We start from the raw sequence: 57,553 nt of genomic DNA on the forward strand, positions 1-57,553 counted from the left end.
GCTGCGGCAATCTCGGCCAGGCCCTCGGTGCATTCGTCAACCGTGTCGATCGCGTCGATAAAAATTTGCAGGCAATTTTCCCAAGGAATTTCTGACCTGAGTTTATAGTTTGCATCCTGGTCGGTGAAAGGGTTCCGCATTCCGATGCAGTAGCGAAACTCGCGATCGAACGAACCGCTCTGATCCACCGGCCAATCGCGGCAATATCGTATCGCAAGATTGAGGATCGTGCGCGCTTCGTGAATCTGCGCCTTGCTCAGGCCTCTCAGCTGGAAATAGCGCGCCAGTTTCGCGGTAGGGGTCGTCTGAACATTTTTGACGACGATGAGGCCGCCTTGCGCGCCTCTGCGCATTCGCGCCACACCCCAGTTTTCGAGCAGTCTTGCCGCCTCCAGAAACGTCTCTCGGCCCAAGCCGAATTGTTTGCAAATATCCGGCGCCTTGCCGACGAGTTGGTGGGCGGGATACCCGCGTCGGCTGATATCGTCTCGGATCTGTTCAGCGCAAAGCAAGGCGGCGGTCGCACGACTTTTGGGCTCGCAGACCAGTCCTTTATGAATTGCGCCCCAATCGAAGCAAATCTTCATACCCCTCATGGTCTCCCGGCATTGGACGCATTACATGCGCTCTGAGTTCTGGCAGCGTCTATTTTCTATCGTTTTTGGCATTGCCAGTTTGCCGCATCATATACTCCGCCGGACGTTTGAACACCCTTGAAGGTTGCGACTGTCGGGTATGGGCACAAAAGGAAATCACGGGACGTTCCGGTGGGAGGCGGAACGATGACGCCGGAAACGGTACCCGATTGATCGGCGAACGCCATCTTCGCACGATCTGGTCCGCGGTGCGCAACGACCGGGCCCGGCGCTTTGCCCTTCTCGACCCAAGCAATCAGTTCCCGTAATAGTTGATCTGGCGCATCGGCGGGGCCCGTTCCACCGCCGCAATGCGCCATGCCGGGAATGCGGTAATAGGCCGCCATATCCCGGAAACCCGCCATGCCTCCATCCGCCTTGTTGCCGGCTTCAAGGAAATATTGCTCCGTTTCTATGTCGGAGCAGCACGGATCGCTCACGCCGTTCCAGAACAGGACCTTGCCTCCGTCCCGTTGGAACGGGCGAAGGTCGGTATTATAGGGGTAGCCGAAATCGAGCCGCTTCGCGGCAGCAAACCAGGCATCTATGTCCTTTTGGCTCGACAGGTCGAAGTCTTTCAGGACATCATACTCCTGCCCGAAATAGGCGCGAGCCAGAGTGTCGACTATGACATAACCGGGACTGCCCTTTTGCATATTGTCCGGACTGGGCTCTGGCGACCACGGCGGCGGAGAGGCCCCGAGGAATCCTGACCACACCGAAAGATTGGAGATCGGGAAGCCTTCCGTAAGCTTGCCTTTGGGGCTGCTCGGCCCTTCGAGGACAGCCTCGATGCTACGAATTTCGGGCTGAGTCAGACAGTCCTCACCGTCGCCCGCCTTGCAGGCGATGGTCTGAAAATCGAAGCTGCACATGCGATGATCGTTGATCATCTGGTCCTTGGCTCCATCCAGTGCGTCGCATGCCTTTAATACGTGCCCCTCGGCCATTTGGAGCTTTGCCGGAGAGAGCCAGGCGCCCGGTTCGCGTATCATCTGACGTGTATTGTAAAGGAATTTCAGCTGCGTGGCGCTGCTGCGACCGCCTGGCGCCCCGATCAATACGCCATCGTAATCCTCTGGATGGCGATCGATCGCCATCATGCCCATGCGTCCTCCACCCGAGCAGCCCGAATGGTATCGATACATCGAGTCGACGTCATAATATTGCTTGGTGATCTGCTGCGTAGCGACCGTGACAACGTGTCCGCCACGATGGACGTGATCCATGGCCTTTGCCGGATCTTCGCCCATGAAACGCCAGTCGAGCATCGAGCCCTGCCGACCTGTATCGGTTCCTGCGACCGCGAAGCCCATGTTCAACGGGTTGCCAGCGGGAACCTGCGAGTCGGTTGGCACATATCCGGCCGATCCGCCAAGGCCGATGAAATAGAACCGACCCGCCCAATCCTTGTCGGGAAGTTGGAGGCGGAAATTAACCTCGTTGGGTCCGGGGTCATTCGTGGTTACGTAACCCTCGACCCTGCAATGGGCGACCGGCTCCACGATCGCTTCTGCCGACACAATGGTGGTGTCGGCAGGTGCCATCGCCTGGATTGCCGACACATTACATTCGGCCGCGGGCGCCATTGTTGACTGCGCGCTGGGTACGAGCACGCTTGCGTTCGTTGCCATCGAATCCGCATCGGCCGTGCTGCAGCTGGCCAGAACGAATACCAGGGTCAGTGAGCATGCCGCGCCCAGTCTGCCTGCGGTCAATCTTACCATAATCGGCATCCTCTGTGTCCCAATTTCCTGTTCCCGGCCGCAAAAATTTGATCCGGTCGGTTGTTCGGGGACCAACGTATTTCGGCGATGGAGAAAAAAAGAGTCTGCCAAAACATCCGTGGCTAATTCCGGCTTTCCAGCTTTCCCATCCCAACTCTTGCGTGCAAGCCTTGGGCCGTGCCCTTCTTTAAGCGGAAAGGCGAAGTAAATCAGCGGCCAAGGTTCAATCGCCAATTCGCCGTCTTTTTTAGCCAAGGCCCCACGCTAGCGTTTCCCGCAAGCTCCTCGAAAGGAGTCAATAGCTGGGAGGGATTATGAAAACTCTGGCCTTGGCCTTGGCATGCACGGCATTAAGCAGCACTACTCTATTCGCCCAGACAACAGTCGATGCATCAGGCCAGACGACGGAAAACGGTCCCAAAGAGATCATCGTGACGGCGCGGCGAACTGGGGAGAACATTCTCGACGTTCCAATTTCGATTATCGCCGTCAGCGGAGATGAACTGAACGAAAAGAACGTCAATACGGCCAATGACCTCTCATTCGTCGCCCCCGGCCTAAGCATCCAGAATACGTCGTCAAACCGGGCCACTACTACCTTCTCGATGCGCGGGCAGGGCCAGACGTTTGGCCAGATCGCGCCCGGCGTAGTCGCCTATATGGCCGAAGTTCCGATCCCCGAAGGGAGCTCGGGACAGTTTTACGATCTTGAAAATATCCAGGTGCTTAAGGGTCCTCAGGGAACGCTTTTCGGTCGCAATGCCTCGGGAGGCGCGATCCTTTTTACTCCAAAAAAGCCCGGCAACGAATTCAACGGCTATGTCATTGGAAGGCTTGGCGATTACGGCCGGCAGGACGTGGAATTCGCCGCTGGCGGTGCAATCGCCGAAGACGTGGTGCAAGTGCGATTGGCAGGCCAGTTCCTCCATCGGAACGGCTTTACGACAAATCTGTTCGATGGTGGCAAACTGGATAACGAGGATCGAAAATCTGTCCGTTTCAGCGTCGTCGTGACGCCGTTCGAAGGATTTGAGAACCACACCATATTCTCATACGCAAAGTTCGACGATGATGGGTCAGGGCAATCGCTTGGCGGGATCGTGGAGGACAATCCCACTTTCCTGCTTCCCGGAACATTTACCGGCGTACCCTTGCTGCCCGCGCTTCAGGATGCGCTGGCAGCGCAGGAACAGCGAGGGCCGCGCGTTGTCGATCTGGACTGGCCGACGCATAACGGGCTCCGCTCGCGCGACCTGATCAATATCACGACATTCGACGTCACCAATTCCATCACGCTGAAAAACATCTTCAGCTATAGCTGGTATAAATATGAGTATCTGCGCGACCTCGACGGATCGCCATTACCTGTTCTTGGCGTTTCCAACCCGTTTCAGTCCAACTGGATCAATCAGAGGACCGAAGAAATCCAACTCCGCGGTGTGTTCGGCATCGTCGAGGGCGTGGTCGGCTACTATGATGAACGCTATGACACCGAGGCGGGAAGCGTAGGCTTTGACACGGAACAATATATCGCCGCTCCGTTAGGGCCTGTTTTCACATATGTAGGGCCGATCGGCGCGATCAATGTGGCCGCCGGCAGCCTGAACACCAGCAAGGCCTTCTACGGGGAGTTCAACCTGCAACCTGTAGACGACCTGACGCTCACGGCAGGAATCCGTCAAACGCGCGACTTCCGTTCCTCTTCTCAGCTGGGGACGACCCTGACCTTTCCAGATGCATTCGGTCCGGGTGCAGATCTTGTCATTCCCGGCACACCGAATGAAAGTTCCGGCAAATTCAAGGCAACGACCTGGAACCTGGCGGGACTGTATGAATTCACACCTGATCTCAGCGCCTATGCCACGGTGCGGCGCGGCTACAAATCGGGGGGTGTCAACGGAACCGCAATCGATCCTGCGGATCAGCTCTTCGCTCCCGAATGTGTGACCGATTACGAAATTGGCGTGAAAAGCCGGTTTAACCTGGGGTCGGTCGATGTGTTCGCTAACCTTGACTATTTTTATGATGATTACACCAATATCCAGCGCTTTATAAATCTGAACACGGTGCCTGCATCCACCGTCACGCGAAACGCAGCCAAAGGCAGCATTCAAGGTATTGACCTGGAAATAGGACTGCAGTCACGACTGTTCGATATTACTGCCGGCTATAGCTATCTAGATGCCAAATACGATGAATACATCGATCCGACACGCGGAGATTTGAGCAACAGCGACTTCCCGAACACGCCAGAACATCAGCTTACGGTAGCACCGAAGTTCAAGTTTCCCGTGCCCGACGACATTGGCGAGGTCAGCTTCCTTGCGAACATCTATGCGCGCAGCAAGATCGCATTCGATCCGATCAACAAGCCAAACGGCAATCCAATCACCGATCTAAGAGTCTGATTCAAAACTAACCGATGTGATTTCATAGCCTTGTGATGCGGCGCGTGAGGAGCTGGATCGATGCGATGAACAGCCACGCGGTTGCCGAGGCGATGGTCTGCTCGAAGTCCTTTGCGAGACGCCGGTTTCGGTTGAGCCATGCCAAAGTGCGCTCGACAGCCCAGCGGCGTGGGAGAACCACAAAGCCCTTTGCTTTGTCGGACCGTTTGACGATTTCGATGGTCCACTTACCAACCCTGCGCAACGCCTGACGGAGCTTGTCGCCAGCATATCCGCCATCGGCGAAGACATGCCGTAGCCACGGGAAGCGATGGATGATTTCGGCGAGCACCAGCGGTGCGCCATCACGATCCTGGATGTCGGCGGTGTGGATTACCGCATGAACGAGATTTCCATCGGTGTCGGTGAGGATGTGGCGCTTGCGTCCCTTGATCTTCTTGCCTGCGTCATAGCCCCGTGGGCCGCCACTTTCCGTGGTTTTGACGCTCTGGCTGTCGATCACTCCGGCGCTTGGCGACGCCTCGCGGCCTACAGCTTCGCGCCCGATCAGCAACAGGACATGATTGAGCGACAGCCACAGCCTGTTATCACGCCACAGGTAGAACCAGCGCCGCACCGTCGAGACTGGCGGAAAGCAGGGCGGTAGCATCCGCCATGGCAGTCCGCCCCGCAGCAGATACAGGATCGCTTCGACAATCCGCCGCAGCGGCCACTTGCGAGGGCGGCCAACATGAGAAGGTGGCGGGAAGAACGGCTCCAGCACCGCCCATTCGGCATCGGTCAAATCACTTGGCAATGCCAGTTCCGCGCGGGCATACAGTGCGCGAGTGGTGTCGGTCCACATCGTTGATTTCCTTTGGTTCGTTGCAAAACCGCTGAATCAACGACTTGGGTAAGCGTCAAGCTAACCAGCTGATACCACTCAACTTAATTTCGGATCAGGCTCTAAGCCCTCCGGGTGCAATCGGCGCTGGCTACACCCGGGTGGATTTGCGCCTTGATTGGAAACGGGTCGCCGGCAGCCAGTTCAGCGCGGCGCTGTTCATGCGAAATGCTTTTGACGAGGAATATATCGTCGGCAGCAATAACCAGCTCCCGACGCAGTTCGCTTCCGTTTCCTATCTCTATGGCGAACCTCGAACATTTGGCGGCGAAATCAGGTTCGACTTCTGATCGCACGGACGGCCGGCTCAAGTCCGGCCGTCCGCTACCGACTTGGGTTTGCGAGTCCCCCGGTCTCCTGATTGTCGCAGCCAGTTGCAATTGAACGACTATTTTCGTGGGCCAAAGCCTTTAGATTGTGAGGTGTATTGCAATCAGGCGCGGTGAATAATTGTCATGAACAGGAATTCGATCTTACAGATAGGCCCGGACCTTGTTGAGGTTTCAACTTATATTCCTCAAGATTCGTACTTTGGCCGTCCCTATATAGACCGCGATGAGATACGTGATGCTCCTGGTGTCCACCGCAACATACATGGCGGGTTTGAAAATACCGATACGCGTTTCAACTTCTACTTTCCTGCCATCGAAGTATATGGCGGTAGAATGTTCCAGCCGATGGAAGGTGGCCATGCCGGGCATGAGAATATTTTCGGCGAAGGCCCAGTCGCGGAGATTTCCGGCGGCATGGCGATGGCCTTTCGAATGGGCGGATACATGGTGGAGTCGAATTGTGGCCACATCGGCGACGATATCGACGAAAGGGCTGGGCCCGATCCCACGCTTTATGGCTATCGGGCGGCGATCGAATCCGCGCGCCTGTCGCGCCATCTCGCAAAGCAGATATATGGTGCCGAACCGGCGAATGGGTATGTCTATGGCGGAAGCGGCGGGGGCAGGCGCTCGCCCGCCTGCATCGAATATGGCTCCGGGGTCTACACAGGCGCCCTTCCTTATCACGGTGGGGGCAACATCGCGGACCATGGGACACGGTCGCGTGTGCGTAGTGAACAGCCGGTGCATTTCGGCCTGATGTTCAACGTCCGGCGGCTTCTGGGTAACAGGCTGCCCGGGGTGATCGATGCAATGCAACCCGGCGGCAGCGGCAATCCTTTCGAAGGATTGACCGTGCACCAACGCGAGGAACTGGCTAATCTATACCGGCTGGGTTTTCCGCGCGGCGCCGAATTCATGATGAGCCAGCCTTTTGGCCAGATATGGCTGTGGACGTCTATCGCGGACATGCTGCTGGAGGAGGACGAAGATTATTTCTCCGGTTTCTGGAGCAAGCCGGGTTATATTGGCCACGACGAACCGCAATGGGTTAAACCCGACCTGATCGACACCGAAGTTTCCGTCAAACGTGTGCTGACCGCGCGTGATTTGAAAGAGAACCCGGAATTCGCCGACGCGGCGATACAGGCTGCCGCCTATCCCGCGATATTTATTGCAACGCTGAACCACACGCTCGATCTGCCGATGACCCTTGAAGTGGACTTACCCGCAGGGGGGTATCGGCAGGGCGCGGGCGTATACATGCAAAGCGGCGCAGCGAGGGGGCGCCGCCTCTACGCCATGGCCGAGGCAAGCGACATGCTGTTTTGCGATGGCCGGGGCGAGGCCAATCTGGAGCGGCTGACAGGAGTCGTGCCTGGCGACCGGGTCCGCATCGATAATCGCGCGTTCCTCGCCTATTGCTATTATTACAAATATCATCTGTCTGAGGAGCCAATCTGCGATTTCCTTCGCGTGGACGGACAGCCGATTTTTCCGCAACATGACGTGCCGCTTGCCTCGCCCTTGATGGGCGTGCCCTATTCGGGCCAGTTCGATGGGAAGGTGATGTGGATCCATGCGACGCATGACACATCACTATGGCCGCCCCAGGGCTTGAGCTATCATCGAGCGGTCGAACACGCGCAGGGTAAAGCAGGATTGCGGGACAATTTCCGCATACGCTGGACCGAAAATGCTGAGCACACCCCGCCCAACATGGTGCCGCCGCAACCCAACCGCTCGGGCGCCAATTGGCTGGTCAATTCTCAAGGGATAATAGAGCAGAGCCTTGCGGACCTGATCGACTGGGTTGAGAATGGGGTGGAACCGGCAGGAACCTCGTTTGCGTTTGTCGATGGCAAAATCGTCCTGCCGCCCGATGCCGCGGAGCGCGGAGGCATCCAACCCGTGGTCCACATCGCATCACCCGCTGGAGGAGAGCTAAAAACGAAGGTGGGCGAAAACGTCGAACTTATGGCCAGCGCGGAAGCGCCGTCGGGGGGCAAGATTATCGCCGTCGAATGGGACTTCGACGGCAAGGGGGTCTATCCTTTGTCCAACGACATCGCCGCCGGGCAGTCACATGTGGAGGCAAGGGGCCAGCATGTTTTCGATGCACCGGGAATTTATTTCCCGTCGGTTAGGGTTACGGCCCATCGCGACGGCGACTTGGGGGCTAAGCAGCGCAGGCTTGAAAATGTGGCATCGGTACGCGTCGTAGTAAGCTGACTTCGGCGCAATAACGAAAAAGAAGGGAGCCGTACAAGGCGTGCGGCTCCCTTCTTCATTTCAAGGGTGCGTGCGGTCAGCGCACGATAATTCTCGCAGATGCCAGATTTTCGATCTGGCGCCGAGCGTTTGGATTGCCTTCCCGGTTAAGCCGCACGCGGGCGGTTACGAAATAGGTACCAGGCTGATCGAAACGGCAGGAAATGGTTTCGCTCAAGGCGGTCTTGCCAGGTTCGACCTTGCTTTCACGATCGAACGTGCCGCTTGGGTTTGTTGCCCAATGCAATTGCGTAAAGGTTCCGGCCTGTGGCGGTGCCTCCGCGTCTACGACGACGGTGACGTCTTCCCCTGCCGATACTTCGGCCAATGGCGCACCATTGGCCTGCACTCGCACGACGGGCTGCGTTCCTCCGCGCTCCAACGCAGTTTTGGGCAGACTGACTTTGCCGTCTGCAAACGAATAGCTCGTTTCAGGCGGCTCGACGCCCTTTTCGACCCAGGCTGCCAGATCGACCAGGCCCTGCTCGATGGAAGGCATATAGTCGATCAGCCAGGTGGTCGTTGCCCGCCGTGCATGGCTGGGCAGCAGCATGGGGGGAACGTGTTCGGCATTTTCAGTCCACTGAAGGCGGAATTTATCCCGCGCTTTCTCCGGCCCTTGCGCCTGCTCCACCGCCTGTTTGTAGATGACCCCTTGGGGCGGCCAGAGCGACGCGTCATGCGTGTGGTGGATCCAAAGCAACTTGCCTTCGTACTGACCCGAGTAGGGTACACCCATCAAGGGAGAGGCCAGCGGCACGCCATGTTGGGGAAAGACCGGTTGACCGTCCACCCGAAGGAAATCGTTCAGCGCGTCATTCGACAAATGGTAGCGATACATGTAGCAGAACGCGAGAAACGCGTGATTGTCGATGTGCACCAAGTCTCCGGCTTTCGCGCCGCGGAACCGTTCCAGATTGGCTTCGGCCCGTCCGTCGCAAAAGAACATGTTGCCGACGTTTTGCATGCAATAGAGTTGCCGGCCTGCAATATCTCCGGTTTCGATCCTGACGCCTGCGCCCTGACGGTATCCGCCAGACAGCCCGTCAACCTCGATCCCGATCGGCAAATCCCACTCTCCAGTGGATGAGGCGCGCATGACCGCCATCGGCTTGGCATCGGCGAATTCGGGTCCCGAGAATTCCTCACCGATCATGTCTTGTACGGTGATGATGCGCGTGATCCGGGCCTGCGCGTCGATCAGATCATGCTCTATCCATTGGCGCTCGTCATGCCCGATGTAGCCGGGCTCGCTCCAGAAATTGTGGAAATATTCGGCATCCTCTTCCAGCAGCATCCCGGCGATCGAGGTCCACAGCCAGATTTGCCCCATCGGCTTAGCAATCATGAATTCGTCGCCGCGCGGATATCCGAGACGGTAGAGATTGGCGAGTTCCTCTCGTTCGTGGACCGACAGCCCATCGAACGGATTGCCGCTGCCGCCGGGTTGCATGGCATCGATAACCCGTTCTAGCTTTTCGCCCCGCAGAAGGCGCTGAACATTGAACATCGCTCCGAAGTGAACCGGCTGCTCGCTGCGGACCCTTGAATTCGTGCCGTGTGGCTCGACGTTTCCGCCGCCCATGAAGGGCAGGGCGCCATCATAGACGCCGCCGCAATATTCGAGACACAGAGGCGACCGGCGTCCACCTCCGCTGCCGCCCCAGACATAGCTGTAATCGGGTTCGCGCCCGTAAATCTGTCGGGCAACATACTTGGAGAAGCGGGCGCTTTCCACGCTGGCGCGATAGCCGTAGAGGCCCGGGTCCACTCCTGCGCGCGGATCGATGTCGTCCCCGATGTGGCCGCTATTCGATTCCACCATATACCCGCCAAGGCCGACCATCATTTCAAGTCCGCCAAGCAGTTCGCCCATCGCGCCCGCGAATGCCTCTTCATGCCCGGCATGCGCACCCTCCAGGGGATGATACATGCGTCCGCCCCATTCTTCCTTGGCGGGGAAATAGAAAGTGAACCTTGTATCGGTATTCTCGAAACCGCCGTGTACGTTGCGATGGGGATAGGGCTTCTCGCGATATTCGTCGCGATCGATGTAAGGCTGTCCGAAGTAACTATCGCGCACTTCGTAGGACTGCGTATCGAGTTTCTGGTCCAAGACTTGATCGGTCAAAGCATCCTCCTGATCATGAGCGCGCCTATGGCTGGTCGCGCCAATGCCCCGCCGCACCGGAGCCGGTTTCGGGTCGGGAGTGTGATGACCGTGCGTTGCACGGGAATAAAGTATGCCTAATCGGCGCAGGCGGTGCGTCTCACGTCAACCTGATGTATTGTGCAGGATCAACGGAGGAGCGGCTGCCTACCGGAACGTCCGGCGAAGATGGCTGATCGGTCATTGCCACTTGGGTTAACCGCCTGCCGCGTTAGCACGGCTTTCGGGCCCGTCCATGAAAAGGCTTGAGCGGAAGAACTCGATGATCTCGTCTCGTGCAGTCACAGTAGGCTGATCGGCCTCATCAATCAGGTGCAAGGTTACAACGCTGTGCGGCGTTTTGAGAGGGGCTTCCGGGTTTGCTGCGCTGTCAGGCAATACGGTGCCGACGAAGCGATCGCCCAGCGCCTTCTCATAGGCTGCGAAGCGTTGTGCCGGGCAGAACGTGTCACCCTCGAAACGATAGGCGCGGACCGTAAGGTCTTCGGTCTCCATGCGTTTCTTCACCTTCGCGAGATCCTCGGGAGATATGTGCAGGCCCGAACCATTGTGCATCGGCATCGAAGGCTGCGACAGCACGGGCGCGACCACCGCCTTTTCCAGCATCATGGACAAGGCGAAATTGCCGGTGAAGCACATGCCGATCGCGCCAACGCCTTTTCCGCCGCATTCACGGTGCGCTTCGGCAGCCAGCGCGCGCAGCCATTTCGTCACCGGGCTTGAGGAGTTCGAGGCAAAAGCATGGAACTCGCGGCTGATACAGGCGCGCGCCACGGTCAGCATGGCCTGACCGGCGCCGGGCATCTCACCGTCGCGTCCGAACAAGGAGGGCATGTACACCGTCAGCCCCGCATCGCGGACCCAGCGGGCGAAACGCGCCACATAGGGTGTGATCCCGGGAATTTCGGACATCACGATTACGGCGGGACCGCTTCCGGCCACATAGACGGTCTTGGTCTTTCCCAGGAGCGTCACTTTGCGCTTTTCGAAATCGTCTAGCGGGTCCCGTATCTCGGGATCGAATTCTCGCATGTTTCCCTCCCTTTAGTAGAATCTGCTAATCGGCGGCAGCCAGTTCCGTGCCCTGTTGTCCGATCCGGATGGACCGCGTAGCCAGCAGAAGGTGCAATCCCCCCCAGGCCACGAAGATCATCGCAAAGCCGATGCCCCAGGCGACGCCTCTCGTCCCGCCAACTGCTTCACTTACGGCGCCGATCAGATAGGTGCCGGCGCCCACCCCGATAAGGTTGGCCCCCAATTGCACCAGCGATACGGCTAGGCCGCGCAGGCGCGGTCCCGCCTGGTGGACGATCACGGAATAGACCGGCCCGTTATAGGAAGCGCTGAAGAAGCCACACATCAGCATGGCTGCGATAACCTGCCCGAGATTGTCGAAATATACCGTCCCAAGCCCCGTCAATGCAGTGGCAAAGGGGATCATCGCCCCGAACAGTGCGGTCCGAACAGGATTGAAACCGCCCCTGCGCCGGTTCAGCAGATCCACCGCCCATCCAGCGGCAAGGCCGCCCGCCGAGCCAAGTACCCCATATGATATGGCGATGAGAAGTCCCGCATCGGCAATCGGCATGCCATGCACACGAATGAGAAATGTCGTCAGCCATGTACTCATCCCATAGATGCCGGTGGCGATCAGAATGATTGCGAAGATGCAATGGGCAAGTCCGGGCCGCGCCAGCAATTCGGCGATGCGGGAACGCAGACCGGTCTTCGTCGCAAGTTTGTTGCTGGCCGGATATTCGCTGGCGTCCATGCCCCCACGCACCGGTTCGCGCACGCCGAACAGCAAGACCGGCGCTAGCAGGATGCCTGGAATACCCGCCGCAATGAATGCCCAGCGCCACCCGAAATTTTGCACGATCGCGCCGCCCGCGACGAAGGCTATCGCCAAACCTACACCCGAACTGAGATACCAGATGCCGATTGCCGTAGCGCGGCGGTTCTTGTCGAAATAATCGCTGAGAATGGAAATACCGGTCGGCGATCCGGCCGCTTCCGAAATCCCGACCACGGCCCTGCTGGCGAACATCGACCAAAATCCGACCGCAAGACCACAGAACGCGGTCGAGGCGCTCCAGACGGTCAACGCGGCAGCCATGATATTGCGCCGATTGAAGCGATCGACCGCGACGCCGAACGGAATCGCGGCCATCGCAAAGAAAATACCATAAGCAAATCCCGCAAGAACGCCGAGCCGGCCATCGCTCAATCCGAACTCCCGACCCATCGGTTCAAGGATCAGGCCGATGATTGCCCGGTCGATACCGTGGGTGGTCTGAACCGCCGTCAAAATGGCAAGAACGTACCAGCTATATGCGGGGGAAGGGGTCGCCGACCGAGGTGGCTCTCCGGATTTCATCGAAGTTCGCCTGTCGTTCGCTTTTCTTGGGCACTCACTTCGCGGGATCCCTGTGGAAGTATCTTACGCGCAGAATATCCCCGTCGGCATGATAGGTTTCGATGCTGGGCAGAACCGTTTGGCCCGTCTCGCCTGCAATGATGTTATGCACCAAGGCCGCAGCTTCGTTGCCATTGACCAGCAAATGCACGAGTTCGGTTGTGCAGCTTGGGCCGTATGTCTCCCACATCTCCTGGACAGCCGCTTTGCCTTCGATAGGTTCGCTGCCGACATATTCGACCGTGAAGCCGCCAGGACCCAAAGCCTCGAATGCAGCTAATACGCCGCCAAGATTATTGGCATTCCACTCGCTGTAGATCGCGCGTATATGCGGTTTCATCTCTCTATTCATTGGACACTCCACTCCAAACTGCTCAGGCCGGCATTGCGCGCGCCGGTGCATGCGCGGTCGTATTCTTTATTTTCATTCAGGTTGGATGGCGCCGAGCGGCGATGAACCTTTCTTACGAAAGGCACGTCACTGCATTCGATTCCTCCGAGAACCTGGGCGGGCGTTGCAAAGGCAACCGTACGTCGACACCAAGCGATGCTATTTTCCGAACGTGACCCGCAGTTCGACACCATACGTGCGGGGCGCGCCATAGAACCCGCTGTTAATACCCAGTGCGTTCGATCCGACGTTCGAAGAGGCCAGATATTCCTTGTCGAAGACGTTGCGCATGAAAAATGCCGCATCGATCGAGCTACCGGCAATGCCTTCGACGTCCAGACGGGCGTTTACGAGGTCATAGGCAGGCAGGATCGCGTCAGAGGAGCTTACCTTGCTGGAGTGGTAGTAGTCTGCCCCCAACTTGAACGTTCCGAACGCGTCCGGAACCGGCAGGGTCCAGTCTACACCGGCGGTCACCGTGGTCGTCGGCACAAGGTTGAAGGGCACTTCCGGGGTAGCAAGATAGGCGGCCAGAAATGGCTCGACGGTAAGTGAGCGTGACTTCAGGTCGAGGAATGTGGCTCCGATATCGAAGGAGAGGGACTGGCTGGGCGCGGCCCGAGCCGACAGGTCGATACCTGCCACACGCGTCTTGCCCGCATTGACTAGCAACGTGCCGCCACTGGGGTCGTTAGAAGCATCGCAATCGCCATCGGGCGAAGAGAAGGGGGGATTGCTTCCACCCGGCCCGGTGCCGCATGCGGCGTTGGTATTCAGGCCGGAAATCGGCACCTGTACGTTGTCGTACCAACCGATAAAGGGTGACGCATTCAGTCGGACACGCAGGTCTCCCGCTTCGAAATCGGAACGAACGCCCGCTTCGAGGTCAGTAACTTTTTCCGGCGCAAATGACTGGTAAGGCGTAAGGAGCCCCGCAAGCGTAGGGGTATTGATGCCGCCTGCGCGGTAACCGCGGCGGGTGACTACATAAACAAATAGATCCGGGTCGATCTGCCAATCCAGACCCAGCGTCCACGTCGGTGCCTTGGACGAGGTCTCGTTGATGCTTGAATTGACGATATCGCTCGTTCCTGCACGGCATTCCGCCGGAGAGACTTCCGGTTGGTTCGTGGTGCCGCCGCCGACGCACGCCTCGATGTCGTCCCAAGTGTACCGGAACCCCGCATTGAGACGAAGCCCATCTGTCATGCCATCCAGCGACAGGCCGAGATTGGCGAAGAGCGCCTTGCTCTCTTCTGTATAGAAGCTGTAGTTGAATGGCGCGTCCGTAATTCCTGGCAGGATAAACACGGGAATATAGGTTCCGCTCGGCCCGACCGGCTTGCTTTTTAGATAGAATCCACCAACCAGCCAGTCCAACCGGTCATCGATCAGCTTGCCCTTGAACTGCACCTCGTTGGAGAACTGTTCGACGTCAGACGTTTGTCGGCCCCCGACCACGGTAACGGGAAGTCCGGCCGGAATTGCGCCTGACCCGTCCGAAATAAGGGTCGGCAGTCCATCGACACTGGAGAAATAGTCGACATCGGTACTGCGGTACCCGAAGATGTTCACGAAACTTACGTCAGGTCCAAATTCGACTTCCGTCCGGTTGGTCACGCCGATCCGCTTTACGCGTTCGAAGGCATCGACATCCGAATTGATAACCCGCGGCCCGCGAGCCTCTTGCAGAGCCAGCTGCTCTTGTGCGGCCGCCAGTGTACCAGTGGCGGTCAGCGCGTTGGGTCCATCCAGTACGTTGTAGAGCACCGACGCGCCGCCGGTGGAACGGTTGCGGTAGTAATCGAAAATCGTAGTGTTGCTGAATCCGTCAAAAGGTTCGAGCAGGAGGGACGCGCGGAATGCGCGCGAGTTTAAATCGTCGGCATCGTCGCCGATGCCGATGTTCTTCGTCCACCCGTCACGCTTCTGGTACTGCCCCGCCACGCGCAACGCGGCGATGTCGGCGACCACCGGAATGTTCAGAGCGCCTTCCAGGATGCGCGAATCGTAGTTACCGTAAGTCGCGGTCACGTAGCCGCCGATGTCGTAATTCGGAGCTGTCGGGTAATAGAGGATCGCGCCGCCGGTAGTATTACGGCCGAACAAGGTGCCCTGAGGGCCCTTCAGCACCTGCACCGACGAAAGGTCGTAAGTCGGGATGCTGGACCCAAGCGTTGGCGCGGGCACCTCGGCGAAATAGCTGATTACCCCCGGCGCGCTGTTCCCCGCGAGCGCCTTTGATTGGCCGCGGATCGAAAAGTTGGTGTTTTCGCGCCCTCCCGAACCGGCAAGAAATATGCCAGGGGTTTTGACCAGCAGATCCTGTGTGTCGCGGATCGTGGCGCTGCGCAGGGTATCGGCATTAAATGCCGTGACTGACACGGGTACCGACTGGATGTCCTCTTCAGTACGGCGAGCGGTAACGACGATCTCATCCCCGTACCCGAATACTTTGGCAGAACTGTCGTCGTCCCTTGCCTGATCGTCCACCGTCGCGTCTTGCGCGAAAGCCCCTTGGGCGGCGATAGTGGTCGAAAGCAGAACGGAAACGACAGTGCGAGTGGATAGGGTCCTGATGCGCATCCATACCTCCCTTTGGCGGTCGCTATCGCCGCCTTGGGCTTGATGTGCACGGGGCGGCTACCATTCTGACCTATCGAGGGGAGGGGTTGTCCGGCGCGATCAATCGGCGCCATCATCGTCGAAATTGTAGACAGTTACGTCGGGAAGGGCGCGGATCGCCTGGTACGTCAGGCGCTCTGGAGCTACAGCACCTGTAGCGTCTATTGGAATGTTCTAGCGGGCAGCGTCTCGCGCAGCTTGGGCGTATCGGCGATCCGAAAAAGGAGAGCCAGCACATCGACACCGTGGGGCTTCAATTCGGCCCAGGCATGGGGTTATTCCTGTTTATTGGGCGATGGAATTGCTGTGCGAACGGGAGGCTTGGTCCACATGCAGCACCACCTTGCCGTGAGAACTGTCACTCAGCAGCGCCCAGGCTTCGGCAATGCGTTCGAGTGGGAATGACCGAATTGACACCGAAAGCTTTCCTTCTCGATGCCATGCAATCAAACGGTCGAAAGCGGCGCGGCGCTCGGCGACCGGTCTCTGCCCGGTGCCAATGCCGTGAACCGACTTGCCGACCAGTTCGGCCAGCGAGACGGTGAGGTGCATGCCGGCTCCGACGCCGATGCTCATCATGCGCCCTCCCGCCGCCATCGCGCGCACCGCCGCTTGGGCGGGAGCGCCGAATACGCAGTCGAGAACAATTTCAAATGGACCGGCAACGCTCAGTGCGGCGTCGTCATTTCCGGTTCCTATTTGGACGACCGCGTCGGCGATACCGCGGTCGATCAGGATGGACAGCGCATCGGCGCTACGTCCCGCGCCCACAACTCGCCCTGCACCCAGTTGCCTCGCCACTTGCAATGCGATCTGGCCAAGCGGGCCGGTTGCGCCCAGCACCAGTACGGTTTCCCCTGGCTTCACCTTGGCCTCTTGGAGGGGGATCAGCGCGCCGGTTCCCGATATGGCTAGCGAAATAGCCTGCTCTGCTTGGACATCTTCGGGCAAGGGCCAGATTTCCTCGTCAGCTACTGCAGTCCACTCGCAGGCCGAGCCATAGCCCGCGATCGAGTGCCCGAAATAAACGCGCCGACCGTCCTCAAGTAAGCCGACTCCTTCACCTCCGATAACATAGGGGGGACTGGGCGGATTATAGACGCCCTTCGACCGCATGATGTCGGTCGGCTGTAACCCGGCCGCAAGAACGCGCACAATCGAGGTGCCCGGCTGTGCGGGGGGAGCCGGAAACTCCCTGATTACCGGATCGCCGCCCAATTCACTGATGATCGCTGCCAGCATCAGCGGGTCTGCGGCAGTCGGACGTTCAGCGCAGCCTCGCCGATGGAAGTCGGCCCGAACAGTCGAAGGCGGCGCCCCTCGATCCGCGCGATCAGTTGGATCAGCGCCATGTCCTGATCAGGTCCGGCTTCCAGAACGCGATGTTCCAGCGCCGCCTCAGCGCTGGGCCAGTCGGCGAAGTCTTCTCCCAACAACTGCGTTACATCGGCAATATCCTGCCTGACGACCTCCGCCCCGTAGGCATCAGCACGCTCCGCCCACTCCACAAGTTCGAGGGCTTGAGCCCTTTGGGACCCCGCGAGCTCATCCGACGGGGTGATCGAGCCGACTGTATCGGCAAGCTTGGCCATCAAGGCAGCATGATCGCCCTTGCGCCGTGGAAGTTCGGGGAGATCCGGCAAGGGAACGTCGGCGAGCTTCGACAGGGCCAACAGGATCGAGCGGCGCAGGGCGAGATCGAACTGTAGGTAGACGGAGTGGGGATCAGCCGGTTCAGGGCTTGCCACCGTGCCGGTGAACTGCATCGTACCTAGCAGCGAGAACTGAAGCACATGGAAAAGGATCGCGTCGTGATCCACCGGCTGTCCGCTCGCTTCCTCGTAATATCGCACGAGTTCGGGCAGCGGTGCGCCTAACGGCTCAATGGTATTGCGCATGCCCATTGTGGCAAGGTCGACCATGGGGTCGCCGATCATGCTGAATTCGAAATCGTAGAGCTTGGTCATCTTGCCGTCCTCGACAAGAAACTGGCCCGAATCGAACTGGATAAAGCTGGCCTTGTCGCGGTGGCGAGGGACGTTGCGGCGGATCCACTGGATGACGAACTCGAGCAGCGGCTCGGGCCGTGCTTTCGTGCGCCTGTACTGCGGCATATATGCCTCAAGCCCAACCAAAGCGATGGCTTGAGCTTCTTCCGGTCGGTCCATACCGATAGCGACAAATGGCTCAAGGGGCAGGGCGTGCATGGCGGCCACGGCCTGCATGTATTCACGTCCGACGTTGCGTTTCTCATCGTCGGTCAGATCTGACAGGTCCCGTGTGCCCTTGATCGATTCCATGACAATGCACGGCGGATCAGCGACATAAGCATAGACCTGCGGCACGGGGATGCCGTGATCGTAGAGCACTTCGATTATGTCGGCCTCCCGCTTCAGGTCCGGAAAGATCGCGACATTGCCGCCCCGGTCTCCGCGGAGGTGGATGGTCTCGGTCGCTCCTTCCTTCTCGACCGCCACAAACCACGCAGGCCGCCAGCGGACCTGCCGCTGGGAGGAAACGATGCGACCGCCGACTGTCTCTTCCACCACCAGGTGAATGCGCGCCAATGCCTCGTCACTGTAGGCCGGATCGCCATTCGTAGAGCTCATGTCGCTGGGTCCTTGGATAAGCTGGGCAATCCGGCACAATTCGCTGCAGCTTAGCGTTCATGCCGGCGCCGTATCATGACGAACCTAGGCAGAAAGTTCGTCGGTTCCGGCAAAGTCCTGGCTCACTCCCATCTTCTTTGTCAGATCGGCCATGTCGAGATACTCGCGCCACTTCGCGATCTTGCCATCTTCGTCGAATTCGTAGATCGCGACCATCTGGTGCGGGCACCAATTTCCCATGATATAGGCGGTATCCGAACGTTCCTGCATCACCATGCGTTCGTTAGACAAGATGTTGACTTCGTTGCATTTATTATGCGTGGCGACTCTACTTTGCTGCTCGATCTCCTTTCGAAGCGCTTCCTGTCCTTTGATGACCGGTCCGCCCGGCACCCATAATTGCCACTCGGCGTCGTCGGACATCATCGAAAGGATCTTATCGATGTCGGGCTTGGTTTCCGCCGTGCCATCGCCCCATGCGGCGTGGAATTCGCGGACATAGTCTTCTTGCTTCTTACCCACGAGGCGATCTCCTGGTTTCAGGCCTTTGCCTGCATCTTGCGCGTAACGCTTATGAAAGGAACGGTGCAGCTCTGGCCGCCGTCCACCGAATAAAGCTGTCCATTGACATATCTCGATTCGTCGGAGGCGAGGAAGAGCGCCATGGCGGCAATATCCTCTGGCTCGCCTATGAAAGGTGTATTGAGCACCTCAATGAAAGCCTCGTCCATTTCTGGCGTGGACCACTTTATCTTGGACGGGGTCTGGGTTGGGCCAGGCAAGATTGCGTTGCTGCGGATCCCTTGCTTGCCATAAGTCGCGGCGATTGCCTGAACGAACCAGTTCAGCGCGGCCTTTGACGATCCGTAGCTATACGCCGTAACGTCTCCGCCAAGCGAACTGCCCGACGACGTCGCGATGATGGATCCGCCGCCCTGTTCCAGCATATAGGGAATGGCGAACTTGCTGGCCATCACCGCACCGATCACGTTCACCCTTAGATTGGCGAGAAATATCTCCGGGTCGAAGGCCAGAAAGTCGGCATCGCGCATCGCCATTTCGGAGTTCACGAACAGGGCGTTGTTGAACAAGACGTCGACCCGCCCAAATTGCGAAACGGTTGTATCGATCATAGTCTTGGCAGCTTCGGTATCACTGATGTCCACCGTCATCGCCATCGCCTGACCGCCGTTGGCAACGATCCTATCGGCAACGCGCCTTGCACTTTCCGCGACGATGTCGGCGACAACGACGGTCGCGCCTTCCGAAGCGAACATCGTGGCGCTGGCATCGCCGATTCCGCTGCCACCGCCGGTCACGATCGCGACCTTACCTTTTAGGCGATCCATCATCCTCTCCGTAATGCCGCTCCTGCTTATCGCGGAAAGTGCGTGCCCTTAGATGGTATGCAACCTACCCGATGGCCGGTTGCTGTTGGGGCTGAACGACGATGTTGGTGCAACGGCACGATGTGGTTCGGCTGCGCATACCTATCTTAAGAGAGGTTTTTACCTGGGGCGTGAGGGCACATCGTCGGCCGCTATAGGACGCGTCAATCTTCAGTCGCGCAGGCCCGCAAGATGTCGGCAGGGTTATCGATGACCCGAAGCGGCGGCAACAAAACAAGAATGGTGGAGAAATCGGATGGCTAGCGCTGCAACCCAGGAAATCCCGGCCCATGTACCCGCCAAAAAGGCGATGCGCCTTCCGTTTTTCGCACGTGAGGAAGTCAAGGACTGCCCACAGGAAAAGATGATCCCCGAAATGCACAAGTCTCTGGGGCCAATCACCTATGTCACGAACATTTTCCCCGGCGACAAGCCGGGATGGCTACTTACCGGCTATCAAGACACGATGGCACTGCTGCGCGATCCCGAAAATTTTACCAAGAACGGGATGGGGCAGTGGTCGCAAAGCATCGATGAAAACTGGCTGGTGGTGCCTACGGAAATTGATCCGCCGAGCCACACCTTCTATCGAAAGGCGCTCAACCCCCAATTCTCGCCGCAGAAGATGGCGGCAATGAAGGACGATCTGCGTCGCCGCGCGCATGACCTTATCGATGTATTTAAGGGCCGCGGGTCCTGCGACTTCGTCAACGAGTTTTCGGAACGCTTCCCGATCTTCATCGTGCTCGATCTTCTGGGTTTGCCGCAGGATCGGATGGCCGAATTCCTCGTCTGGGAAAAGGACATGCTCCACACCAATGACTGGAAAGTGCGCGTCGCCGCGGTAACGCATGTGGTCGATTACCTTCGCGGCGAAATCGCCGACCGCCGTGCCAATCCACGAGACGATTACATCACCCGCATCTTCGATTTCGAGGTCGACGACGGCCGCAAATGGAACGACGAGGAGGTGCTTGGCCACTGCTTCAACCTGTTCCTCGGCGGCCTCGACACGGTTACGACGATGCTTGGCAACATCTTTTGTCATCTCGCACGCCACCCCGATCAGCAGAAGGAACTACGCGAAAATCCGGACAAGATTGTCCTGGCGGTCGAGGAGTTCCTGCGGGTTTATGGTCCGGTTACGGCATTCCGCATTGCGACGCGCGAATTGGAAATACATGGTCAGAAAATTATGCCGGGCGAATATGTATCGGTCTGCACCCCTGTCGCCAATCAGGATCCCGAACAGCACGACAACCCTTCCGAAGTGCGCTTCGACCGTAAGGCTCCTCACATTGCACTTGGCGGAGGCATCCACAAATGCCTCGGCATGCATCTTGCCCGGTTCGAGCTTCAGACGGCGCTTGAGGTCTTTCTCGCGGAAATTCCGCAGTTCCGATTCAAGGACGGGTTCGCGCCGTCCTACTTCGTCGGCAATATAACCTTTGTCCCGCGCCTCGAACTGCAGTGGAGTTGACCCATGCACTGGGTGCGCATGATGTGCTGCTGTCGAAAGATGCCGATGCCATGTAAGCGGCATTCGGGCGGTTCGACCTTGTACTCGACACCATCCCCGTAGCTCACGACATGACACCTTACCTCAACCTTGTCGGGCGCGACGGAATTGTGGTGCTGATTGGCGCGATCGACATGGTACCCCGCTTTCATTCGGGCAATCTGCTGATGCGGCGACGCTCCCTTTCCGCATCGATGATCGGCGGCATCGTCGAAACACAGGAACTGCTGGATTTCTGTGCCCACCACGGAATCCTGCCAGAATGCGAATTGATCGCCATGGCAGACATCAACGAAGGCTTTGGACGCATGGAGCGCAACGACGCAAAATATCGGTTTGTGATCGATATGGCTACCTTGGAACGAAAGTAACGCAGCAAAGCTATAGATATGAAGGATTATCTAGGTCAGTTTGGCGCCGTCGAGGTTGCGGACACATCGAATTTTCAACGTGTTATAGGGAAGCGTCTTACCGCGAGCTGGAACACCATCCCGCATGTCACTCACAATGACGATTTTGATGTCACCGCGTTGGAAGCATTTCGGGCAAGTTTTGGCCCGGATCGCAAGATTTCTCCCCTGATCTTCCTAATCAAGGCGCTGGTCGTAGCACTACAGCAGTTCCCGCAGTTCAACAGCTCCCTATCCGAAGACGGGAAGGAATTGATCCGAAAACGGTATTTCAATATCAGCATCGCGGTCGACGGACCTCCTGGACTGCTAGTCCCCGTACTACGCGACGCCGATCGCAAGACTGTCGACGAATTGGCCGCCGAGCTTAGCGCGACCAGCAAGCAAGCGCGTGAAAAGGGCTTGCCTATGGCCGCGATGGAAGGCGGGTCGATGACCATTTCCTCGCTGGGCGGTATCGGAGGTACGTCCTTTACGCCAATCATCAATCCGCCAGAAGTGGCGATCCTTGGCGTCACGCCGATGCGCAATGTGGCGCACTGGACTGGAAAAGAATTTGAACCCCGGCAGATGATGCCACTATCGCTCAGCTATGATCACCGCGTGATCAATGGAGACGACGCGGCGCGCTTCCTACGGTTCATTGCACAGGTAGTTGAGAATCCGGCCAACCTCTAATGGAAATTTTAGATATTAGGTTTGTCAGTCGAGTTTTTAACATCATATTAGAAACATATTCGCAGAGTTCGATAGAACAGATTACATAGACAGTTATGAGAACTACAAAGGGGATTAAAGAGACGGCGGTGCTAGACACTCTGGAAAACTAAGTCGTAATCATTGAGGTTTCGACAGAATGCTAGCGCGTGCAGCGAGTAAGACATTGTGATCCTCACGGAAAGGAGCACCGCGACCACGGCCTGAATATCAAATTCGAGGGCAATAAAGTTGAAGATTTACCAGAAGGGAGAGGTAAGATGATCGTTATCGCGTGGCTCACTCTATTCATTTTGGGATGGTCTTCGGATCGGTGGTCTATTGGTCTGACAATCGCACCGTTATCTGCGTCAATAATTACAGTATCGTGTCTTTTTATGACCAATAATCCAGCTTTTACGTCTATTGAGAGACATTTTGAATTTACGGTTGAAAGCATTACGCTTAATTTTTTAGTAAAGATGCTTTATTCTCTAATATTTTTCACGATCGGGTATATCTGTCATAAGGTTTGGGAACGTCTTATTATGCGCCGCAAGTTATAGGCAGAGAGCAGGTTTTCATATTAATACGGCAGAAGTATATCATCGTAACTGGAAGGGCTGCATTCGAGGTAATGCCTAAGGTGGCTTGGGAGAGATGCAGGCGAGAATGGCTTTTGCACTGATCGCCGGCTTGTGAAGGCGGCGCTCCGGAGACTGTTCTCAATTTGTCTGATCAAGCCATCAAAACACCACGGACCTAAAGAAAAAATCTTGGTTTACATAATGCATATTATCAGCGCGTCGTGGTCCTTTGAAAATGCGCCTGATTTTAGCCGAATTCCCGCCTAATTGACATAACGTGGACGATGGCCGCTCCCCTACGATGGAGGTTCAAACGCCAGCGCGCGGCCTTTGCCGACTAAACCGGTTCCGGAATGCGGTCGACCTTGATGCTATCGGCCATTTCCTCAGCGCGCGCGAGGTCATAGGCTGCTTGCATGCGCAACAAGGTCGCTGCTGAAACGCCAAAGGCCTTTTCGAACCGGATCGCCATATCAGGCGACAACCCAGCCTTACCGTTGAGCAGATTGCTCAGAGGCGGACGCGACACGCCAAAGCGATTGGCAAGATCGGTGACGCTAATACCGTAAGGCAAAACCATCTCTTCCTTGAGCCAGGCGCCTGGATGAACGGCCAGAGAACGATGCATCTTGAGAGCCATCAGTGACAATCCTCCAGATCGAGATGGGCAATGGTTGTCTCATCAACCTTCGTAAAAACAAGCCGCCAGTTCTTCGTGACTGTCATCGCGAACCAGCCCGCCCGGTTCCCTGTCAGCGCATGGAAACCATAGTTCGGCGGAATGGCGAGTTCATCAAATGAGCCGGTCGCATCGATAAAGGCCAGCATCCTGCGAAGCCGCTCCACCTCCATGAGCCCCCTCGCCTTCCCTGTCGTGAAGAACTTGCGGAGGTTTTTGTGATCGATGCTTTCGATCTCCATGGATTTGTAATGTCATACATTACATGCGCTGTCAAGTTAGTGTAATGCGGCGCATTACACTCACGTCTCATTTCGGCCCCCTGCCCTGCACGCTTTTGTGATGCCGTATGACCGCAAAGTCGGACGATCCGGAACGGCAAGTTTTGGATCGTGAATCGTGGATAGCGGTCATTCCGGACGATGGACCGGCATGTCGGCTTCGCGCCCTAATCTAGGCCAAAGCGGATTGCTTGACGATCGCTTGAAAACGGAAATGGTTGCCCATGGGGCTCAAAGCTGAAGTTTGTGACTTAATTGCCGCCTTCGAAAGCGAGAATGAATGACCGATTTTGTCAGAAGCAGGCGCTGCACGGTAATGGATCGGCCCCAGCAGGTGACATGCTCACGAGAAACTCCACCGGTGCGTATGTCTAGTCCGCCGGGTCATGCAGCTTTGGACGCCATAGCTTCAAGATTACCCTGCGTCATAAGCATCTTGCCAAGCGTGTTCGCCGTGACCGGCCGACTGAACAGATAGCCTTGCAGATGGGTACAGCCGCTTGCGACCAGAAGATGCCTTTGCTCCTCCGTCTCGATACCCTCCGCGACCACGCCCATGTAGAGCGCAGCGCCCAAGCCAACCACGGCCTCGACAATCGCCTTTGCCGCACGCGAAGTTCCGATCTCATCGACGAATGACTTGTCAATCTTGACCTTGTCGAATGGGAAGCGCTGGAAGTAGCTTAGCGAGGAATATCCTACGCCAAAATCATCGATTAGCACTTGAATGCCGAGTGTGCGCAGTTGCTCGAGCTGCCGGAAGGTGCCTTCGACGTCGCGTATGACGAGCCCCTCGGTGACCTCGAGCTGGACGCGGTCGGCCCGAATGCCGGATTCGTCGAGCGCCTGCTGAACTATCTCGATGAGCTTTCCCGACAGGAATTGCAGAGGAGACAGATTGACCGCAACACGCACATGGTCGGGCCACCCCTGTGCGTCACGGCACGCGCGGCGCAGCAGCTGCTCGCCCAGTCGGTCGATCAAACCGCATTCTTCAGCGAGGGAAATAAAGATGTCCGGCCGGATCGGTCCTCGGTCCGGATGGGTCCAGCGGGCCAGCGCCTCGGCACTGGTGATCTGACCCGTCTTGGCGGAGAGCACAGGCTGGTAGGCCAGGTCAATCCCGTCGTTCTCTATGACCTCGCGAAGTTCCGTTTCGAGCATGCGCCGGTCTTGCGCTGCTGCGTCCATCTCGGCGTCGAAGAAACAGGCTTTGCCTTTGCCCATCTGCTTGGCCCGATATAGCGCCAAGTCTGCGTTTTCTCGAAGTTGGCCAGTTGTGCGGCCATCCTCTGGCAGGAGCACGATGCCGATGGAAGCACCGAGATGGGCTAACACGCGGCCCGTTGTGAATGGCTCGGACATACTCGTCAGGATGGCGGAGGCGACTTCATCGGCACGCTCGCGCAGCCGCGTGCCGGTGAGCACGGCTACGAATTCATCGCCACCGATGCGCGCCACCCAATCTTGCGATTGGACCGCAGCCCGCAGCCGGTCGCTGACTTGCGCCAGAACCGCATCACCCGCAGGATGGCCAAATTGGTCGTTTACTGCCTTAAACCGATCAAGATCGATGCTCAGCAATGCGAACGGCTCGGCCTTGCGAACAAGGCCATGCAGCCGATCGGTGAAGCTGGCGCGGTTGAGCAGGCCGGTTAATGCATCGAAATTCGCCAGACGAAGCACTTCGGCCTCGGCCAGCCGGGTCTCAGTCACGTTTTCCGAGATGCCCAGAACATACTGTCCCGGTCGATCCGGACCATCGATCAGCGTACGTGTAGTACGCAGATGGACAGACTGACCATCATCGCGCACGAACTCACTCTCGAACATCGTAGCTGACGGTGACGCAATTGCCTCGCTGTCGCGCTCCTCGTACCCGTCGCCATGATCGGGAAAAAGATCGCGATCGGTCTGACCGACAATCTCTTTCGCCGGGCGACCGATTGCGTTCTCGCCGGCGCGATTGACCAGCACATATTCCCGCGTCTGCGCGTCCTTGACGAACAGCATGGCGGGTAAATTGGTGACGACCGTGTCCAGGAAGGCTTGGGCCTGCTCGCGTTCGCGCTCCAACGCCTTGCGCGCAGTGATGTCGCGGATGATAGCTGCGAAACCGCCATCGGGCGGCCCCGCGCCCCATCGGGCAAGCGAAAGCTCGATCGGGAATTCGCTGCCATCTGCTCGCCCGCCGACGAGTTCAACGGTGGTTCCGACTAGTCGGGTGGCGCCGCCAGCGGCCGCGCGCGCGAAAATCTCGCGATGGCCTTTGGCGAGACGCGGTGGGATGACGATCTCGACATTCTGGTCGATGGCTTCGCCCCGTGCATAGCCGAACATCCGTTCGGCTGCGGGATTCCAATAGACAATCGTGCCATCTCGGTCGGTCGCCAGCACTGCGTCCGAGGTGGTGTCGGCCACGCGCGCGGCGATCTCTCCCATCTTGCGAAATCGCCGCGTCTCGATCAGGTCCGTGGTGAGCCTCGCAAGATCTTGAAGCACGGCCTCCTGAGCCTCGGTAAGGCCGTCCCGAACGATCGGGTCGAATACGCATAATGTGCCGAGACAATATCCTGAGCTGATGATGAGCGGTATGCCAGCATAGAAGCGTATCCCGCCTTCCTGCGTGACGAGTGGGTTCTCGCTAAACCGATCATCTCGTGTGGCGTCGGGAACGACAAGGATATCCCGCGAGGCGACCGCATGCGTGCAGAAAGAGATATCGCGCGGTGTTTCCGGAAAGGGAATCCCGTGCCGTGATTTGAACCATTGTCGTTTCTCATCGATTAGGCTGACTGCCGCGCTCGCGACACCCAGCGCAGTCGCGGCTAGCCGGGTGATATCGTCGAATTCGCGCTCGGCAGGCGTGTCGAGAATATCCAGGTCAAGGAGAGCAGACAGGCGGTCGACTTCGATGGATGTGAAGGAGGGCATGTTGGAGAGGTCCATCGGATCGGTATGACACGCGCTTATTTACAGAGTGGTAAACAACCATGATGGGGCGGCCGCTAGCGGTAGCTTTCCGATTTCGCTCGCCCTCAAAGCATTAGGCTATGCACCTGCGCAGCATCTCCGGCCGCATCGACCATGACCATCGAATGCTACGCCAAAACGGGCCGCTATGGACCGAGATCGTCATCTGGACCTCGGTCATCGGCACTTTCCTCACCGTGACGGGGCTTTATGTCGGCATCGGCCGCATTGCACTGCGCCGCAGGGGCCGTATCTCGCCCCACAAAGCGCTGTGGTACTAGCTAACATGCTTGGCTTGTTCTTTGGCTTGCTCACGATGACATGGGTCTTCAGCGGTTTGCTGACGAGGAAGCCCTGGGGACTGCTGATGGGCGGGCCCAACGATGTACGGCAGAAAGTCGTCGGCAGCGCCAACTGGTCCGATGCGCGGTAGTTCCGGGAAAGTACGAGCCGCAGGGATATTCCTGCAAGTACGGCGCAGCTTGAGCCGGTGCTACTCGGTGGGCGGTTGCATGCGCTCGCCGATGAGGAGTGTCTCGGCTTTGGCCGGGACTGTCAGGAATTCCCTGTGTGGGCGGGCATAATGGGTAAGAAGGAGTCCCACTATATCCCGACGCAAAGAACCTGCGATACCGAATGAGCTGCTGGATCAGCTTTTGGCTGGCGGCGCTGCCAGCGCCGCTTTCGAACAAGGCGGCTTGCTGGATTCTCTGAAGAAGGCGCTGACCGAGCGCGCCTTGAATGCGGAGATGGATCACCATCTGACCAGCGACGAAGAAGCCGGGAACACGCGCAATGGCTATGGCCGCAAGAGCGTGACCACCGATGCCGGCAAGCTGGAGATCGATGTCCCGCGCGATCGTCAGTCGAGCTTCGAGCCGCAACTGATCGCGAAGTACCAGCGCCGTTTCCCCGGCTTCGATGACAAGATCATATCGATGTACGCGCGCGGCATGAGCACCCGGGAGATCACCGGGCATCTGCACGATCTGTATGGCATTGACGTGTCGCCGGACCTGATCAGCACCGTGACCGACGCCGTGCTCGACGAAGTCGCCAGCTGGCAGCAACGGCCGCTCGATCCGGTTTACCCGCTCGTTTTCTTTGATGCGATCCGGGTCAAGATCCGCGATGAAGGCATGGTCCGCAACAAGGCGATCCACATCGCGTTGGGCGTCCGCGCTGATGGCGCCAAGGAGGTGCTGGGCCTGTGGCTCGAGCAGAACGAAGGCGCCAAGTTCTGGCTGCGGGTGATGAACGAGCTCAAGAACCGCGGGACCGAGGATATCCTGCTTGCCGTGGTCGATGGGCTCAAGGGCTTCCCCGAGGCCATCACCGCCGTGTTTCCCGAAGCCGTGGTCCAGACATGCATCGTCCATTTGCTGCGCAATTCGATGGACCTCGTGTCCTGGAAGGACCGCAAGGGGCTGGCGACGGCGCTCAAGGAAATCTACCGCGCCCCCAGCGCCGAGGCCGCCGAACAGGCGCTCACCTCGTTCGAGGCTGGTCCCTGGGGCAAGCGTTATCCCGCCATCGGCCAGAGCTGGCGACGTGCCTGGGCCGAGGTCATCCCGTTTTTTGCGTTCCCTGATGAGGTTCGCCGGATCGTTTACACCACGAATTCCATCGAGGCCCTCAACTCGAAGCTCCGCAGAGCCGTCAGGGCGAGAGGCCACTTCCCGAGCGACGAGGCCGCCACGAAATTGCTCTATCTGATCTTGAACCGGTCGGAGAAAGAGTGGAAAATGCCGCCGCGTGAGTGGACCATGGCAAAGGCCCAGTTCGCCGTAATTTTCGGTGAGCGCTTCATCAAAGCCATGGCGGCGTAATGTTCAACCGCCCGCCCACACACGGAATTCCTGACAGTCCCCTTTGGCCAGCGCCGAGCAGACAGCCATCCCAAGCCTCGCTGCCGATGATCCAGAAGTTATTGCTGATGAAGTCCGTCAGCACCTTTTCGACGTCACTCACCAACAGCGATCCGAGGTGTGGGGCGGCGTTGCGGCGCATGAATAGCGCTGTCTTCAGCAAGCCACGATACTCGTAATTCACCTCGAAGCCAGCCCCGCCCACGAATGGATGGCCGCCCGGCTTGTTATACATGAAGCTATGTCGCCGCCGGTCGGGAGCGCGCTGGCAAAACATGGCGTCCAACATCATATCGACCGCTAAACGGGCATTCGAAACCGCCGCAGTCACTGATTCTGCTCGCCCTCGTGACCAGACCGAAAGCTCTTCTCCTTGTGCGGAGCAATCACATAAGAAAAGGTCACTTCATCGGAAGGTGCGCCATGGCCTCGGCTTTGCAGCCTCTCGACCTTGGTTGCGAGGTAGTAGCCGGCCGTATTTCGCCAAACTGCGATCTCGCCGATATGGGGAGAACGCACTCGGGACGATGTGTCGTAAATTGACGCATCAACGATCTGTGCGATGTCGCCGACGCCAAGCGCGAGAGCGACAGTTCTGATACTCGGCGCATTGGTATAGGCATGGATAGAGGTCGCACCGCCCCGCGACCAAGCAGTCTCGAATAGCATGTCTCCCGCACCGACAGCGAAGCGGCCATTGTTGTTCGAGTAGTCGAATGTAACCGAGCCAGCGAGCGCGGGAGACACATAGCGCTCAGGCGAAAATGGCAGCCGCGGTTCGATTTCCGGAGCGGTTTGGGCAAACGGATTCGGGCCAAGGGCGGGACGTGGCGCAACGGGCTGATTGTGGATGTCGCGCAGCAGTTCGGCGTAACGGCCTTCGAACGTTTCATCAGCGCGAAAATCGACATACAGACGTGATAGCAGGAAGGTCGGCAAAACATCGGTCGAAGCGTTGTTACGGATTACCGGAATGATCCGATCGGCTGTTACATCGCGCATAAGCTGGCCCGTCAGGATCATCTTCTCATAGCCGACGTCGCCCTGGCCGCGATTCGCTTTATCGGCATAGGTCGTGCTGCAAACCACGAGCACTCGGTCAGCGCCAGTCAGTCCGTTCTCCATGAAGCGCGGTAGGTCGGAACCCAGACGCATGTCCCATTGATCGAGCAGAACGTCGACACCGTTCGCAACGAGCCGGGTGGCAAGCATCAGCACCCAATCCTTGTGTGCTTGGTCATCGTGGGAGTAAGAGATGAATAGTCGAGGAGCTTCCTGCATCTCGCGAACTGGCCCGATCAGCGCGGCGAGGTCAACACACTAGCATAGCGCGCGCCGACGCATCGCTTACCAGTGGCAGGTCAAGCACCGTAAGCCGCCATAGAGGAGAGTGGCAGCGAACGGCCCCTTTTTCCCAATAATGGTCGATCGTTGTGCCACGACAGCCTGATGAACAAATGGCAGGTTTTAGGGGCCTAACTTGGGCGATCGAATGTCGGCTACGTCGGCGTCCATTGCCTCGATCTCAAGTAAAAAGGGCGACCCGCATCGCGAGCCGCCCCTCCCTTGACCAGGGATAACTGATCAGAACTTCACGCCGGCACCGACGAGCGTCTGATAGAGCTCCAGATCGTAATCGTAAGTACCGTAGCGGGTTTCAACGTTGGCGTAGAAGCCGCCGAAATCTTTTTCAAAGCCAAGGCCGAACTTCACGCCGTCGACGCTGCCTGCGACGTAGTCTGCATCGATGTTAGAGTAGGAGACTGCGCCGTAGAACAGAGATCCTGCATCGAGTTTGGTGCCGATGCGGCCGCCGATCGACAATTCACGAGTGTCGAACTCGTCGTCGAACGCAGCGGTATAGCCGACCAGAGGGCCTGCGACTGCGCCACCGAGGTCGAAATCATAGCCGGCGAGAAAACCATAGGACACCTCGTCGGTACCGAGGAAGTCGTCATCCAGAACGCCTAGTTCTACGCCGATACGCGCACCGCTCGCATCCTGCGCGCACGCGGGATTCACAGCAAAGGCCGCAGCGATGGCAGCCGCTGCGAGTCCAACATTCTTGATCATCTATTTGTCCTCATTGATGTTAGCCGCGCTCCCTAAAACGCGGTGGCGGCGCGGTTAGGCAAGCAGATCTTGCCGGTCAATCAGGAGGGAGAACCGATCAATCAATGTGGAGAATTAAGTGTCTTGTCTGCCACGGCTTGACGAGGCCGGAAGTTTGCCATGAGGTACGGCACGATTGTTCGCTGCTGCCGCGCCGTGCCGGAAGGAACCACATGAAGGACTGGCTCTCCGATTCCGAGGTCGAGAAATTCGAACGTCGCGCCTGGGTGGTTGAGTTGGAAGCGACAATTCTGGGGAGCACGATGTTGTTCCTCGCCCTGAGCTATCTTTTGGACTGACTGCCACGATGCTGTCGCGCGATAAGGAACTTTGGATGGTGGCGCTGCAGATCGAGCGAATTCATGGGACCGGCGGCGCTGCCTTTATTGCACGACGCCAGAAGCATTTTGAAGATCTGGCAGAGGAAGAGGGAGCCGCTCTATGGCAGGAGATCGGCAGAAGGTTTGACGAGCTGAACCCGGCTTGACAGAGAAAAGACTGTCCTACTTGGAACGAATAAGGAACATGGTGCGCCTCTGAAAACAGGAGGCTTACTTTGGTCATCCTCAACCCCTCAATGATTTTCGCGCTTGCGGCGCTCGTCACCGCCTTATCAACGCTGATCTGGGCGACACGCCGCAAGCCGTAGTCAGTCGTCGTTGCTACTGCGGATCGGTGAATTCGCCCGGAGATCCATGAAGGCAGACTGCACGTCTTGATCGGTGCCCAGTACCGCAAGCCGACGTACCAATTCCTGCTCCGCAGCCTGGAGCTCCTCGCCTGTCAGGTCGGCGAAGAACGCGAATTCGGGGCGTTCGGCAAAATGAGGCTCGGTAGGAACGCTTTGTAGCCAGTCGACAAAGCGGGTGACGCGGTGATTCATCTTCAGCCCTTGGATCGTACGCCGGCAGAAGCGGGCCGTCACATACGACTATGCAAATTTACCTGTCGTTTTCAACTCGAGGGTATTCGCTGAGGGGTGTCAGGGGTCCGGCGCATTAGGCTAAGGGAAATTCGTCGCCCCGTCACCTTCTGCATAGGCGATCGCCGCACTGAACTGAAAGAAAGTCCGCACCATGATCCTTACCATTCTCGCCTCGGTGCTTGTTGTGCCGGCAGGCCAGACTTTCGAGTGCACCCCCACACATGTCTGGGATGGCGATGGTCCTGTCTGGTGCGCAGAAGGTCCGCGCGTCCGGGTCTCGGGAGTGGCAGCAAGGGAGGCTGATGGAAGCTGCAGGCCCGGACATCCATGTCCCGACGCGGATCCCCAAGATGCGCGGGATTACCTCGTTCGTCTGGTCGGCAGGCCGATCGGGAAAAGCCCGCATGGCCATATTCTGGTTGAAGGTCCGACGTTGACGTGCGTGTCCACTGGATCTGCAGGCGGCAGTCGAACGGGCGCCTGGTGCGCCTCACCTCTCAGCGGCGATCTATCTTGTGCACTCGTCGCATCGGGTCTGGTGGCGCGTTGGGAACGCTATTGGGGCAATCACCGGTGTAGCTAACTGGCATACATCGAAACAGGTCAAGCTGCGTGGAAGCGACGTCTTCTGACCGCCCAGACCGTAGATAGAGGATCGGCCTGTCGCTGAACTGCGATACCAATCAGCGCCAGACCGAAGCCGAACACCGCGATAAAGCCACGTACTGTTTACGGCTCTCAACAGCAGCGCCTGATCCACATCGGGCTGCGGAAAACTTGAATCTGCGAATAGATTTTCCTTCGCCATTCCGCAATCGACGCGCTCGCGGCGTAGAGCCGCTAATAATGGGGGAATACCTACATGAAAAAATACGTGGCGTCGCTCGCGATCGCGGCGGCTACATTCGCGACTCCTGCATTGGCACAGGATTTCCAAGGCTTCTACGCTGGCGTAGAAGGCGGCTTCGACAATTACGAAGTCAAGGTAGACGACATCGATTTGACGGATGTTGTTGGCTTTGATGCTACAGGTTCGTTTGACGGTCTAAGCGGTAACGGCGTCATGGGCGGTGTGTTTGCCGGCTATCATGTGACCATGGACACCACCTTCATCGCAGTCGAGGGCTTCGCGCAGCTGAGCGACGCATCTGTCGGCATCTCGGCCACTGATGGCGTCGACGAGATCAAAGCCAGCATCAAGGCCAACGAAAGCTTCGGCGCCGCCGCTCGATTCGGCGTCAAGGTCAACAACGCAACTGGCATCTACGCTCGCGTTGGCTGGCTCAGCACGAACTTCAAGGCGACGATCGACGATGGAGTCGACGCCTATTCGGACAGCGAGAGCGAAGACGCTATCCAGTATGGTGTTGGACTGGAAACGATGATCGCTGAATCAATGAGCCTTCGCGCTGAGTATCTGCGCGCCAGCTATGGCGATCAGGGCGTTGACGGGCTCAGCATCGACAACAACAACTTCAAGGCGGGCCTTGCCTTCCGCTTTTGATCTGAAGAGGGCCGGAGCGAACACTCCGGCCCCATTCGACCGCGACATCTGGAAAGCAGCTAATCAAGAACTTCGCTGGCAGCGATTCTACGGGATTGAGCTCGCGACTTGACTTCGTGAATATACGGCAAGTTTAAGGAAGCCGTTTTGACTGACGCTATGCCTGCTAAGTCGGCGTTCAAGACCTAACGCGTAGCCAAGCTAATACTCGAACGCGGCGGAAGAATACCCTCGTTGGTCGGCGCCGGCCCTTTGCGTTGCGATCATTGTTTCACTTCAAGGGGCAAACCGGCCACCATCAGGATAACCTGCTCGACAGCGGCAGCCACAGCCTGGTTCAATCGACCAGCCTTGTCGCGAAAGCGCCGCGCTAAAGCATTATCGGGCACGATTCCAAGGCCCACCTCGTTTGCAACCAAAGCAATCGGGCGCGGACAGACGATGACCGCTTCGACAAGTTCCGATACTGGCGGATGCTTCTCCGCAAGGATCCAGTTCGACAGCCACAATGTCAGGCAATCAATGAGGATCGCATCGGAATTAGCGCCCGCGTCCGCGATAGAGCCCACCAAATCCATCGGCGCTTCCACCGTATGCCACGCGTCGCCGCGATCCGCGCGATGTTGGGCGATGCGCTGCGCCATTTCCTTGTCCAGAGCCTGCGCCGTCGCAATATAGGCAAGGCGGCCGCCATGCCCTGCGACCCAATTTTCGGCAAAGCGACTCTTGCCCGAACGCGCGCCGCCCAAGACCAACAGCGTACTCATGCCCTGCACCCTGCCAACGCAACCAGCCCGTCGATGTCGAGCGCCTTTTCCAGCACTACAGCAATATCGTCCAGTGCGGCATCAACGCGCACGCCATGCTCTGCTCCGTGCGACCCCGCGCCAATCCGCCCCAGCAGGGCGCTGCGCAACGCACCGGATGATAGTAGGCCGTGGCAATAGGTGCCGATCACCAGCCCGTCGGCACTTTGCGCGCCATCGGGCCGGGCCCCGTTCAACATGGAGAAGGGCCGCGCATGATCCGCCCCGCTAGTGCGGCCCATATGGATTTCATAGCCCATAAACCCGGCGCCCCATGCCGCGCCGCTAACCTGCGCGACCTGCTTATTGCCCGCCAACACCGTTTCCACGTCCAGCATGCCCAGCCCGTCCACTTCGTCAACCAACCCCTCGATCCCCAGCGGATCGCGGATCGCCCGGCCCAGCATCTGGTAACCGCCGCATATCCCCAGAACCGCCCCGCCGCGCCGGTGATGCGCGATGATGTCGATATCCCAGCCCTGATCGCGCAGGAACCGCAAGTCCGCGATGGTGGCCTTCGATCCCGGCAGCACGACCAGATCGCAAACGGGGATGTGGCTGCCCGGCGGCACCATAATCAGCTCAACCTCCGGTTCGGCCTTCAACGGGTCGAGATCGTCGAAATTGGCAATTCGCGGCAAGATCGGACAGGCAATACGTTTGCGCCCCGCCGCGCCCGCTCCGGCCCGTTCCAGCACGACCGCATCCTCGCTGGGCAAATAATGTGCTCTGGCCAGCCACGGCACCACGCCGAACCCGCGCCAGTCCGTCAGCCGTTCTATGGCAGCATAGCCGTCGGCGAAAAGCGCCGGATCGCCGCGGAACTTGTTAACGATGAAGCCGCGGATCATCGCCGCATCGTCGGGGTCGATCACCGCCTTTGTGCCTGCCAATGCCGCGATCACTCCGCCCCGGTCGATATCGCCCACCAGCACCACGGGAACGCCGGCTTGCCGCGCAAAGCCCATATTGGCGATGTCGCCCGCGCGAAGGTTGATTTCCGCGGGCGATCCTGCCCCTTCGACCACCACCATTTCGCAGCGGGCGCACAGGCGGGCATAGCTTTCCATCACCTCGTCCAACAAAGCACCGCGTGCTTGCCGGAAGGTGGACGAACCCAGCGTGCCGCGCAAGCGCCCGTGTACCACCACTTGGGATGTGCGATCCGCTTGCGGCTTTAGCAAAACGGGGTTCATGTCGGTGTGCAGTTCCGCACGGGCGGCCAGCGCCTGTGTTGCCTGTGCGCGTCCGATCTCTCCGCCATCGGGGGTGACGGCGGCATTGTTCGACATGTTCTGCGGCTTGAACGGCAGCACGTTCATGCCGCGATTGGCCAGCGCGCGGCAAAGACCCGCCACCAGGACCGATTTCCCGACGTCCGAACCGGTTCCCTGCAACATCAGCCCAGCCAAGCCCAACCTCCTGCCAGCAGCCCAGCAAACGCAGTCAACCAAACAAGCGCGCAGGCCCTTATGAAAATGCCGATGGCCTTGCGCAGATCGGCGGGCCCCGCGTCCCGCCCCGCGCCGATGGCCGGTTTCGCATGCATCGCCCCGTCATAGGCGATCGGCCCCGCCAGCCATACGCCCAGCGCGCCCGCCATCGACGCTTCGGGCCATCCGGCATTGGGAGAGGCGTGTTTCGCGTGGTCGCGCCACATGGTCTGCCAACCGCCCGATCCGGCAAGGCAGATCAGCACGCCCGCGATCCGCGCAGGTATGAAATTGGCAATATCGTCTGCGCGCGCCGCAAAACGCCCGAAATCGCGCCACGGTTCTTCCCGGTGCCCGATCAGGCTGTCGGCCGTGCTGATCGCCTTGAACGCCCAGACGCCGGGCAGCCCCAGCAGCATCAACCAGAACAAGGGCGCGATCACCCCGTCGCAAAAGCTTTCGGCAAGGCTTTCGATGGCCGCGCGCGATACGCCGCCCTCGTCCAGATCGCCGGTGTCACGCCCCACGATCATCCCGACCGCGTGCCGCGCCTGCGGCAAATCGCCAGCGTTCAGCGCCGCCAGCACCGGTCTTGCATGATCGAACAGGCTGCGCTGCGCAATCGCCGGATAGGCAAGCAAGGCGATCGCCGGCCAGCCGTCCGGGTCCAGAACATGCCGCACCGCTGATTCCGCCGCCCAGCCCGCTGCGACGGCAAAGCCTGCCGCCAGCGCCACGGTCATCGCCCCGCCCGCTTGTCGCTGCCGAACGCCGCGATGGGGCCGGTTCCACCGTTCCGCGCCCCATTCGATGATGCGGGCAAAGGCGCCGACCGGATGGCCTACCCGGCGATAAAGCCGCTCCGGCCATCCGAATGCTGCATCCAGCGCAAGGGCCACTAGGCCGATCGGCTCATCCATCGGCCAATGCCTTGTCGAAGCGTTCCAGCGCCGCATCATCGGGCGGCAAGCCGATCCGCAGCCAGCTTGCGTTATCTGCGAATGGCCGGGTCAGGATCCGGCAGCGGGCAAGACGGCCGAACAGCGCCACCGCCCGCCCGCTATCGATGAGGCGGAACAGGGGCGATCCGCCCATCGGTGCAAACCCATTTCGTTGCAGCACGGCATCCAGCGCAGCGGCGCGCCTGGGCAGGGCGGCGCGCGTGGCGGCAATCCAGTGCCTGTCGCGATAGGCGCGCGTCCCGACCTCGATCGCGGCGGCGGATAATGGCCAGTCGCCCAGCAGGCCGCGCAAGGCCGCGATCAGTTCCGGCGGCGCGATGGCAAAGCCCAGACGCACGCCCGCAAGCCCGAAGAACTTGCCGAACGATCGCATCACGACAAGGCGGCGCCCTTCCGCCACATCGCCCGCCATGCCGGCGCGCGGCAAGGGATCGGCAAAGGCCTCGTCTACCACCAGCCACCCGCCAGCCGCTTCCTGCTGCGCCAGCCATTGGCGCAGGATCGGGACCGGCAGAATGCGCCCGTCAGGATTGTTGGGATTGGCGATCACCAATGCCGCTCTCTCTCCCGCAGGATCGGCAGCAGCCGGACGGCTATTCGCGAAAATCGCGCCATGGGTGCGGTAGCACGGCGGCATGAACCGCCCCGGCAGGTCGATCAGCCTGCCCAGCAGGCGAAGCCCGATCTCGCTTCCCGGTACGGCGCAGCATAAGGCAGGCTCAACGCCGAAATGCGCTGCTGCCGCTTCTTCAAGCGCCCGCAGGGCCGATGGTGCGGGCAAGGCCTGCCAGTCGAACCGCAACCGCGCGGCACCGGGCCATGGATAGGGATTGATGCCGGTGGACAGGTCCAGCCAATCGGACCCGCTACCAAAACGCGCCCTCGCCTCGTCCAGCCTGCCGCCGTGCCAGTGGAACGCCCCGGTCACGACAGGGTCACCCATGCCAGCAAAAGCGCCGTTTCGGTCGTCTCGATCCCCGCGCCATGGCTGTCGCCCGAGATGCCGCCCAGACGCGACCGGACCCAGGGGCCCCACAGCCAGATCACTGGCACCGCCATGGCCAATGCTGGCACGAAGCACGCCATAATCGCGCCCAAAACCGCCCAGATGGCAACATCACGCCAGCGCGTCGCTGCCGCAAAGCGCGATCCCAACCCTTCATGCAGGGGCGGCAGGATCAGCGTCCAGACCAGCGGTCCGATCCGAGCCGCGCAGGCAATCGCAGGCAAGACCCAGTCCCCGTCCCGCTGCGCCAGCAGGAAGAGCAGCACCAGCTTTGCCGCGATCTGCAGCGCAATAACGACGACTCCGAAACTGCCGATATGCGGGTCGGCCAGCACCTCGGACACGCGGCCCGGATCGCGGTGCCCCGCCCCCGCCGCATCGGCCACATCGCCCAGACCGTCCAGATGCAGCGCGCCGGTAATCGCCGCCCACGCGCCCACGCCCAGCAAAGCCCCGACCCACGGATCGGTCAGGGCGCCCAGCCACACGCCCGCCCACACCGCCGCGCCCACCACCAGCCCTGCCAGCGGAAACCAGCGCATGGCGGCGGCAAAATCCGCCGCATCTGCACGAACTTGCGGCAAGGGCAGGCGCGTCATGAATTGCAGGGCAAGGATTACCGGCTTCACGGCTTCAGCCCCGTGATCTGGCCGGTCAGCCCGCCATCGGGCCAGACACGCATGCATATCACCGCGCCATAAGGCAGGTCGAATGCCCACACCCCGCGATGGTCCAGACCCGTCAGCACCGACACCGCCGCCCGGATGGAACCTGCGTGGGCGACGACGATTGCCGGTCCGCTCAACGCGAAAAGCGCGGCGCGCACCCGTTTGCGCAGCGTGCTCCAGCTCTCGCCGCCGGGCGGTGGATGCCGGTCGGGATCGGCCCAGAAGCGCTGCAAATCCTGTTCGGGCAGCGCAGCGGGATCGCAGCCGTCCCACGCACCGAAATCAAGCTCGCGCCACCGCAGGTCCAGCCAAAGCGGCAGGTCGCGGGCCTCGCCGATGGCGCTTGCGCCATCGGCGGCGCGGCGCAGGTCTGATGCGACGATCCGGTCCGCCGCGATGGATTGCGCCTGCGCGATCAGCCGGTCATGCCCGCCGGGCACCGCGGGTTCGTCGCTATGCCCCAGCATCAACCCGCTACGGACCGGCGGTCCGTGCCGCATCAGGTAAAGATCGAACGACCTCACGGCGAACCTGCGACGGTAGCTTCTTCGAATGTCGCCATTCCACCGTGCGCCGCCAGCGCCGAGCGGACAATCTGCGCCGCCACCGCCGCGCCCGAGCCTTCTCCCAAACGCATGTCCAGCGCCAGCAGGGGGTCGAAGCCCAGCGCATCCAACAATCGCCCGTGTGCGCCTTCGCCCGAACGGTGGGCGGCAAGGCAATGCCCGGTGATAGCGGGCGCAAAGCGCGCCATCGGCGCCATCGCGGCGCAAGCGATAAAACCGTCGATCAGCACCGGAATGCGCCGGTGTCGCGCCGCCAGCATCGCGCCCGACATGGCTGCAATCTCGCGCCCGCCGAGCCGACGCAGGGTTTCAAACGCGGTGCCGCAATCATCGCGATGCCGCGCCAGCGCATCGTCCACCACCTGCCGCTTGCGTACCAGCGCGGCGGCATCGATGCCCGTGCCCTTGCCAACCCAATCAGCCGCATTGCCGCCAAAGCTGGCCGCGCACAGCGCCGCCGCAGGGGTCGTATTGCCGATCCCCATCTCTCCGGGCAGGAAAAGCTGGCAATCGTCGGGCAAAGATGCCGCGCCAGCGTTCAACGCGGCAAGGCAGTCCGCCTCGCTCATCGCTGGGCCACGCGCGATATCGCCGGTGGGCCGGTTCAGATCCAGCGCCACCACCGCCAGCGACGCGCCGCAGGCCCGCGCCAGCGCATTGATCGCCGCGCCGCCATCGTGGAAATTCGCCACCATTTGCGCAGTTACCTCGGTGGGAAACGCGCTAACCCGGCGCGCGGCGCAGCCGTGGTTTCCGGCGAAGACAACGGCCGCGATCCGATCGACGGTCGGGCAAACGCTGCCCTGCCAGCCCGCCATGAACAGCGCGATATCCTCTAACCGGCCAAGCGAACCTGCAGGCTTGGTCAATTGCGCCTGCCGCGCCGCAGCGGCGTCGCGCGCGGCAGCATCGGGCATGGGCAAATCGCGCAAGGCAGCGTTAAACTCAGCGGGAGTGGCAAAGCGGATCATGCCACCACGCTCCCTTCGGGCGGGATCCGGACGATGAAATGGCCCTTAACTCCGTCGGGCCAATCGGCATAGCGAACCTGCCCGTGCTCGCTGGCGCCATGATGCACGGCATAGTCCAGCACGGCGCGTGCACTGGCATCATCAGGGGTGAAATCGCCCAGAACATAGCCGATCTTGCCCGCCGCGCGGATATGCACCGCACAGTGGCGCGAGCAGGAAAAGAGGCAGGGCATTTCCTCGACGGCAATGTCCGCATAGCGCGGCTCGGCCCGTTGCAGATCGCGCATGGCCCCTGCCAGCAGCGCGCCGCCGCGCCGCCCTTCATCGTCCTCGCGCCGGTCGGGTGACAGGCGGCAGGTGCTGCACACCACGACCGAGGGGCCGCTACTGGCAGGGCGCAGCATCAGAAACGCGCCCTTGCGCCGACATAGGCGCTGCGTCCCAATGTGCCGTATCCGTTGGCGGTGGCGTAATCGCTGTCGAACAGGTTCTCGACCCGCCCATATAGCGACAGCTCGGCACCCACCGGCACCTCTGCACGCAGATCGGTCAGCAGATAATCGTCCAGCATGACTCCGCCCGCGCGGTCGCGGCTTTCACCCGAATAGCGCAGAGCGATACTGGCCGAATAGCCGTCCTCCGCCTCATAGCCGAACGATCCGTTCGCCAGATAGCGCGGCACACGCGGCAATTGCTGGCCATAGGTCGTACCGGCGCTGCGATCCTCGGCATCGATCCAGCTGAAATTGCCGCGCGCGAACCAGCCCCCGAATTGCGCCGAACCGGCCAGCTCCACGCCGCGCGCACGGCTTTCGTCGATATTCGCGTAATAGCCGAACCGCTCGACACCGGTGCCGGGAATATAACATTCGCCGGGCAGCGTGCCGGTGGTGGGGCAATAGGCAAAGTCGATCAAATTATCGCTGTCCCTTTCGAAATAGGTGGCAGACAGGGAAACGCGCCGGTCCAGCAGATATTGCTCCACGCCCGCTTCCCAGCCCTTGGCATGTTCGGGCTGCAGATCCGCCGATCCGTATTGGGTGAACAGCTGATAGAGCGACGGCGCCTTGAACCCCTCGGAATATCGGGCGCGCAATATGGTGCCGCCATCCCACGGGACGAAGCTGCCGCCCGCGCTGAACACGGTATTGCCGCCGAAACGCGAATGGTCGTCGTGGCGAACCCCGCCCTCCAGCGTCATCCCCGCCGTGGGTGAAACGCGGGCATGCACATAGACACTGTCGATATCCGCCTCGGCCCGCGTGGTAGTGAAGGGCAATGTATTATTGCCCGGCGATGCGGTGCGCATGCGCTGTTCCTCACGCTCGCCACCGAATGCAAATTGCACCGCGTCCGATAGGGCGAAGCCGCCTTGATATTCGTACCGGCGACCACGGCCCTGCGCGTCGAATGTCTGGCTGCGCACCGAACGGTCGGGGTCGAAATTATCGCGGTCCGTGCGGCTTTCCATCACCGCCAGCCGGTTGGTGAACCGCCCGTCCAGCAGCGCTGCATTCACACCCGCATAGGCTGTCCACGCCTGTGTCAGCCCATAAGCGCGACTGTCACCGGCAAACCCATCGAAATCATTACGTCCGTCGGCGTAGTAGCCGCGCAGGTTCAGCGACAGTACCGACGCGATCCGCGCCGTCAGCGTGCCGCTGGCGGACTGGCGGCGATAGCCGTCCCGCTCGGTGCCGTTGCTGCGCGCCGATATGCCGTCAGTAGTAAATGTGCTGCCAGCGATCCGCCAGTCGATCGCCTTGCCGCTGCCGCCCACGCCTGCCCGCGCGTTCAGCGTATTGCGCGATCCGCCTTCGAGCGTGAGGCGCCCTTCCAGCGGATCGGAGGGGCTGGCCGTGACCACATTGACCACCCCGCCAATTGCATGGCTGCCCCACAGGATCGATTGCGGCCCACGCAAAATCTCAATCCGTTCGATATCGTCGGCGAACAAATTGCCGAAATCTGCCCCGCCATCGGTGGTGGATGCATCGGACAGGCGCATGCCGTCGATCACCAGCACGCTTTGCCCCGCATCGGCGCCGCGTATGCGCAGCGATGTCGCCGCCCCATAGCCGCCATTGCGCGACATGCTGATGCCGGGCGTACGGACCAGAATATCGGTGACCGCGACGGGCTGCTCCGTCTCGATCTCTTCAAGGTCGAGAATGGTAACAGACGACGATACGCGGTCGCTGTCGACCGGAGTACGCAAGGCGGAAACGACGATTTCGCCTGCCGCGTCATTGGCCTCGGCGACGGTGTAAAGAGAGCAACCTATAACGAGCGCCGGCAGGAACGCATATTTGAATTCGGGCATGGACAATCCCCACAAGTGACAAGATGCCACGCGCGGATCGCAGCGGGGGAACGACTGCGGCGTGAACACACACAGACCGTCCCGTCCGGCACGCGCCGCACGAGGCAGTTTCTGTCGTTTCACGAGGGATTTCCCCGTTCGGCCGGCACACCCTGTCCGGACGAAGAACGACAGCGTCAGGCAGGTCTCCTGGCTTGCGGGTCGATGCCGGTCCGGCCGCCTTCTCGGGACGATGATTGCCCCAATGGCATGATGGCCGATGGCTCTCCGCTTACAGTTGCAGGGGCAGCCGCGGTCTTGAACCGCGTTCCCTTTTGATCCCCTTGCGGGGAACCTGTCGCTGGCGAGGCGGATAATGGCCCATGAACCATATGGCAAGCCGCTTGTGACCAGATGGTGACTTGCAGAGGCGGCGCATGCTCCCTATCGGCAAGAATGTAACGGGTGCCCGCGAGGGCTTAATCGGGAAGTCCGGCAAGCAGGATTCTACATCTGCGAATCCGGCACTGCTCCCGCAACTGTGACCGGTGAGCGTTCTGCCACAAGCCATTGGAAGGATTGTTTCCTTCCGAGAAGGCGGCGGAAATGCGTTGACCCGGTAAGTCAGGAAACCGGCCCGTTGCCGTCGTTCTTCGCCCGGGCGGGATGTACCGGTCGAACGAGGGCCCAATCCCTTGGTGGACGACACTTGTGTGTGCGTTGAGAAAGGGAGGGCCGCGTCATTCGGCACTCGCAGATCATTTCGGCTGCCGCGGCCCTGCGCCGCGCCTGTTCCGTCGTCTTACGCGGCGGGCAACGCATCGTTGAACCCTATGGAGGAGATCAATGATGACCGCCGTTCCAATCGCTGCAAAGCGCCTGAATATCCGGCAATTCGATGCCGTTCTTTTCGCCGTGTTGGCTGTAGTGATGCTGGCCACGCGCCCGCATTCGCTGTCCGACTATATCCACCTTCCCGAAACCAGCCTCGCCAGCTTTTTCGTGGCGGGATTTTACATCCGCCCGCGCCTTGCCTTTCTCGCGCTTTTCGCGCTGGGTTTCGCGATCGATGTGGTCACAATCTACGTGATGGGCGGTTCGGGGTTCTGCTTTACCATCGCATACTGGATGCTGCTGCCAGCCTATGGCGCGATGTGGCTCGCGGGCCGGTATGGCGCGGCGCGCTTGGGTATGAAGCCGGCGACCCTCCCTGCCTTGATCGCGGTGCTGTGCGGCGCGACTTTCGTATCGAACCTGTTTAGCAGCGGCGGATTCTATGCGTTCAGTGGGTATTTCCCCGATGCCTCGGTGTCCGGGTTCCTGCCTCGCATCGAACGCTATTTTCCCGGCACGCTGGCCGCGACGCTCAGCTGGGCGGGCATGGCGGCGATCGTCCACATAGCGGCGGAGCGGCTGACCGGACGCATCCTGCCGGACAGCAGCCGGTGAGCGGCAGCGACAAGGACGCCATCAATGCCCGCCACCGCGAACGCACGCGCAAGCACAAGGCGGCGGTCGATAAAAGGATCGCCGCTGCCACGCAGGACAAGGGCCTACTGCTGGTGATTACCGGCAATGGGAAGGGCAAGTCGTCCTCCGCCTTTGGCATGGTGGCGCGCACATTGGGCTATGGCCACAAGGCAGCGGTGTTCCAGTTCATCAAGGGCAAGGAGGAAGTGGGCGAACGCGCCTTTTTCGCGCGCGACCCGAACATGCGCTGGGAACGCTGCGGCGAAGGCTTCACATGGGAAACGCAGGAACGCGACCGCGACATCGCCGCCGCCCGCGCCGGATGGAAAAAGGCGAAGGAAGCGCTGGCCGATCGGTCCATCCACCTCGTCGTGCTGGACGAGCTGACCTATCTCGTCACTTATCGCTATCTCTCCGTGGAAGAGATCATGCCCGCCATCCATGCGCGCCCGCCGATGCAGCATGTGGTGATTACCGGCCGCGCCGCGCATGACACTTTTATCGAAGCCGCCGATACGGTGAGCGCAATCCGCGATGTGAAACATGCCTTCCGCGCCGGTATCCGAGCGCAGCCGGGCATCGATTTGTGAGCGCAGCGGCGCATTGCCCTGCCCTGCTGGTCGCCGCGCCGGCTTCGGGGCAAGGCAAGACGAGCATTACTGCCGCTCTCGCCCGCCGTCACCGCGATGCGGGGCGGCGGGTGCGGGTTTTCAAATGCGGGCCCGATTTCCTCGACCCAATGATCCTTGAACGCGCCAGCGGCCATCCTGTTCACCAGCTCGACCTGTTCATGGTGGGCGAGGACCATTGCCGCCGCCTGCTGTACGATGCCGCGCAGGACGCCGACATCATTCTTGTCGAAGGGGTGATGGGGCTTTTCGACGGCGATCCGTCCAGCGCAGACATCGCTGCGCACTTCGGCCTGTCGGTGCTGGCAGTCATCGACGGATCGGCCATGGCGCAAAGTTTTGGCGCGCTGGTCCACGGACTGGCTAGTTACCGGCAGGAAGTTGCGGTCGACGGTGTGATCGCCAACCGCATTGCGGGTGACCGCCATGCCGATATGCTGCGCGAAAGCGTGAAGCCGCCCGTCCGATGGCTCGGTGCTTTGCCGCGCGACACCACATTTGCATTGCCCCAACGCTATCTCGGCCTGTTAATGGCGGCAGAGATCCCGGATCTGGACTCGCGCATCTCCGCCTGCTCCGCCGCCTTGCCCGACGATGCGCTGGCCCTGCCGCCTCCGGTCGCGTTCCCTGCGCCTGCGCCGAGCCCTCTGCCACCCATGCTGCAAGGGAGGCGCATCGCCATTGCCCGCGATGCGTGCTTTGCGTTCATCTATGCCGATAATCTGGCCGTTCTGCGAGAAATGGGCGCGGAATTGCGCTTTTTCTCTCCCCTTGCGGGAGAGGATCTGCCCGAATGTGACGCGCTGTGGTTGCCGGGCGGCTATCCAGAGTTGCATGCGGAAGTGTTGGCTGCCGACCGTCAGTGGCAGCGGAGTATCCGGCGCCATCACGCAATGGGCAAGGCCCTGCTGGCCGAATGCGGCGGTATGATGGTCTGTTCGGAGCAGTTGGAAACGGCGGACGGTCCTTTTCCAATGCTGGGGCTGCTGCCTGCGCAGGTGATCATACAGGACCGACTGGGAGGGCTCGGTTTGCAGGAAGTCGATCTGCGAACAGGTGTATTGCGCGGCCATAGCTTTCATTATTCGCGGATCGAAACCGATCTGATACCGCTCAGCCGGTCACGCAATCCAAACGGCGGCAGGGATGAGGCCGTGTTCAGTTGCGGTTCCCTGCTGGCCAGCTATGTGCATTTCTATTTCCGGTCCGCTCCGGAAGCTACAGCAATGCTTTTCTCGGCCCGACAGTAATTCCGCGTTCTAAATGGGATAGCTGCAGTGATGCTGAGCGGCGATCCGTTTGACAACATGAATGAGTGTCCGCTCACAAGAAGCGGAAATTAACTCGTGCATGACCGCTATGTCGAAGGATTTCGGGCGCTTAAGCGTACGAAATCCTAACATGCAGGAACCCGCGGGCCGCATGCGCTGCGCTATGGGGAATTGTGTTTTGGAATGGTCTGGCTCGCGGGCCGCATCGCCCATTGGCCGTGCCGGCGCCGCCTTGGCGAGCGCTGTCGCGCCGATAATAGCGCTCCGGACATGGTCATCTCCCGACACCGGACGGCGTAGCCATAGCTGCAGCCGTGGATGGCGCGAACGGTACTGTTGGCCGGTACGGGCAAGAGGCGGCCAATCTGCAGGATAAGCCATGCCCGGTCATGGCGCGTGGCTCCGGGTAAGCGCGACGATTTGGGGCGGCGCGCGCGGTTGCTGCCGACGGACGAAGGTCTCGATGACGATCATATGGCCGCCACAGCAGGGGCATGGCGGGCGATGGTCAGCTGGCTCTACGTTGTCGGACGGCGGCGGTTCGGGCGCGACGTGAAGCAAGGCGCGGGCCCGGGCGATGGCATCCTTGCGGGCGGAGCCGGCGAGCAAGCCGTAATGGCGGATGCGATGGAACTCGCGAGGCAGGACATGGAGCAGGAAGCGGCGGATGAACTCGTCGGTAGGAAGCGTCATGACTCGCTGCCGTTCGGGCCCGTCGCGGCGATAATCTTTGTACCGCAGCGTGACCCCGCGGTCGTCGAAGGCGACGAGACGCCGGTTCGAGATCGCCACGCGGTGGGTGTAGCGCGAGCGATAGGCAAGCACCGCCTGCGGTCCGGCAAACGGGGGCTTGGCATAGACGACCCAGCGCTTCTTCCGCACCGGCGCGATATGACGCAGGAATGCGCGCCTCTGCTCCAGCGCGGCCATGTTGCCGGCGAAGAACAACCGGCCGGCATCGTACAATGCCAGTAGTCCGGTGAGAAAGAGGCGGCGGAACAGCGCGCCGAGCACGCGCACCCGTAGAAGAAACGAGGGGCGCGAGGATATCCAGCGGGTCCCATCGAGCGCGATGCCGCCGCCGGGCACGATCATGTGGACGTGCGGATGGTGGGTCATGGCCGAGCCCGATGTGTGGAGCACAGCGGTGATGCCGATGCGGGCGCCCAGGTGCTTCGGATCTGCCGCGATCGTCAGCATCGTCTGCGCCGCCGCCTTGAACAGCAGTTCATAGAGCAGCGACTTGTTCTGGAAGGCGATGGCGGCAATCTCGGCAGGCAGCGTGAACACGACGTGGAAGTAACCGACGGGCAGCAGGGCGGCCTCGCGTTCGGCCAGCCAAACGCGCGCCGCGGCACCCTGGCACTTGGGGCAATGCCGGTTGCGGCCGGAATTGTAGGCAACGCGCCAATGGCCGCAGTCCTCGCAGGCCTCGACATGACCACCCAGCGCGGCGGTGCGGCAGTTCTCGATCGCCGTCATGACCTTGAGCTGCATCAGGCCGAGATGCCCGTCGTGCGCGGCACGATAGGCCAGGCCTGCGCTTCGGAAGATTTGGGCGACCTCGAGGCCGGCGTGCACCGGCTCAGCCGGGCGGCGATGCCGCTCGTTCCTTGCCCTCCATCAGCGCGATGATCCGGTCGAGCGGGCTGGTCACCGCCTGGATCGTCTTGGTCGAGACCTTGGTGTAGATCGCGGTCGTGTCGATCTTGGCATGGCCGAGCAGGACCTAAATCACGCGAATATCGACATCCTGCTCGAGCAAATGCGTGGCGAAACTATGCCGCAGCGTATGCGGGCTGATGCGTCGCTTGATACCGGCCACCTCGGCGGCTTCCTGCACAGCGCGGTGCAACTGCCGGGCCGAGATGGGATCGGTGTAGCTGCGCCCCGGGAACAGCCAGCCATGCGGAAACATGACGCCGCGTCGCTTGCCCTCGCGCCACCATATCCGCAGCAGTTCGAGCTGCGGCGGCGAAAGCATGGCATTGCGATCGCGCCCGCCCTTGCCGTTCTCGACGCGGATTAACATCCGCTGGCTGTCGATATCGTCGATCTTGAGGTGTGCGACCTCCGAGACCCGCAGGCCCGGCATGCACGAAGCACGCCGCGGTGCTGATGGACGCCTGCCCGGACTGCGATGCGCCTTACCAGCCTCACCGCTTAGGCTTCCGCCATTGCGACGCGTGCGGCCTCGATCTCGCCGCTGTTTCCGCGTCCATCGCCGATCCGAGCGCGCTCGCCTTGCAGGCGCACAACGAAGCAGTGCTGGACGGACGCGCGGTGGCCTGGCCCCATCTGCACGGGACGCACCCGGTCGCCTTCTTCGCCATCCAGCTGGCGATCTTCCGGGCGATCGCCGCGAAGAACTGGGGCGAGCGCGTCCGCGCGGCCCTGCATCCGTCGGTCGGAGAGATCGACCTCGATTACCGGACCGCGAACCCCAGTATCCGCTCCATGACCGTCAGCGCCGCGCACGGCGTGATGCGCGGCGTCAGCCGGCTGCTGCGGGGATGGCCGTTCGGTCTCGTCGGTCCGTGCGGCGAGGCGCGCGCCTGGGCGAGCTGGATCGTGCCAGAGGAGCCGGGTGTCCAGACGCCCTTCGCGCTGCGACGCGTACTCGACACCTATCTGCGCCCCGGCTCCTCGAACGCGCGCTAGAAGTTCCGCTCGGCCGACAGGAGCAGTTCGGCGCGCGCCGGGATCACCTGCGCCAGTGTCCTCGCGTCCCAGACGGTCTTCTTGTGGGCGACGGTGTCGATCCGCGTGTCGAGAAAGTCGGCGCGCGGGAACGTGCCCGACGGATCGTCGCCGCGCCGCCGACCGACCCGATCGCACACGCTGCGCAGGGCCCGGCCGAGAAAGCTCAGCCCGTCGTCGCGGTCGAGCTGCGCGACGAGACCCATGGCGAAGGCTTCGCTCGCATCGTTCCTCAAAATCTCGATGGCCCAGACGGTGCCGTGATCGAAGGCGAGTGGCACGGCGGCCGCGAAGCGGGTGAGACCCTTTGCATCGGGAGCGGCGAACCCGCCCCACGAAGGAGGCAGACGGTAGAGCACCTCTTCGCCGCGTCCGAGATCGTATTCCGGAAGGCTCGTCGCCGAGCGATGCTCGGTCATGTAGTAGCCCGCGAGGAAGAACTCGCGCATCAGCAGCGGTACATCGTCGAGCTTCGCGATCCGCGCTTCGAGGCCCGGCGCGTCGCTCGCGGCGAGGAACCGCGTCTGCAGGCTCGGCCGTTCGAAGACGACGGTCTCGACCGGCCCGCTCTCCACCTGCGGGACGGTGCCGCCGGGTTCGGGCGGACCGGACGACACGATCGGCGTTACGAACTCGAGTCGATCCTTGCGAGGATCGAACCTCGACAGTCGGCTATGGCCGTCCGCGGCGGGGACAGTTTGCCGATCGAAGCGCATGGGAAGCTTGGCGAACTCGGGAAACAGCCGCCCGAAATCGCCGTCCAGACGGCCGAGGCGAACGGTGCGCTTGTCCGCCGGGTAGCGTTTGCCCGCGAGGCTCTTCTGCGAAACGATGGATCGCAGCAAGAGCGTATCGAGGAGAACGCTGACGCCCGAGCATATGAACCGGAACTGCTCGCCGTGGGCCACGCCGAGGGGGTGTGGGGCGTCTATCTGGTCGATGAACACCTTCTCGGTTTGCCGGATCGACAGGTCCAAGGGTTTGGCGTGCTTCCGCGGACTGACGAGGGTCCGGCGCTCGATGTCCCAGATTTCGACTTCATCGCCCAGAAGAAACGTCCTGCGGGATCGTCGGCGACCGCGGTTGCGCAGGATCGTCGCTCTACCCGGGCCGAACAATGTGCCGATCGGGAACATCGCGAAATCCGACAGCGGTACGTGAAGCGAGGATTCGACGGCGCCTGCCGCCGTAATGCTCCGGAGCAGACATTTTGCTTCGAGAAGATGTTCGAAAGCCGGCGACGTGCGGAAGTTCTGATACGCGGCGAGGTAGTGGATGCCGGGTTCGCGCTGCAGCTGAATGAAGCTCATCCGATCGGGGACGTGGGCGCGCACTCACCGCTCGATGCCGTTCCGACCTCGGGCAAGGTCACACCTGTGCGTGACAACACGCAGCGATGTCGGCGAGATGCGCCGCTGCCTAGGCGGCCCGTCGTTCTCCGTAGCGCGCGGACAATTCGACAAGTGCTTTGCCAAAGGGGTTGTAGATGCCCGCGAGCGACTTCCAGGCCGATCCCTTCACTCATTTCAGCCGCAATCATCCTTAACCGGGCATCATTATTGATACCCTAGTACGCGCCAAAAGCGGAGTCGAGAATCGCGACGAGTATGGAACTCGCTTGGCGGGCAGCCGTGAGCGCGTCGGCTTCCGTGGCCCCGACGCGAACCCACAGGAGTTGCCAAAATCGGCATCGGTGTTGACAGGCGGCAACTCCTCTCTTGAACGCGAGGGACCCACTCGAATGTTCGAACGATTGTTTCGTTCGATGTCCGATTAGCACATATAGCCTATCGCAGCTTTAGCTGATCGCTCATTTTGATGCCATGTAGGGCGCTCGCGCCGACTGGTATCCTAACCCGGGCCTACGATATCACCGAAACCAACCGCTGTAGCGGGACCGCGAAATCGATGGTCAGCCCATCGGAACGCCACGACCGCGTGAGGGTCGCCCCAATCCCTGTGAGCGCCGCCCGCTCGAGCGTCGAACCGAACCCTTCGCGGCGTTCCTTGCGTTTCGGCGAACGGGCATTCGTCTCGGCCCACGTCATCGTGAGGCGATCGTCTTGCATCGCCAGCTCGACCGACAAGCGCCCATCCGCCAGCGCCAGCGCTCCATGCTTGGCGGCGTTGGTGGCCAACTCATGTAGAAGCAGCGCGACCGAGGTGAGCGCGCTGCCCGAAAGCGGCGCATCGCAGCCGCCGATCGTGATGCGCGAGCCTGTGCTATCGTCATGCGGGGCCAGGATGGCCTCGAGCAGAGCGCGCAACGTGGTGCTGTTCTCGGCGCTGTCGCCGGCGGAGAGATCGGGCATCGTCAGTTCATGCGCGCGGGCCAAGGCCCGCAAGCGCGCAGCCAGATCGGCGGCCAGCGCCTCGCCTCCAGTGGTGCCGCGCGCGCTGAGCGCAACCAGCGCCGCGGTCAGACTGAACAGGTTCTTGATCCGGTGGTTCATCTCGCGCAGCAACAGCGATTGCTGCACACCAGCTTCCTTCTGGTCGCCGATGTTTCGAGCGATCTTCGACGCCCCCACGATCACGCCTGCTTCATTCCGAACAGGCGAGACCGTCACCGAAACATGCACGTCCTTACCGTCCTTACGCCGGCGTACCGTCTCGAAATGATCGATGCGCTGGCCTGAGCGTAACCGGCCGAGGATGTCATCTTCTTCGCTAAGCCGCTCTTCGGGAAAGAGCAGGGTGATCGGCTTGCCGATGCATTCGTTCGCGCTGTAGCCGAACAGGCGTTCGGCCCCGCCGTTCCAAGTTCTGATCACACCATCGAGCGTCTTGGACACGATCGCATCGTCGCAATCACCGACCACCGCCGCTAGCCAGGCATCGGCCTCGAACGCTATGCTCGGCACCATCGCGGCCTGCGGAACTTGCTTGTCACCGTCACCCGCATTCGTCTGGAGGGATTGCGTCACCTGGTTTCGACCCCTTGTCGCTCTCCGTCCGAGGACCGGGAAAAGCAGCATTACCCTGTCGTAAGCGCGGGGAGAATGCAAGATGAACCGGCTCGACCGGTCACCGCATCCAATCTAAAAAATTAGGGCTACTCCATGAAGATGGCTCAACACGGTCGCTTACCGGTGCTCCTTCAGACCCTCGCAGACCATAACGGCAAGCACCGTCTACACGATCAGGTTCCCCGCCGACGCGCACCTCTTGCTAGTAAGCCAGCAGCACGAAGGAAAACAACGTTTGGCTTCACTTGAGATTCGTTCGAGAAAATCTGCGTCTGCTGCACTGACTGAGCTTTGTCGATAGCCAATCGAACGACTGACAGCATTTGATAGACTGCGCTGTCGGGTTCGGCATCAATCTACCGAGCGAGAATTAGTTAGCTTCTGAGTCCCGGGCAACATCACTCATCAATTCCGCGTCTTCAAGGGGAGTGTCGCTATGCGGAATGACGGTCATCTTGCCATCGTTCTCGAGGATGACCCAGTTCGCATCCGTGAGCCGAGCGAAGCCTTGCTCGCGCAACACCGCGTAGATTTCGGCCTGCGAGATCCGTTCCTGCCGCATTGCCTCCTGTTTCATCCGTCCATTGTCGAGCAATAGGCGGGGGCGGGCCTTGATCAGTCTGCACACGATATCGCTGCGCAGGACGAACCACGTTACCAGCCATTGCAAAGCAAACAGGATGACGATCGAAAGCGCGGCATCAGCGATGCTCACGTCCTTAAGCAATATGCCCGAGGCAGCGAGACTGCCTACCGCTACCGTAACGATCCAGTCAAAATTGTTCATCTGCCCGGTGGTTCGTTTGCCCGCCAGGCGGGTCATCACGATGATGAGGAAGTAGAACACGACTGCGCTGATCGCCACGCTTTCGAGGCGATCGAGGCCATTGAACCAGGTGTCGATGGATTCGTTCATGATAATACCTTGCCACATCCTTCGCTGCCGAGCTTTCGAAATGATTTCTTCCGGCCTATGATCGGTGCCTACTTCTTGGTCTCGCCGACGGTGTCCGCCACGACCGCGCCACGCTCACCCATCGGCTCGGGAGCTCCCGTGGTCGTATCCTTGCAAGTCTGGTGCTCGATCTCGGAATCCAGTTCCGCGCCCAGAAGCACGATGTAGGCCGACAGCCACAACCAGGTCAGTAGGACGATGACACCACCCAGTGTGCCGTAGGTCTCGTTATAGCTGCTGAAATTGCGGACATAGAACGAAAAGCCGATCGAGCCTGCAATCCAGATCAGGATCGCCAACGATGAGCCCGGGGTGATCCAGCGCCACTTCGGATCGTCACGCGAGGGACCATAGCGATACAATACGGATAGTCCCCCCACCGCGATGACCGCCAGCACTAACCACCGCGCGTATGTCAGCACCGCTTCCCAATTCGCGGAGATGCCGATCGCATCGAGCAGGATCGGGACTCCGAGCATGAAACCGATCGCGACGAGAAGCGCGAGGATCAGCAATACGGTCAGGCTAAGCGCCACAAGATTGAGCCGGACGAACCCGCGATCCTCGTCCTCGTCGTAGGCGACGTTCATTCCTTCCATCAGCGTCTTCATGCCTTTCGACGCGCCATAGATCGCCAACAGGATGCTGAGCAGCGCCGCCCAACCCAGCGACGTGTCGGCCCCCGTCGCCACCTTTCGAGCTTGGGCCTGCAGAATGCGCGCCGCATCGGCGGGCAGTGCACCCGTCCAAGCCTCGATCTGGCCCTCGATTACCGCCGGGTCGACGACCAGGCCGGCTATCGAGATCGTCGCCGCGATCGCCGGAAAGGCCGCCAACAGGCCGAAGAAGGCAACGCCGGCGGACACCACGGACACATGATCGTCGCTCAGTTCGTCTTTGGTCCGCAACAGGATGTCCTTCCATCCCGACAAAGGGATGTGGGCAGGACGGGTCGCCGAACGGCCTCTTTGATTTGAATGTTTCTGATCTGACATGCCGACGTTAACGCAAGGCCGGGACTGCAGGTTCCATATGTCGAGCGAAGCGTGGAAAAGACGCGCTGTTACCTGATATGTGTTAAGTTGGAACAGTTTAGCGTTGAAAGTGGTTCGCCTTAGTGAAACAGTATTGGGACAGGAGATATCGAATGACGGTAAATTCATCATCCGCCCCGAGCGGCTCTGGCGATGTTCGGAGCGAGCTGAAGGGCGACGCAAACGATTTGGCGGAGAACGCCAAAGGCCGCGCTGAGCGCGAAGCGCAATCTCGCAAAGAGCAGGCGAGCGGCGTCGCTAAGTCGACCTCCTCGGCGTTGCGGTCCGCGGCGCAGGAGTTGGAGAACGACGAGCAAGCCCCGACCTGGCTTTCTTCCGGGTTCCGGCAAGCGGCGGACAAGCTATCGGACATGGCCGACACACTGCAGGGGAAGAGCGTCGGCGACATCACGCAACAGACCAATCGCTTTGCACGCGAGAACCCGGGGACGTTCCTTGCCGGTTCGGCCGCCGCCGGGTTTGGATTGGCGCGCATCTTGCGAGCGGGCGCGGAGCATAAGGGTCAGACGGAGTCTCCCGCAGCAGATGTCGGCTCGACAGGTGGTAGTTCCTATCGAGAATCTGCAACCTCCCCGGTATCGACGACGACATCTCGTTCGGGAGGAGTGCTATGAACCGCGATTCGCATACGACCGAAATCGGCGGTCAAGCGCGCAGTGACACTTCGAACGAGAACGTCGTCGATCTGCTCGGCAAATTAACTCACCAGGGTGCCCACCTCGCGCAGGAACAGCTGAACCTCGTACAGGCTGAAATGCGCGAGGCGGTCAACGACATCAAGCAGGCGATCGCGGCCAGCCTCGGCGCCGCGGTGGTCGGCATCGCGGGTCTGGGCGTGCTGCTGATGGGGCTCGCTTATCTCCTGGGCGATGCGATCGACGATCTGGGTCTTGGCACCCTTATCGTCGGCGTCATCACGCTCATCATCGCCGGCATCCTCTTCATGGGGGCGCGCAAGAAGCTCGCCGCAACCAACCTATCCCCGCAACGCACGATAGAGACCGCCGAGCGCACGCCCGACGCGGCGACCGGCAACCTCACCGGACCTGGAGCACGCTAATGACCGATACCGACACCCGCGATCCGGACGAGATCGAACGGGAAATCCGCCAGACCCAGCGCGAGATGAGCCGAACCGTCGACACGATCGGCGAGCAGTTCACCCCCCGCAGCCTTCTCAACGCCTTGCTCGACAAGGCGGAAGAGAACGATGTCGATGCCCGCGCGATCCTCGACGGTGCGCGCCGCAACCCGATAGCTTTGGGGCTGATCGCTGCCGGTGGCATCTGGCTCATAAGCGACAGCGATGCCAAACTTTCGACCTTCAAGTCCTCGGACGACGATGCGATGACAGGCGACAGCTGGATCGATGGCCCTGAGCATCTTCACCACCGCGGTTATGTCGATCATATGGCTCGCATCGAACCGCGCGCCGACGAGGACGACCTCGCCTACCGCCGGCGACGCGACGATGCGCGAGCAAGCTACCTTATGATCGAGCGTGGTCACGACGAGGAGGAAAGCGGCTTCCGCAAGCGGCTCGACGAGGCGACCGAACAGATGCGACAACGGCGCGATCATCTGGCGCAGCAGGCAAGTTCCTTAGGGCGCAAGTCGCGCGAGCGGGGTGGCCGAGCCGCCGAGAAGGTCCAGGGAGCATACTATGACAACCCTATCTTGGGTGGGTTGGCTGCTGCGTTCGTCGGAGCGATCGCAGGTGCCGCTATTCCCGCGACGCGGACCGAGGAAGAGCAGTTGGGATCGCTCGGGGCTAAGGCGCTCAATGAGGCCGAAGGGCACGCCGAGCACCTCGCCGAGAAGGCGCGCGCCAAGAAGGATGAAGTGGTATCGAAGGCCGAGAATAAGATGGCGGCGGACGAAAAGTCGACAAGCGCTTCGACTTCGGCCGGATAATCCTTCGTCCTTGCGCTGAGCGCTGCGATGTTAGCCTCCGGACGGCAAGCCTTGAATCGTTCGTTACTGGCTGCGTCTATTTGGAACTGATATAGAAAGGCCCGCCATTCAATGGCGGGCCTTTCCTTATCTGCCAGTTTGTCAAACCCAGCGAATTACATCGTGTCAGCCTGATCCTCGAGCCGCTCGGCCTGCTGTTCGGTCTCGGCGGCTTCAGCCGCCATGCCTGCGTCCTCCAGAGCATCCGCCTGCGCTTCGAGCGCGACGGCCGGACCCGGTGGTGGCCGTCACAGATCAGCTCCACGCCTGGTATCGGGCCGAGCCATGGCGGACAGGGCGCGAACTTATGGAACGCTTGCAGCGCGAGCACCCTGGCCAATATCCAGACAAGCTTTACGGACCATTCAGCGCCGCCTCAAGATATGGCGAGCCGAAGAAGCACAGCGCCTGGTCTTCGGCCCCCGAACCGAGGTCGACGAAATTTCTGTCCATGTGGGGAGAGAGCCGGCTGCGCTACGCTTCGCCGGCTCTCTCCCCACATTCCCTCGATCTGGCTGACGGAATACAAGATTGCTAAGGGAACATTTAGGTGAGGCAACCGAACCATCGATCGGAAACATCTCTCCGTGAGGCAATACGTCCTCCCACCCAGATCGTTGCGCCACACCGGCCGGTTGGCGAACGAGGCCGGCACGCTGTAGCGGTTGCGCTCGAAGTGAACGAGACAGGTCGGCGAGACGCGCTTGCCATGCTCCACGAAGCCATCGAAGGGCCTGCCGGCGGGCATCAGGCTCGCGGTCTCGTCAGCCCAGGCATCGGCGACAGAGCCGGGCTCGATCCCGTGCGGGATGTCTTTCCAAAGCGCGATGCATCGTTCTTCCAGCCACAGGTTCAGGCCATCGAGGCTCTCGGCCTGCGGAACGGGCTGCCAGAGCCGGTGCCGTGCATCCTGGACGTTCTTCTCGATCTGTCCCTTCTCCCAACCCGCTGCCGGATTGCAGAACTGTGCCTCGAACAGATAATGGCTGACCATCGCCAGGAAGCGCGTGTTGACGCTGCGTTCCTTGCCGCGTCCGACCTTGTCGACGGCCGTGCGCATGTTGTCGTAGATCCCCCGGCGCGGCACGCCGCCCAGCACGCGGAAGGCATGATTATGGGCGTCGAACAGCATCTCGTGGGTCTGCAGCAGATAGGCGCGGACGATGAAGGCCCGGCTGTAGCTCAGCTTGACATGCGCGACCTGCAACTTGGTGCGAACGCCGCCAATGATCGCCCAATCCTCGCTCCAGTCGAACTGGAATGCCTCGCCCGGCGCAAAGGACAGCGGAACGAATGTTCCCCGGTCGCTCATGTGCTGCTGGCGCCGGTAGTCTTCACGCCAATCCCGGGCAAAGGCGGCGACGCGATTATAGGAGCCGTCATAGCCCAGGCTGACCAGATCGGCGTGCAACTGCTTGACGGTTTGCTTCTGCTTGCGCAACCGGGCCATCTCCCGGCGCAGCCAGAGCGCGAGCCGCTCTGCAAACGGGTCCAGCCTGCTCGGCCGCTCGGGCACCTTGAACTGGGGCTCGGCCGTGCCAGCACGCAGGTACTTGCGGATCGTATTGCGTGACAGTCCCGTGCGTCTCGCAATCTCCCGGATCGAAAGCTGGTCTCGATAATGCCAGCGCCGGATTACGCTCAATAACGCCATGTCCAACACTCCATCATCCCCCGCTCGCCAAAGTCAGGGGTGAGTTCAACATGGGTCAATTCTCAGTGGAAATTCTTACCGCACCCGGGACACTTCTCAGTGGAAATCAACAGTTCGAGGTGTGAATCGGCGTGCAATTGGTGCCCACCTGACTTGGTGATCGGCGCCTAATCGGGGACCACCTCCGGGTCATCTATATTCGTTGGCTATTTGGGCTGACGACGAAGCGGAGGATGACGACGGTGGAGACGATTGGCCGGATCAGGCGCGCATATTTCGTGCAGCGGCAGTCGGTGCGCGAGATCGCGCGGCGGCTGCATGTATCGAGGAAGACCGTCAGGAAGGCGATTGAGGCCGAGGACGGCAAGTTCATCTACGATCGCACGGTTCAGCCGAAGCCCAAGCTCGGCGCCTACGTTGAAGAACTCGAACGATTGCTGGCGGAGAACGAACGCAAGCCGCGGCGCGAACGGCTGACGCTGATCCGGTTGTTCGAAGCGTTGCGAGCCCAGCGATATGAAGGCGGTTACGATACGGTTCGCCGGCATGCGCGCCGCTGGCAACGCGAGGAAGTCGGCCGCACGGCAACTGTTTTTCGTGCCACTGAGTTTTGATCCCGGCGAGGCTTACCAGTTCGACTGGAGTCACGAGGTTGTGGTTCTGGCAGGCGTGCCGACGACAATGAAGGTCGCCTATATGCGGTTGTGCCATAACCGGATGTTCTTCGTGCGAGCCTATCCGCGCGAGACGCAGGAGATGGTGTTCGACGCTCAT

General features: G+C 60.4%; 52 protein-coding genes, 3 pseudogenes and 2 riboswitches (2 of these 57 running past the window's edge). Of the genes and pseudogenes, 20 read left to right on the forward strand and 35 right to left on the reverse strand.

Annotated features, from left to right (window positions below; translation table 11 throughout):
* Together A9D14_RS15055 and A9D14_RS15060 are read right to left on the reverse strand one after the other, a co-directional pair.
* A protein-coding gene (locus A9D14_RS15055) for a GntR family transcriptional regulator (protein WP_066849722.1) crosses the window boundary here: on the reverse strand, positions 1-587 show its 5' end (the start). It extends 670 nt beyond the left edge of the window; 587 of the gene's 1,257 nt are visible here — the first part of the coding sequence; its start codon is at positions 585-587; its stop codon lies beyond the left edge, outside the window.
* A gap of 65 nt (positions 588-652) precedes the next feature.
* Positions 653-2,617 (reverse strand): tannase/feruloyl esterase family alpha/beta hydrolase, encoded by a 1,965-nt coding sequence (locus A9D14_RS15060; RefSeq protein ID WP_157668258.1) that lies wholly within the window; start codon positions 2,615-2,617, stop codon positions 653-655.
* Positions 2,618-2,676: 59 nt separating this feature from the next.
* Between A9D14_RS15060 and A9D14_RS15065 the strand changes: the two genes are divergently transcribed.
* Entirely contained in the window at positions 2,677-4,770 is a 2,094-nt protein-coding gene (locus tag A9D14_RS15065; protein WP_083988096.1) for a TonB-dependent receptor, read from the forward strand.
* Between the two features lie 22 nt (positions 4,771-4,792).
* Here the strand turns inward: A9D14_RS15065 and A9D14_RS15070 are convergent, their stop codons facing one another.
* Positions 4,793-5,614 (reverse strand): IS5 family transposase, encoded by an 822-nt coding sequence (locus A9D14_RS15070; RefSeq protein WP_066561326.1) that lies wholly within the window; start codon positions 5,612-5,614, stop codon positions 4,793-4,795.
* A gap of 44 nt (positions 5,615-5,658) precedes the next feature.
* On the opposite strand from A9D14_RS15070, the gene A9D14_RS15075 reads away from it, so the two are divergent.
* Positions 5,659-5,943, forward strand: a complete 285-nt coding sequence (locus A9D14_RS15075; protein WP_157668259.1) for a TonB-dependent receptor — start codon at positions 5,659-5,661, stop codon at positions 5,941-5,943.
* 165 nt (positions 5,944-6,108) lie between these two features.
* Complete coding sequence (locus A9D14_RS15080; RefSeq protein ID WP_066849737.1) at positions 6,109-8,217, forward strand: PKD domain-containing protein; 2,109 nt, start codon at positions 6,109-6,111, stop codon at positions 8,215-8,217.
* A 76-nt stretch (positions 8,218-8,293) separates the two neighbouring features.
* Here A9D14_RS15080 and A9D14_RS15085 read toward each other — a convergent pair whose 3' ends face one another.
* The 9 genes from A9D14_RS15085 to A9D14_RS15125 form a co-directional block, all read right to left on the reverse strand.
* Complete coding sequence (locus A9D14_RS15085; protein WP_232469085.1) at positions 8,294-10,387, reverse strand: tannase/feruloyl esterase family alpha/beta hydrolase; 2,094 nt, start codon at positions 10,385-10,387, stop codon at positions 8,294-8,296.
* A gap of 234 nt (positions 10,388-10,621) precedes the next feature.
* Positions 10,622-11,458 carry a dienelactone hydrolase family protein gene (locus A9D14_RS15090; RefSeq protein WP_066849741.1) on the reverse strand — a complete coding sequence of 279 codons (837 nt, stop codon included), beginning with the start codon at positions 11,456-11,458 and terminating at the stop codon, positions 10,622-10,624.
* Between the two features lie 25 nt (positions 11,459-11,483).
* Entirely contained in the window at positions 11,484-12,803 is a 1,320-nt protein-coding gene (locus A9D14_RS15095) for a spinster family MFS transporter (protein ID WP_066849743.1), read from the reverse strand.
* A 34-nt stretch (positions 12,804-12,837) separates the two neighbouring features.
* A complete protein-coding gene (locus tag A9D14_RS15100) occupies positions 12,838-13,194 on the reverse strand; it encodes a nuclear transport factor 2 family protein (protein WP_066849745.1) in 357 nt (118 codons plus the stop codon).
* A 198-nt stretch (positions 13,195-13,392) separates the two neighbouring features.
* On the reverse strand, positions 13,393-15,819 hold the full coding sequence (locus tag A9D14_RS15105; protein WP_083988098.1) for a TonB-dependent receptor plug domain-containing protein: 2,427 nt from the start codon (positions 15,817-15,819) through the stop codon (positions 13,393-13,395).
* Between the two features lie 324 nt (positions 15,820-16,143).
* Entirely contained in the window at positions 16,144-17,100 is a 957-nt protein-coding gene (locus tag A9D14_RS15110) for a quinone oxidoreductase family protein (RefSeq protein ID WP_066849756.1), read from the reverse strand.
* Positions 17,100-18,467 (reverse strand): phosphotransferase, encoded by a 1,368-nt coding sequence (locus A9D14_RS15115; RefSeq protein ID WP_066849760.1) that lies wholly within the window; start codon positions 18,465-18,467, stop codon positions 17,100-17,102. The genes A9D14_RS15110 and A9D14_RS15115 overlap by 1 nt, the downstream gene beginning before the upstream one ends.
* An 84-nt stretch (positions 18,468-18,551) precedes the next feature.
* Positions 18,552-18,989, reverse strand: coding sequence for a nuclear transport factor 2 family protein (locus A9D14_RS15120; RefSeq protein WP_066849763.1), 438 nt, complete (start codon positions 18,987-18,989; stop codon positions 18,552-18,554).
* A 17-nt stretch (positions 18,990-19,006) separates the two neighbouring features.
* Positions 19,007-19,816 carry an SDR family NAD(P)-dependent oxidoreductase gene (locus A9D14_RS15125; RefSeq protein WP_066850660.1) on the reverse strand — a complete coding sequence of 270 codons (810 nt, stop codon included), beginning with the start codon at positions 19,814-19,816 and terminating at the stop codon, positions 19,007-19,009.
* Between the two features lie 295 nt (positions 19,817-20,111).
* On the opposite strand from A9D14_RS15125, the gene A9D14_RS15130 reads away from it, so the two are divergent.
* The 3 genes from A9D14_RS15130 to A9D14_RS15140 all read left to right on the forward strand — a co-directional run bounded on the left by A9D14_RS15130 (position 20,112) and on the right by A9D14_RS15140 (position 22,462).
* The gene (locus tag A9D14_RS15130; RefSeq protein WP_066849766.1) at positions 20,112-21,335 is read left to right on the forward strand and encodes a cytochrome P450; all 1,224 of its coding nucleotides are present in this window, start codon (positions 20,112-20,114) and stop codon (positions 21,333-21,335) included.
* A gap of 110 nt (positions 21,336-21,445) precedes the next feature.
* Positions 21,446-21,745 carry an MDR/zinc-dependent alcohol dehydrogenase-like family protein gene (locus A9D14_RS15135; protein ID WP_066849774.1) on the forward strand — a complete coding sequence of 100 codons (300 nt, stop codon included), beginning with the start codon at positions 21,446-21,448 and terminating at the stop codon, positions 21,743-21,745.
* A gap of 18 nt (positions 21,746-21,763) precedes the next feature.
* Positions 21,764-22,462, forward strand: coding sequence for a 2-oxo acid dehydrogenase subunit E2 (locus A9D14_RS15140; protein WP_066849777.1), 699 nt, complete (start codon positions 21,764-21,766; stop codon positions 22,460-22,462).
* Between the two features lie 942 nt (positions 22,463-23,404).
* On the opposite strand, the gene A9D14_RS15145 is transcribed toward A9D14_RS15140, so the two are convergent.
* From A9D14_RS15145 to A9D14_RS15155, 3 genes are all read right to left on the reverse strand, one after another.
* Positions 23,405-23,707 (reverse strand): HigA family addiction module antitoxin, encoded by a 303-nt coding sequence (locus A9D14_RS15145; protein ID WP_066849783.1) that lies wholly within the window; start codon positions 23,705-23,707, stop codon positions 23,405-23,407.
* Positions 23,707-23,988, reverse strand: coding sequence for a type II toxin-antitoxin system RelE/ParE family toxin (locus A9D14_RS15150; RefSeq protein ID WP_066849786.1), 282 nt, complete (start codon positions 23,986-23,988; stop codon positions 23,707-23,709). Before A9D14_RS15150 ends, A9D14_RS15145 begins: the two co-directional genes overlap by 1 nt.
* Positions 23,989-24,411: 423 nt before the next feature.
* Positions 24,412-26,976, reverse strand: coding sequence for a sensor domain-containing phosphodiesterase (locus tag A9D14_RS15155; RefSeq protein ID WP_066849789.1), 2,565 nt, complete (start codon positions 26,974-26,976; stop codon positions 24,412-24,414).
* Positions 26,977-27,080: 104 nt separating this feature from the next.
* On the opposite strand from A9D14_RS15155, the gene A9D14_RS15160 reads away from it, so the two are divergent.
* Together A9D14_RS15160 and A9D14_RS15165 are read left to right on the forward strand one after the other, a co-directional pair.
* Positions 27,081-27,281 (forward strand): hypothetical protein, encoded by a 201-nt coding sequence (locus A9D14_RS15160; protein WP_066849791.1) that lies wholly within the window; start codon positions 27,081-27,083, stop codon positions 27,279-27,281.
* 324 nt (positions 27,282-27,605) lie between these two features.
* Positions 27,606-28,829 (forward strand): IS256 family transposase, encoded by a 1,224-nt coding sequence (locus A9D14_RS15165; RefSeq protein WP_066849793.1) that lies wholly within the window; start codon positions 27,606-27,608, stop codon positions 28,827-28,829.
* Here the strand turns inward: A9D14_RS15165 and A9D14_RS15170 are convergent.
* The 3 genes from A9D14_RS15170 to A9D14_RS15180 all read right to left on the reverse strand — a co-directional run bounded on the left by A9D14_RS15170 (position 28,810) and on the right by A9D14_RS15180 (position 30,941).
* Positions 28,810-29,199 (reverse strand): hypothetical protein, encoded by a 390-nt coding sequence (locus A9D14_RS15170; RefSeq protein ID WP_157668260.1) that lies wholly within the window; start codon positions 29,197-29,199, stop codon positions 28,810-28,812. The two genes, A9D14_RS15165 and A9D14_RS15170, sit on opposite strands and share 20 nt — an antisense overlap.
* Entirely contained in the window at positions 29,196-30,080 is an 885-nt protein-coding gene (locus tag A9D14_RS15175) for a toll/interleukin-1 receptor domain-containing protein (RefSeq protein WP_232469087.1), read from the reverse strand. Before A9D14_RS15175 ends, A9D14_RS15170 begins: the two co-directional genes overlap by 4 nt.
* Positions 30,081-30,452: 372 nt before the next feature.
* The gene (locus A9D14_RS15180) at positions 30,453-30,941 is read right to left on the reverse strand and encodes an outer membrane beta-barrel protein (RefSeq protein WP_066849801.1); all 489 of its coding nucleotides are present in this window, start codon (positions 30,939-30,941) and stop codon (positions 30,453-30,455) included.
* Positions 30,942-31,153: 212 nt separating this feature from the next.
* Here A9D14_RS15180 and A9D14_RS20325 point away from each other — a divergent pair, with 212 nt between their 5' ends.
* Positions 31,154-31,279, forward strand: a complete 126-nt coding sequence (locus A9D14_RS20325; RefSeq protein WP_269769230.1) for a hypothetical protein — start codon at positions 31,154-31,156, stop codon at positions 31,277-31,279.
* A 35-nt stretch (positions 31,280-31,314) separates the two neighbouring features.
* Entirely contained in the window at positions 31,315-31,467 is a 153-nt protein-coding gene (locus tag A9D14_RS15185; RefSeq protein WP_157668261.1) for a DUF6961 family protein, read from the forward strand.
* A gap of 162 nt (positions 31,468-31,629) precedes the next feature.
* Here A9D14_RS15185 and A9D14_RS15190 read toward each other — a convergent pair whose 3' ends face one another.
* Positions 31,630-31,863 carry a hypothetical protein gene (locus A9D14_RS15190; RefSeq protein WP_157668262.1) on the reverse strand — a complete coding sequence of 78 codons (234 nt, stop codon included), beginning with the start codon at positions 31,861-31,863 and terminating at the stop codon, positions 31,630-31,632.
* A gap of 193 nt (positions 31,864-32,056) precedes the next feature.
* Here A9D14_RS15190 and A9D14_RS20500 point away from each other — a divergent pair, with 193 nt between their 5' ends.
* Both A9D14_RS20500 and A9D14_RS15200 read left to right on the forward strand, forming a co-directional pair.
* A complete protein-coding gene (locus tag A9D14_RS20500) occupies positions 32,057-32,488 on the forward strand; it encodes a hypothetical protein (RefSeq protein ID WP_083988099.1) in 432 nt (143 codons plus the stop codon).
* 279 nt (positions 32,489-32,767) lie between these two features.
* Complete coding sequence (locus A9D14_RS15200) at positions 32,768-33,409, forward strand: outer membrane protein (RefSeq protein WP_066849814.1); 642 nt, start codon at positions 32,768-32,770, stop codon at positions 33,407-33,409.
* 263 nt (positions 33,410-33,672) lie between these two features.
* On the opposite strand, the gene cobU is transcribed toward A9D14_RS15200, so the two are convergent.
* From cobU to A9D14_RS15245, 9 genes are read right to left on the reverse strand one after another with little or no spacing between them, the layout of a single operon-like run.
* Entirely contained in the window at positions 33,673-34,176 is a 504-nt protein-coding gene (gene cobU, locus A9D14_RS15205; RefSeq protein ID WP_198302093.1) for a bifunctional adenosylcobinamide kinase/adenosylcobinamide-phosphate guanylyltransferase, read from the reverse strand.
* Positions 34,173-35,627 (reverse strand): cobyric acid synthase, encoded by a 1,455-nt coding sequence (locus A9D14_RS15210; RefSeq protein ID WP_087910603.1) that lies wholly within the window; start codon positions 35,625-35,627, stop codon positions 34,173-34,175. The genes cobU and A9D14_RS15210 overlap by 4 nt, the downstream gene beginning before the upstream one ends.
* Positions 35,615-36,568 (reverse strand): adenosylcobinamide-phosphate synthase CbiB, encoded by a 954-nt coding sequence (gene cbiB / locus A9D14_RS15215; protein WP_066849818.1) that lies wholly within the window; start codon positions 36,566-36,568, stop codon positions 35,615-35,617. Before cbiB ends, A9D14_RS15210 begins: the two co-directional genes overlap by 13 nt.
* Positions 36,561-37,553: an aminotransferase class I/II-fold pyridoxal phosphate-dependent enzyme gene (locus A9D14_RS15220; protein WP_066849821.1), complete on the reverse strand. Its 993-nt coding sequence runs from the start codon at positions 37,551-37,553 to the stop codon at positions 36,561-36,563. Before A9D14_RS15220 ends, cbiB begins: the two co-directional genes overlap by 8 nt.
* Positions 37,535-38,245, reverse strand: a complete 711-nt coding sequence (gene cobS / locus A9D14_RS15225; RefSeq protein WP_066849824.1) for an adenosylcobinamide-GDP ribazoletransferase — start codon at positions 38,243-38,245, stop codon at positions 37,535-37,537. Before cobS ends, A9D14_RS15220 begins: the two co-directional genes overlap by 19 nt.
* Positions 38,242-38,751 carry a histidine phosphatase family protein gene (locus A9D14_RS15230; protein ID WP_232469089.1) on the reverse strand — a complete coding sequence of 170 codons (510 nt, stop codon included), beginning with the start codon at positions 38,749-38,751 and terminating at the stop codon, positions 38,242-38,244. The genes cobS and A9D14_RS15230 overlap by 4 nt, the downstream gene beginning before the upstream one ends.
* Before the next feature lie 53 nt (positions 38,752-38,804).
* Complete coding sequence (cobT, locus tag A9D14_RS15235; protein ID WP_066849830.1) at positions 38,805-39,821, reverse strand: nicotinate-nucleotide--dimethylbenzimidazole phosphoribosyltransferase; 1,017 nt, start codon at positions 39,819-39,821, stop codon at positions 38,805-38,807.
* A complete protein-coding gene (locus tag A9D14_RS15240) occupies positions 39,818-40,225 on the reverse strand; it encodes a DUF1636 domain-containing protein (protein ID WP_066849832.1) in 408 nt (135 codons plus the stop codon). The genes cobT and A9D14_RS15240 overlap by 4 nt, the downstream gene beginning before the upstream one ends.
* Positions 40,225-42,144 (reverse strand): TonB-dependent receptor plug domain-containing protein, encoded by a 1,920-nt coding sequence (locus A9D14_RS15245; protein WP_066849835.1) that lies wholly within the window; start codon positions 42,142-42,144, stop codon positions 40,225-40,227. The genes A9D14_RS15240 and A9D14_RS15245 overlap by 1 nt, the downstream gene beginning before the upstream one ends.
* Before the next feature lie 162 nt (positions 42,145-42,306).
* Positions 42,307-42,497: riboswitch (cobalamin riboswitch) on the reverse strand.
* A 72-nt stretch (positions 42,498-42,569) separates the two neighbouring features.
* Positions 42,570-42,778: riboswitch (cobalamin riboswitch) on the forward strand.
* Positions 42,779-42,972: 194 nt separating this feature from the next.
* Between A9D14_RS15245 and A9D14_RS15250 the strand changes: the two genes are divergently transcribed.
* The 3 genes from A9D14_RS15250 to A9D14_RS15260 are packed head-to-tail and all read left to right on the forward strand — an operon-like array spanning position 42,973 to position 45,472.
* Entirely contained in the window at positions 42,973-43,572 is a 600-nt protein-coding gene (locus A9D14_RS15250; protein ID WP_066850663.1) for a hypothetical protein, read from the forward strand.
* Positions 43,569-44,183, forward strand: a complete 615-nt coding sequence (gene cobO / locus A9D14_RS15255; RefSeq protein ID WP_066849837.1) for a cob(I)yrinic acid a,c-diamide adenosyltransferase — start codon at positions 43,569-43,571, stop codon at positions 44,181-44,183. Before A9D14_RS15250 ends, cobO begins: the two co-directional genes overlap by 4 nt.
* Entirely contained in the window at positions 44,180-45,472 is a 1,293-nt protein-coding gene (locus tag A9D14_RS15260) for a cobyrinate a,c-diamide synthase (RefSeq protein ID WP_066849839.1), read from the forward strand. The genes cobO and A9D14_RS15260 overlap by 4 nt, the downstream gene beginning before the upstream one ends.
* A 408-nt stretch (positions 45,473-45,880) precedes the next feature.
* On the opposite strand, the gene A9D14_RS15265 is transcribed toward A9D14_RS15260, so the two are convergent.
* Together A9D14_RS15265 and A9D14_RS15270 are read right to left on the reverse strand one after the other, a co-directional pair.
* Positions 45,881-47,074, reverse strand: a complete 1,194-nt coding sequence (locus A9D14_RS15265; protein ID WP_066849842.1) for an IS91 family transposase — start codon at positions 47,072-47,074, stop codon at positions 45,881-45,883.
* A gap of 4 nt (positions 47,075-47,078) precedes the next feature.
* Positions 47,079-47,585 (reverse strand): annotated as a pseudogene (locus tag A9D14_RS15270) (tyrosine-type recombinase/integrase); the annotation flags it as partial.
* 20 nt (positions 47,586-47,605) lie between these two features.
* Here A9D14_RS15270 and A9D14_RS15275 point away from each other — a divergent pair.
* On the forward strand, positions 47,606-48,154 hold the full coding sequence (locus tag A9D14_RS15275; RefSeq protein ID WP_157668263.1) for a hypothetical protein: 549 nt from the start codon (positions 47,606-47,608) through the stop codon (positions 48,152-48,154).
* Here A9D14_RS15275 and A9D14_RS15280 read toward each other — a convergent pair.
* The 4 genes from A9D14_RS15280 to A9D14_RS15295 form a co-directional block, all read right to left on the reverse strand.
* Positions 48,151-49,527, reverse strand: a complete 1,377-nt coding sequence (locus A9D14_RS15280; RefSeq protein ID WP_157668264.1) for a hypothetical protein — start codon at positions 49,525-49,527, stop codon at positions 48,151-48,153. The genes A9D14_RS15275 and A9D14_RS15280 overlap by 4 nt on opposite strands.
* 528 nt (positions 49,528-50,055) lie before the next feature.
* On the reverse strand, positions 50,056-51,120 hold the full coding sequence (locus tag A9D14_RS15285) for a sensor histidine kinase (protein WP_232469091.1): 1,065 nt from the start codon (positions 51,118-51,120) through the stop codon (positions 50,056-50,058).
* A 412-nt stretch (positions 51,121-51,532) separates the two neighbouring features.
* On the reverse strand, positions 51,533-52,078 hold the full coding sequence (locus A9D14_RS15290) for a DUF421 domain-containing protein (protein ID WP_066850664.1): 546 nt from the start codon (positions 52,076-52,078) through the stop codon (positions 51,533-51,535).
* Positions 52,079-52,146: 68 nt separating this feature from the next.
* Complete coding sequence (locus tag A9D14_RS15295; protein ID WP_232469094.1) at positions 52,147-53,025, reverse strand: YihY/virulence factor BrkB family protein; 879 nt, start codon at positions 53,023-53,025, stop codon at positions 52,147-52,149.
* A gap of 239 nt (positions 53,026-53,264) precedes the next feature.
* Here A9D14_RS15295 and A9D14_RS15300 point away from each other — a divergent pair, with 239 nt between their 5' ends.
* From A9D14_RS15300 to A9D14_RS15310, 3 genes are read left to right on the forward strand one after another with little or no spacing between them, the layout of a single operon-like run.
* On the forward strand, positions 53,265-53,786 hold the full coding sequence (locus A9D14_RS15300) for a hypothetical protein (protein ID WP_066849858.1): 522 nt from the start codon (positions 53,265-53,267) through the stop codon (positions 53,784-53,786).
* Positions 53,783-54,232, forward strand: a complete 450-nt coding sequence (locus A9D14_RS15305) for a phage holin family protein (RefSeq protein WP_066849861.1) — start codon at positions 53,783-53,785, stop codon at positions 54,230-54,232. The genes A9D14_RS15300 and A9D14_RS15305 overlap by 4 nt, the downstream gene beginning before the upstream one ends.
* Entirely contained in the window at positions 54,232-55,086 is an 855-nt protein-coding gene (locus A9D14_RS15310; RefSeq protein WP_066849863.1) for a DUF3618 domain-containing protein, read from the forward strand. Before A9D14_RS15305 ends, A9D14_RS15310 begins: the two co-directional genes overlap by 1 nt.
* A gap of 664 nt (positions 55,087-55,750) precedes the next feature.
* Here A9D14_RS15310 and istA (A9D14_RS15320) read toward each other — a convergent pair.
* Positions 55,751-56,779: pseudogene (gene istA, locus A9D14_RS15320) on the reverse strand (IS21 family transposase); the annotation flags it as partial.
* A gap of 233 nt (positions 56,780-57,012) precedes the next feature.
* Here istA (A9D14_RS15320) and istA (A9D14_RS20160) point away from each other — a divergent pair.
* A pseudogene (gene istA, locus A9D14_RS20160) lies at positions 57,013-57,553 on the forward strand (IS21 family transposase); its annotated part runs 255 nt beyond the window's last position; the annotation flags it as partial.

This window comes from Croceicoccus marinus, assembly GCF_001661675.2.
Lineage (GTDB): Bacteria > Pseudomonadota > Alphaproteobacteria > Sphingomonadales > Sphingomonadaceae > Croceicoccus > Croceicoccus marinus.

Bases quoted from the DNA above. Each gene is read 5' to 3' on its own strand.
- A9D14_RS15065 (WP_083988096.1), top strand. From the start codon at position 2,677: ATGAAAACTCTGGCCTTGGCCTTGGCATGCACGGCATTAAGCAGCACT.
- A9D14_RS15070 (WP_066561326.1), bottom strand. From the start codon at position 5,614: ATGTGGACCGACACCACTCGCGCACTGTATGCCCGCGCGGAACTGGCA.
- A9D14_RS15080 (WP_066849737.1), top strand. From the start codon at position 6,109: ATGAACAGGAATTCGATCTTACAGATAGGCCCGGACCTTGTTGAGGTT.
- A9D14_RS15090 (WP_066849741.1), bottom strand. From the start codon at position 11,458: ATGCGAGAATTCGATCCCGAGATACGGGACCCGCTAGACGATTTCGAA.
- A9D14_RS15095 (WP_066849743.1), bottom strand. From the start codon at position 12,803: ATGAAATCCGGAGAGCCACCTCGGTCGGCGACCCCTTCCCCCGCATAT.
- A9D14_RS15100 (WP_066849745.1), bottom strand. From the start codon at position 13,194: ATGAATAGAGAGATGAAACCGCATATACGCGCGATCTACAGCGAGTGG.
- A9D14_RS15105 (WP_083988098.1), bottom strand. From the start codon at position 15,819: ATGCGCATCAGGACCCTATCCACTCGCACTGTCGTTTCCGTTCTGCTT.
- A9D14_RS15110 (WP_066849756.1), bottom strand. From the start codon at position 17,100: ATGCTGGCAGCGATCATCAGTGAATTGGGCGGCGATCCGGTAATCAGG.
- A9D14_RS15115 (WP_066849760.1), bottom strand. From the start codon at position 18,467: ATGAGCTCTACGAATGGCGATCCGGCCTACAGTGACGAGGCATTGGCG.
- A9D14_RS15125 (WP_066850660.1), bottom strand. From the start codon at position 19,816: ATGGATCGCCTAAAAGGTAAGGTCGCGATCGTGACCGGCGGTGGCAGC.
- A9D14_RS15130 (WP_066849766.1), top strand. From the start codon at position 20,112: ATGGCTAGCGCTGCAACCCAGGAAATCCCGGCCCATGTACCCGCCAAA.
- A9D14_RS15135 (WP_066849774.1), top strand. From the start codon at position 21,446: ATGACACCTTACCTCAACCTTGTCGGGCGCGACGGAATTGTGGTGCTG.
- A9D14_RS15140 (WP_066849777.1), top strand. From the start codon at position 21,764: ATGAAGGATTATCTAGGTCAGTTTGGCGCCGTCGAGGTTGCGGACACA.
- A9D14_RS15145 (WP_066849783.1), bottom strand. From the start codon at position 23,707: ATGGCTCTCAAGATGCATCGTTCTCTGGCCGTTCATCCAGGCGCCTGG.
- A9D14_RS15150 (WP_066849786.1), bottom strand. From the start codon at position 23,988: ATGGAGATCGAAAGCATCGATCACAAAAACCTCCGCAAGTTCTTCACG.
- A9D14_RS15155 (WP_066849789.1), bottom strand. From the start codon at position 26,976: ATGGACCTCTCCAACATGCCCTCCTTCACATCCATCGAAGTCGACCGC.
- A9D14_RS15160 (WP_066849791.1), top strand. From the start codon at position 27,081: ATGCACCTGCGCAGCATCTCCGGCCGCATCGACCATGACCATCGAATG.
- A9D14_RS15175 (WP_232469087.1), bottom strand. From the start codon at position 30,080: ATGCTTGCCACCCGGCTCGTTGCGAACGGTGTCGACGTTCTGCTCGAT.
- A9D14_RS15180 (WP_066849801.1), bottom strand. From the start codon at position 30,941: ATGATCAAGAATGTTGGACTCGCAGCGGCTGCCATCGCTGCGGCCTTT.
- A9D14_RS20325 (WP_269769230.1), top strand. From the start codon at position 31,154: ATGAAGGACTGGCTCTCCGATTCCGAGGTCGAGAAATTCGAACGTCGC.
- A9D14_RS15185 (WP_157668261.1), top strand. From the start codon at position 31,315: ATGGTGGCGCTGCAGATCGAGCGAATTCATGGGACCGGCGGCGCTGCC.
- A9D14_RS15190 (WP_157668262.1), bottom strand. From the start codon at position 31,863: ATGAATCACCGCGTCACCCGCTTTGTCGACTGGCTACAAAGCGTTCCT.
- A9D14_RS20500 (WP_083988099.1), top strand. From the start codon at position 32,057: ATGATCCTTACCATTCTCGCCTCGGTGCTTGTTGTGCCGGCAGGCCAG.
- A9D14_RS15200 (WP_066849814.1), top strand. From the start codon at position 32,768: ATGAAAAAATACGTGGCGTCGCTCGCGATCGCGGCGGCTACATTCGCG.
- cobU (WP_198302093.1), bottom strand. From the start codon at position 34,176: ATGAGTACGCTGTTGGTCTTGGGCGGCGCGCGTTCGGGCAAGAGTCGC.
- cbiB (WP_066849818.1), bottom strand. From the start codon at position 36,568: ATGGATGAGCCGATCGGCCTAGTGGCCCTTGCGCTGGATGCAGCATTC.
- A9D14_RS15220 (WP_066849821.1), bottom strand. From the start codon at position 37,553: ATGGGTGACCCTGTCGTGACCGGGGCGTTCCACTGGCACGGCGGCAGG.
- A9D14_RS15230 (WP_232469089.1), bottom strand. From the start codon at position 38,751: ATGCTGGGGCATAGCGACGAACCCGCGGTGCCCGGCGGGCATGACCGG.
- cobT (WP_066849830.1), bottom strand. From the start codon at position 39,821: ATGATCCGCTTTGCCACTCCCGCTGAGTTTAACGCTGCCTTGCGCGAT.
- A9D14_RS15240 (WP_066849832.1), bottom strand. From the start codon at position 40,225: ATGCTGCGCCCTGCCAGTAGCGGCCCCTCGGTCGTGGTGTGCAGCACC.
- A9D14_RS15245 (WP_066849835.1), bottom strand. From the start codon at position 42,144: ATGCCCGAATTCAAATATGCGTTCCTGCCGGCGCTCGTTATAGGTTGC.
- A9D14_RS15250 (WP_066850663.1), top strand. From the start codon at position 42,973: ATGACCGCCGTTCCAATCGCTGCAAAGCGCCTGAATATCCGGCAATTC.
- A9D14_RS15290 (WP_066850664.1), bottom strand. From the start codon at position 52,078: ATGAACGAATCCATCGACACCTGGTTCAATGGCCTCGATCGCCTCGAA.
- A9D14_RS15300 (WP_066849858.1), top strand. From the start codon at position 53,265: ATGACGGTAAATTCATCATCCGCCCCGAGCGGCTCTGGCGATGTTCGG.
- A9D14_RS15305 (WP_066849861.1), top strand. From the start codon at position 53,783: ATGAACCGCGATTCGCATACGACCGAAATCGGCGGTCAAGCGCGCAGT.
- A9D14_RS15310 (WP_066849863.1), top strand. From the start codon at position 54,232: ATGACCGATACCGACACCCGCGATCCGGACGAGATCGAACGGGAAATC.